58 protein-coding genes (2 of these 58 only partly in view) are annotated in these 55,261 nt (G+C 68.4%); 22 read left to right on the top strand and 36 right to left on the bottom strand.

The features are described 5' to 3' along the window. Positions 1 to 171, top strand: partial view of a LacI family DNA-binding transcriptional regulator gene (locus tag AB0J62_RS25655; RefSeq protein WP_363876057.1) — the end only. The gene continues 801 nt to the left of window position 1, outside the view; the window shows 171 of its 972 coding nt (coding positions 802-972); the start codon falls outside the window, past its left edge; it ends in the stop codon at positions 169 to 171. Here AB0J62_RS25655 and AB0J62_RS25660 read toward each other — a convergent pair. From AB0J62_RS25660 to purS, 5 genes are read right to left on the bottom strand one after another with little or no spacing between them, the layout of a single operon-like run. Further along, a complete protein-coding gene (locus AB0J62_RS25660) occupies positions 160 to 654 on the bottom strand; it encodes a DUF1707 domain-containing protein (protein WP_363876060.1) in 495 nt (164 codons plus the stop codon). The two genes, AB0J62_RS25655 and AB0J62_RS25660, sit on opposite strands and share 12 nt — an antisense overlap. A 42-nt stretch (positions 655 to 696) precedes the next feature. Then, positions 697 to 2,958, bottom strand: a complete 2,262-nt coding sequence (gene purL, locus AB0J62_RS25665; RefSeq protein ID WP_363876063.1) for a phosphoribosylformylglycinamidine synthase subunit PurL — start codon at positions 2,956 to 2,958, stop codon at positions 697 to 699. Position 2,959: 1 nt separating this feature from the next. Further along, a complete protein-coding gene (locus AB0J62_RS25670; protein WP_363876066.1) occupies positions 2,960 to 4,999 on the bottom strand; it encodes a hypothetical protein in 2,040 nt (679 codons plus the stop codon). A gap of 14 nt (positions 5,000 to 5,013) precedes the next feature. Beyond that, a complete protein-coding gene (purQ, locus tag AB0J62_RS25675) occupies positions 5,014 to 5,685 on the bottom strand; it encodes a phosphoribosylformylglycinamidine synthase subunit PurQ (protein WP_130442485.1) in 672 nt (223 codons plus the stop codon). Further along, positions 5,682 to 5,933, bottom strand: a complete 252-nt coding sequence (gene purS, locus AB0J62_RS25680) for a phosphoribosylformylglycinamidine synthase subunit PurS (RefSeq protein WP_130387955.1) — start codon at positions 5,931 to 5,933, stop codon at positions 5,682 to 5,684. The genes purQ and purS overlap by 4 nt, the downstream gene beginning before the upstream one ends. Before the next feature lie 112 nt (positions 5,934 to 6,045). Here purS and AB0J62_RS25685 point away from each other — a divergent pair, with 112 nt between their 5' ends. From AB0J62_RS25685 to AB0J62_RS25705, 5 genes are all read left to right on the top strand, one after another. After that, positions 6,046 to 6,567 (top strand): PadR family transcriptional regulator, encoded by a 522-nt coding sequence (locus AB0J62_RS25685; RefSeq protein ID WP_130442487.1) that lies wholly within the window; start codon positions 6,046 to 6,048, stop codon positions 6,565 to 6,567. After that, on the top strand, positions 6,564 to 7,244 hold the full coding sequence (locus AB0J62_RS25690) for an ABC transporter ATP-binding protein (RefSeq protein ID WP_363876072.1): 681 nt from the start codon (positions 6,564 to 6,566) through the stop codon (positions 7,242 to 7,244). Before AB0J62_RS25685 ends, AB0J62_RS25690 begins: the two co-directional genes overlap by 4 nt. Continuing rightward, complete coding sequence (locus AB0J62_RS25695; RefSeq protein ID WP_363876075.1) at positions 7,244 to 8,569, top strand: FtsX-like permease family protein; 1,326 nt, start codon at positions 7,244 to 7,246, stop codon at positions 8,567 to 8,569. The genes AB0J62_RS25690 and AB0J62_RS25695 overlap by 1 nt, the downstream gene beginning before the upstream one ends. Beyond that, positions 8,566 to 9,186 (top strand): CDP-alcohol phosphatidyltransferase family protein, encoded by a 621-nt coding sequence (locus tag AB0J62_RS25700; protein WP_363876078.1) that lies wholly within the window; start codon positions 8,566 to 8,568, stop codon positions 9,184 to 9,186. The genes AB0J62_RS25695 and AB0J62_RS25700 overlap by 4 nt, the downstream gene beginning before the upstream one ends. 79 nt (positions 9,187 to 9,265) lie before the next feature. Continuing rightward, positions 9,266 to 9,754 carry a hypothetical protein gene (locus AB0J62_RS25705; protein ID WP_363876081.1) on the top strand — a complete coding sequence of 163 codons (489 nt, stop codon included), beginning with the start codon at positions 9,266 to 9,268 and terminating at the stop codon, positions 9,752 to 9,754. Here AB0J62_RS25705 and AB0J62_RS25710 read toward each other — a convergent pair. Next, the gene (locus tag AB0J62_RS25710; RefSeq protein WP_363876084.1) at positions 9,751 to 10,626 is read right to left on the bottom strand and encodes a phosphoribosylaminoimidazolesuccinocarboxamide synthase; all 876 of its coding nucleotides are present in this window, start codon (positions 10,624 to 10,626) and stop codon (positions 9,751 to 9,753) included. The genes AB0J62_RS25705 and AB0J62_RS25710 overlap by 4 nt on opposite strands. A 9-nt stretch (positions 10,627 to 10,635) precedes the next feature. Then, complete coding sequence (locus AB0J62_RS25715) at positions 10,636 to 11,694, bottom strand: FAD-dependent monooxygenase (RefSeq protein ID WP_363876087.1); 1,059 nt, start codon at positions 11,692 to 11,694, stop codon at positions 10,636 to 10,638. A gap of 53 nt (positions 11,695 to 11,747) precedes the next feature. Here AB0J62_RS25715 and AB0J62_RS25720 point away from each other — a divergent pair, with 53 nt between their 5' ends. Next, positions 11,748 to 12,326, top strand: coding sequence for a TetR family transcriptional regulator C-terminal domain-containing protein (locus AB0J62_RS25720; RefSeq protein ID WP_363876091.1), 579 nt, complete (start codon positions 11,748 to 11,750; stop codon positions 12,324 to 12,326). Here the strand turns inward: AB0J62_RS25720 and AB0J62_RS25725 are convergent. The 9 genes from AB0J62_RS25725 to AB0J62_RS25765 form a co-directional block, all read right to left on the bottom strand. Next, the gene (locus AB0J62_RS25725; protein ID WP_363876094.1) at positions 12,310 to 12,732 is read right to left on the bottom strand and encodes a hypothetical protein; all 423 of its coding nucleotides are present in this window, start codon (positions 12,730 to 12,732) and stop codon (positions 12,310 to 12,312) included. The genes AB0J62_RS25720 and AB0J62_RS25725 overlap by 17 nt on opposite strands. 559 nt (positions 12,733 to 13,291) lie before the next feature. Next, on the bottom strand, positions 13,292 to 13,696 hold the full coding sequence (locus tag AB0J62_RS25730; RefSeq protein ID WP_363876097.1) for a hypothetical protein: 405 nt from the start codon (positions 13,694 to 13,696) through the stop codon (positions 13,292 to 13,294). Between the two features lie 150 nt (positions 13,697 to 13,846). Then, positions 13,847 to 15,844: a glycosyltransferase family 39 protein gene (locus tag AB0J62_RS25735; RefSeq protein WP_363876100.1), complete on the bottom strand. Its 1,998-nt coding sequence runs from the start codon at positions 15,842 to 15,844 to the stop codon at positions 13,847 to 13,849. A 1-nt stretch (position 15,845) separates the two neighbouring features. Further along, positions 15,846 to 17,066 carry a bifunctional glycosyltransferase family 2/GtrA family protein gene (locus tag AB0J62_RS25740; RefSeq protein ID WP_363876103.1) on the bottom strand — a complete coding sequence of 407 codons (1,221 nt, stop codon included), beginning with the start codon at positions 17,064 to 17,066 and terminating at the stop codon, positions 15,846 to 15,848. A 63-nt stretch (positions 17,067 to 17,129) separates the two neighbouring features. Continuing rightward, positions 17,130 to 17,522, bottom strand: a complete 393-nt coding sequence (locus AB0J62_RS25745; RefSeq protein ID WP_363876106.1) for a hypothetical protein — start codon at positions 17,520 to 17,522, stop codon at positions 17,130 to 17,132. Between the two features lies 1 nt (position 17,523). Continuing rightward, complete coding sequence (locus AB0J62_RS25750; RefSeq protein WP_363876109.1) at positions 17,524 to 17,880, bottom strand: hypothetical protein; 357 nt, start codon at positions 17,878 to 17,880, stop codon at positions 17,524 to 17,526. 3 nt (positions 17,881 to 17,883) lie between these two features. Further along, complete coding sequence (gene purB / locus AB0J62_RS25755) at positions 17,884 to 19,320, bottom strand: adenylosuccinate lyase (protein WP_363876112.1); 1,437 nt, start codon at positions 19,318 to 19,320, stop codon at positions 17,884 to 17,886. Between the two features lie 15 nt (positions 19,321 to 19,335). Next, complete coding sequence (locus AB0J62_RS25760) at positions 19,336 to 19,950, bottom strand: hypothetical protein (protein ID WP_363876115.1); 615 nt, start codon at positions 19,948 to 19,950, stop codon at positions 19,336 to 19,338. After that, positions 19,943 to 20,431, bottom strand: a complete 489-nt coding sequence (locus AB0J62_RS25765) for a SigE family RNA polymerase sigma factor (RefSeq protein WP_134110359.1) — start codon at positions 20,429 to 20,431, stop codon at positions 19,943 to 19,945. Before AB0J62_RS25765 ends, AB0J62_RS25760 begins: the two co-directional genes overlap by 8 nt. A 73-nt stretch (positions 20,432 to 20,504) precedes the next feature. Between AB0J62_RS25765 and AB0J62_RS25770 the strand changes: the two genes are divergently transcribed. Beyond that, a complete protein-coding gene (locus AB0J62_RS25770; protein ID WP_363876119.1) occupies positions 20,505 to 20,690 on the top strand; it encodes a hypothetical protein in 186 nt (61 codons plus the stop codon). A 1-nt stretch (position 20,691) separates the two neighbouring features. On the opposite strand, the gene purD is transcribed toward AB0J62_RS25770, so the two are convergent. Continuing rightward, positions 20,692 to 21,969 carry a phosphoribosylamine--glycine ligase gene (purD, locus tag AB0J62_RS25775; protein ID WP_363876122.1) on the bottom strand — a complete coding sequence of 426 codons (1,278 nt, stop codon included), beginning with the start codon at positions 21,967 to 21,969 and terminating at the stop codon, positions 20,692 to 20,694. Positions 21,970 to 22,027: 58 nt separating this feature from the next. Further along, the gene (locus AB0J62_RS25780; protein WP_363876125.1) at positions 22,028 to 22,744 is read right to left on the bottom strand and encodes a hypothetical protein; all 717 of its coding nucleotides are present in this window, start codon (positions 22,742 to 22,744) and stop codon (positions 22,028 to 22,030) included. Positions 22,745 to 22,847: 103 nt separating this feature from the next. Between AB0J62_RS25780 and AB0J62_RS25785 the strand changes: the two genes are divergently transcribed. From AB0J62_RS25785 to AB0J62_RS25795, 3 genes are all read left to right on the top strand, one after another. Further along, on the top strand, positions 22,848 to 23,708 hold the full coding sequence (locus AB0J62_RS25785; protein ID WP_363876128.1) for an alpha/beta hydrolase: 861 nt from the start codon (positions 22,848 to 22,850) through the stop codon (positions 23,706 to 23,708). A 131-nt stretch (positions 23,709 to 23,839) separates the two neighbouring features. Beyond that, positions 23,840 to 24,211: an FKBP-type peptidyl-prolyl cis-trans isomerase gene (locus AB0J62_RS25790; RefSeq protein ID WP_130442527.1), complete on the top strand. Its 372-nt coding sequence runs from the start codon at positions 23,840 to 23,842 to the stop codon at positions 24,209 to 24,211. A gap of 109 nt (positions 24,212 to 24,320) precedes the next feature. Continuing rightward, positions 24,321 to 24,965, top strand: a complete 645-nt coding sequence (locus AB0J62_RS25795) for a hypothetical protein (RefSeq protein ID WP_363876132.1) — start codon at positions 24,321 to 24,323, stop codon at positions 24,963 to 24,965. On the opposite strand, the gene AB0J62_RS25800 is transcribed toward AB0J62_RS25795, so the two are convergent. From AB0J62_RS25800 to AB0J62_RS25820, 5 genes are read right to left on the bottom strand one after another with little or no spacing between them, the layout of a single operon-like run. Next, entirely contained in the window at positions 24,922 to 30,117 is a 5,196-nt protein-coding gene (locus AB0J62_RS25800) for an AAA domain-containing protein (RefSeq protein ID WP_363876135.1), read from the bottom strand. The genes AB0J62_RS25795 and AB0J62_RS25800 overlap by 44 nt on opposite strands. After that, complete coding sequence (locus AB0J62_RS25805) at positions 30,114 to 31,265, bottom strand: M48 family metalloprotease (protein WP_363876138.1); 1,152 nt, start codon at positions 31,263 to 31,265, stop codon at positions 30,114 to 30,116. Before AB0J62_RS25805 ends, AB0J62_RS25800 begins: the two co-directional genes overlap by 4 nt. Positions 31,266 to 31,315: 50 nt before the next feature. Beyond that, positions 31,316 to 32,215 carry an ABC transporter ATP-binding protein gene (locus tag AB0J62_RS25810; RefSeq protein WP_363876141.1) on the bottom strand — a complete coding sequence of 300 codons (900 nt, stop codon included), beginning with the start codon at positions 32,213 to 32,215 and terminating at the stop codon, positions 31,316 to 31,318. A 3-nt stretch (positions 32,216 to 32,218) separates the two neighbouring features. Continuing rightward, positions 32,219 to 33,256, bottom strand: coding sequence for an iron chelate uptake ABC transporter family permease subunit (locus AB0J62_RS25815; protein ID WP_363876144.1), 1,038 nt, complete (start codon positions 33,254 to 33,256; stop codon positions 32,219 to 32,221). Then, positions 33,253 to 34,326: an iron chelate uptake ABC transporter family permease subunit gene (locus tag AB0J62_RS25820; RefSeq protein WP_363876147.1), complete on the bottom strand. Its 1,074-nt coding sequence runs from the start codon at positions 34,324 to 34,326 to the stop codon at positions 33,253 to 33,255. Before AB0J62_RS25820 ends, AB0J62_RS25815 begins: the two co-directional genes overlap by 4 nt. Before the next feature lie 116 nt (positions 34,327 to 34,442). Here AB0J62_RS25820 and AB0J62_RS25825 point away from each other — a divergent pair, with 116 nt between their 5' ends. Beyond that, positions 34,443 to 35,249 (top strand): siderophore-interacting protein, encoded by an 807-nt coding sequence (locus AB0J62_RS25825; protein WP_363876150.1) that lies wholly within the window; start codon positions 34,443 to 34,445, stop codon positions 35,247 to 35,249. A gap of 51 nt (positions 35,250 to 35,300) precedes the next feature. On the opposite strand, the gene AB0J62_RS25830 is transcribed toward AB0J62_RS25825, so the two are convergent. From AB0J62_RS25830 to AB0J62_RS25840, 3 genes are all read right to left on the bottom strand, one after another. After that, positions 35,301 to 36,497: an alginate lyase family protein gene (locus AB0J62_RS25830; protein WP_363876153.1), complete on the bottom strand. Its 1,197-nt coding sequence runs from the start codon at positions 36,495 to 36,497 to the stop codon at positions 35,301 to 35,303. Positions 36,498 to 36,765: 268 nt separating this feature from the next. Next, entirely contained in the window at positions 36,766 to 36,930 is a 165-nt protein-coding gene (locus tag AB0J62_RS25835) for a hypothetical protein (protein WP_363876156.1), read from the bottom strand. Between the two features lie 4 nt (positions 36,931 to 36,934). After that, positions 36,935 to 37,519, bottom strand: a complete 585-nt coding sequence (locus tag AB0J62_RS25840) for a TetR/AcrR family transcriptional regulator (protein WP_363876159.1) — start codon at positions 37,517 to 37,519, stop codon at positions 36,935 to 36,937. 89 nt (positions 37,520 to 37,608) lie between these two features. Between AB0J62_RS25840 and AB0J62_RS25845 the strand changes: the two genes are divergently transcribed. Then, positions 37,609 to 38,310, top strand: a complete 702-nt coding sequence (locus AB0J62_RS25845) for an SDR family oxidoreductase (protein WP_363876162.1) — start codon at positions 37,609 to 37,611, stop codon at positions 38,308 to 38,310. On the opposite strand, the gene AB0J62_RS25850 is transcribed toward AB0J62_RS25845, so the two are convergent. Further along, a complete protein-coding gene (locus AB0J62_RS25850; RefSeq protein ID WP_363876165.1) occupies positions 38,299 to 38,895 on the bottom strand; it encodes a DJ-1/PfpI family protein in 597 nt (198 codons plus the stop codon). The genes AB0J62_RS25845 and AB0J62_RS25850 overlap by 12 nt on opposite strands. Before the next feature lie 78 nt (positions 38,896 to 38,973). Beyond that, positions 38,974 to 39,306 (bottom strand): DUF1330 domain-containing protein, encoded by a 333-nt coding sequence (locus tag AB0J62_RS25855; RefSeq protein WP_363876168.1) that lies wholly within the window; start codon positions 39,304 to 39,306, stop codon positions 38,974 to 38,976. Between the two features lie 90 nt (positions 39,307 to 39,396). On the opposite strand from AB0J62_RS25855, the gene AB0J62_RS25860 reads away from it, so the two are divergent. Beyond that, positions 39,397 to 41,295, top strand: a complete 1,899-nt coding sequence (locus AB0J62_RS25860; protein WP_363876171.1) for a protein kinase — start codon at positions 39,397 to 39,399, stop codon at positions 41,293 to 41,295. Positions 41,296 to 41,316: 21 nt separating this feature from the next. Here AB0J62_RS25860 and AB0J62_RS25865 read toward each other — a convergent pair whose 3' ends face one another. After that, positions 41,317 to 42,597: an adenylosuccinate synthase gene (locus AB0J62_RS25865; protein ID WP_363876175.1), complete on the bottom strand. Its 1,281-nt coding sequence runs from the start codon at positions 42,595 to 42,597 to the stop codon at positions 41,317 to 41,319. Positions 42,598 to 42,910: 313 nt separating this feature from the next. Next, positions 42,911 to 43,396 carry a VOC family protein gene (locus tag AB0J62_RS25870; protein WP_363876178.1) on the bottom strand — a complete coding sequence of 162 codons (486 nt, stop codon included), beginning with the start codon at positions 43,394 to 43,396 and terminating at the stop codon, positions 42,911 to 42,913. A 54-nt stretch (positions 43,397 to 43,450) separates the two neighbouring features. Here AB0J62_RS25870 and AB0J62_RS25875 point away from each other — a divergent pair, with 54 nt between their 5' ends. After that, complete coding sequence (locus tag AB0J62_RS25875) at positions 43,451 to 44,269, top strand: helix-turn-helix transcriptional regulator (RefSeq protein ID WP_363876181.1); 819 nt, start codon at positions 43,451 to 43,453, stop codon at positions 44,267 to 44,269. On the opposite strand, the gene AB0J62_RS25880 is transcribed toward AB0J62_RS25875, so the two are convergent. The 3 genes from AB0J62_RS25880 to AB0J62_RS25890 form a co-directional block, all read right to left on the bottom strand. Further along, positions 44,256 to 45,455: an MFS transporter gene (locus tag AB0J62_RS25880; RefSeq protein WP_363876184.1), complete on the bottom strand. Its 1,200-nt coding sequence runs from the start codon at positions 45,453 to 45,455 to the stop codon at positions 44,256 to 44,258. The genes AB0J62_RS25875 and AB0J62_RS25880 overlap by 14 nt on opposite strands. 152 nt (positions 45,456 to 45,607) lie before the next feature. Beyond that, positions 45,608 to 46,345, bottom strand: coding sequence for a 2-phosphosulfolactate phosphatase (locus tag AB0J62_RS25885; protein WP_363876187.1), 738 nt, complete (start codon positions 46,343 to 46,345; stop codon positions 45,608 to 45,610). Between the two features lie 43 nt (positions 46,346 to 46,388). After that, positions 46,389 to 46,796 (bottom strand): DUF3151 domain-containing protein, encoded by a 408-nt coding sequence (locus AB0J62_RS25890; protein ID WP_137256269.1) that lies wholly within the window; start codon positions 46,794 to 46,796, stop codon positions 46,389 to 46,391. Between the two features lie 144 nt (positions 46,797 to 46,940). Between AB0J62_RS25890 and AB0J62_RS25895 the strand changes: the two genes are divergently transcribed. Genes AB0J62_RS25895 through AB0J62_RS25905 form a run of 3 tightly spaced genes read left to right on the top strand, consistent with a single transcriptional unit; the run spans position 46,941 to position 49,154 of the window. Continuing rightward, on the top strand, positions 46,941 to 47,390 hold the full coding sequence (locus tag AB0J62_RS25895; RefSeq protein WP_363876191.1) for an HNH endonuclease: 450 nt from the start codon (positions 46,941 to 46,943) through the stop codon (positions 47,388 to 47,390). Positions 47,391 to 47,402: 12 nt separating this feature from the next. Continuing rightward, positions 47,403 to 48,137, top strand: a complete 735-nt coding sequence (locus AB0J62_RS25900) for an N-acetyltransferase (protein WP_363876194.1) — start codon at positions 47,403 to 47,405, stop codon at positions 48,135 to 48,137. Between the two features lie 45 nt (positions 48,138 to 48,182). After that, positions 48,183 to 49,154, top strand: a complete 972-nt coding sequence (locus AB0J62_RS25905; protein WP_363876197.1) for a type IV toxin-antitoxin system AbiEi family antitoxin domain-containing protein — start codon at positions 48,183 to 48,185, stop codon at positions 49,152 to 49,154. A gap of 82 nt (positions 49,155 to 49,236) precedes the next feature. Here the strand turns inward: AB0J62_RS25905 and fbaA are convergent, their stop codons facing one another. Together fbaA and AB0J62_RS25915 are read right to left on the bottom strand one after the other, a co-directional pair. Next, on the bottom strand, positions 49,237 to 50,262 hold the full coding sequence (fbaA, locus tag AB0J62_RS25910; RefSeq protein ID WP_363876200.1) for a class II fructose-bisphosphate aldolase: 1,026 nt from the start codon (positions 50,260 to 50,262) through the stop codon (positions 49,237 to 49,239). A gap of 207 nt (positions 50,263 to 50,469) precedes the next feature. Next, entirely contained in the window at positions 50,470 to 51,189 is a 720-nt protein-coding gene (locus tag AB0J62_RS25915; RefSeq protein WP_130388014.1) for a GntR family transcriptional regulator, read from the bottom strand. 139 nt (positions 51,190 to 51,328) lie between these two features. Here AB0J62_RS25915 and AB0J62_RS25920 point away from each other — a divergent pair, with 139 nt between their 5' ends. The 3 genes from AB0J62_RS25920 (at position 51,329) to AB0J62_RS25930 (ending at position 53,588) form a co-directional block, all read left to right on the top strand. Then, a complete protein-coding gene (locus AB0J62_RS25920; protein ID WP_134110412.1) occupies positions 51,329 to 52,348 on the top strand; it encodes an SIS domain-containing protein in 1,020 nt (339 codons plus the stop codon). Between the two features lie 4 nt (positions 52,349 to 52,352). Further along, positions 52,353 to 53,051, top strand: a complete 699-nt coding sequence (locus AB0J62_RS25925) for a GNAT family N-acetyltransferase (protein ID WP_363876205.1) — start codon at positions 52,353 to 52,355, stop codon at positions 53,049 to 53,051. Between the two features lie 114 nt (positions 53,052 to 53,165). Continuing rightward, positions 53,166 to 53,588 (top strand): VOC family protein, encoded by a 423-nt coding sequence (locus tag AB0J62_RS25930; protein WP_363876208.1) that lies wholly within the window; start codon positions 53,166 to 53,168, stop codon positions 53,586 to 53,588. Here the strand turns inward: AB0J62_RS25930 and AB0J62_RS25935 are convergent. Next, positions 53,585 to 54,364 carry an IclR family transcriptional regulator C-terminal domain-containing protein gene (locus tag AB0J62_RS25935; protein ID WP_363876211.1) on the bottom strand — a complete coding sequence of 260 codons (780 nt, stop codon included), beginning with the start codon at positions 54,362 to 54,364 and terminating at the stop codon, positions 53,585 to 53,587. The two genes, AB0J62_RS25930 and AB0J62_RS25935, sit on opposite strands and share 4 nt — an antisense overlap. 67 nt (positions 54,365 to 54,431) lie before the next feature. Here AB0J62_RS25935 and AB0J62_RS25940 point away from each other — a divergent pair, with 67 nt between their 5' ends. Continuing rightward, a protein-coding gene (locus tag AB0J62_RS25940; protein ID WP_363876214.1) for a maleylacetate reductase crosses the window boundary here: on the top strand, positions 54,432 to 55,261 show its 5' portion. Its footprint extends 256 nt past the window's final position; only the first 830 of its 1,086 coding nucleotides appear in the window; its start codon is at positions 54,432 to 54,434; its stop codon lies off the right edge, out of view.

The following is a 55,261-nucleotide window of genomic DNA, read 5'->3' on the forward strand; positions in this document are numbered from 1 at the left end:
GTGATGGCTCTGGCCAGCAGGCCGCCGCTCACCACCGTCGACCTCCGCCTCGAAGACCTCGGGCGCCGCGCCGCGTCTCTGCTCCTGGAGGCGATCGCAGGCACGCCGCACCACGGCGTACTCGAGCTCCCTGCCCAGCTGGTCACCCGGGAGTCGACGCTAGGCGCCTGACTGCCTGCGGTCCTCCCGCCGCGGCCGCGAGGCCCAGCGGTACGTGAAGAAGACCCACGCGAGCGCGGGCAGCCCGAAGATCGCCGCCGCGATCTCGCGCCCGAACACCAGCATCAGTAGCCCGACCAGCACGAACGGCACTGCCATCCACACCGCTCCGGCGAACGCCGCCCACCGCCACTTCCCCGGCTTCCGCGCGGCCGGCTTGTAGAGCGACGGCGTCGGAAGTCCGGCGAAGATCGGCTGCAGGTCGCCGTGCGTCACGGCATCGTTCAGCAGATCGACCCGCCGGTGCAGCTCCAGCTCATCCAGCCGCCCGACCGCGAACTGCTCCGCCAACTCATCGGTGGCGACCCGACGCTCCTCGTCCGTCAACCGGATCTGGGCCAGCCGCCGCCGCGCCGCCGCGGCCCGAGCCTCCTGACCGGCCGCAGCCGCCAGCCCCATCAACTCCCCCGGTTTGACCGGCCGCCGCTCTGCCATCCATCACCTCACTCGTCCCCACCGAGTGTGCCAGACGGGTGTCTAGTTGAGGACGGACGGCAGAGTCGCTGTCCACGCGGTGCGGAGCTCGGTCAGGGAGACCTCGAACTGGTCCTGTACGTCGAGGGTGTCGCCGGTGATGACGCCGATCTTCGCGTGCGGGAAGCGGCGGGCGGTGCACATGTCGGTGAACCGCACCTCCTCGGTCCGCGGTACGGCGACGACCGCGCGGCCGGCCGATTCCGCGAACAGGAACAGGAACGGGTCGAGCCCGTCCGGCGCCCACACCCGCGCACCGACGCCGCCGCGCAGCGCGGACTCGACCAGCGTCTGCGCGACACCGCCGTCGCTGACGTCGTGCGCCGCGTCGATCAGCCCGTCCCGCGAGGCGTTGATCAGGATGTCGGCCAGCTGCTTCTCCGCCTCGAGGTCGACCGCCGGCGGCCGCCCGCCGAGGTGACCGTGGATGACGTTCGCCCACTCGGACCCGGACAGCTCCTCCTCGGTCTCACCGAGCAGGTACAGCTGGTGGCCCTCCATCTCGGCCGTGAACCCGATCGGCGTGCGGCGGGTGACGTCGTCGATCACGCCGAGCACACCGACCACCGGGGTCGGCAGGATCGGGGTCTCGCCGGTCTGGTTGTAGAACGACACGTTGCCGCCGGTGACCGGGATGCCCAGCTCGATGCAGCCGTCGACCAGACCGCGGATCGCCTCGGTGAACTGCCACATCACGCCCGCGTCCTCCGGCGAGCCGAAGTTCAGGCAGTCCGTGACCGCTGCCGGCCGCGCACCGGTGGTGGCCACGTTCCGGTAGGACTCGGCCAGCGCCAGCTTCGCACCGGTGTACGGGTCGAGCTTGGCGAACCGTCCGTTGCAGTCGGTCGACACCGCGACCCCCAGGCAGCTGGTCTCGTCGACCCGGATCATTCCGCTGTCCTCGGGCTGCGAGAGCACCGAGTTGCCGAGCACGTACCGGTCGTACTGGTCCGTCACCCACGACTTGTCGCACAGGTTCGGCGAGGCGACCAGCCGCAGCAGGGTGTCCCGCAGCTCGGCGCCACTGCTTGCCCGAGGCAACTTCTCGGCGCCGTCGGCCTGCAGAGCGTCCTGCCAGTCCGGCCGCGCGTACGGGCGGTTGTACACCGGGCCCTCGTGCGCGACGGTCTCCGGCAGTACGTCGACGACGCGCTCGCCGTGCCAGTCGATCTCGAGCCGGCCGGTGTCGGTCACCTCGCCGATCACATCGGCCTGGACGTCCCACTTCGCGCAGATCTTCAGGAACGCCTCGACGTTCTCCGGGGTGACGCAGGCCATCATCCGTTCCTGCGACTCGCTCATCAGGATCTCTTCGGGCGACAACGAAGCGTCCCGCAGCGGCACCTTGTCCAGCGACACCCGCATACCGCCGTCGCCCGCGCTGGCGAGTTCAGAGGTCGCACAGGACAGCCCGCCGCCGCCGAGGTCCTGGATGCCCTCGACCACGTTCGCGGCGAACAGCTCGAGCGTGCACTCGATCAGCAGCTTCTCCATGAACGGGTCGCCGACCTGGACCGCCGGCCGCTTGGTCGGACCGCCCTCGGCGAAGGTCTCCGACGCCAGCACCGACACACCGCCGATACCGTCACCGCCGGTCTTGGCGCCGTACAGGATCATCTGGTTGCCGACGCCGGTCGCGTTGGCGAGGTGCAGGTCCTCGTGCCGCATCACACCGATGCAGAGCGCGTTCACCAGCGGGTTGCCCAGGTACGTCGGGTCGAAGACGACCTCGCCGCCGATGTTCGGCAGACCGAGGCTGTTCCCGTAGCCGCCGACGCCCGACACGATGCCCGGGAGCACCCGCTTGGTGTCCGGAGCGTCGAGCGGGCCGAAACGCAGCGGGTCCATCACCGCGACCGGGCGGGCGCCCATCGCGATGATGTCGCGGACGATGCCGCCGACGCCGGTCGCCGCACCCTGGTACGGCTCGACGTACGACGGGTGGTTGTGCGACTCGACCTTGAAGGTGACCGCGTACCCCTCGCCGATGTCGATCACACCGGCGTTCTCGCCGATACCGGCCAGCATCTTCCCGGTCGGCGTCTCCTGCGGGATCTCGCCGAACCGCTTCAGGTGCACCTTGGACGACTTGTACGAGCAGTGCTCGCTCCACATCACCGAGTACATCGCCAGCTCACAGCTGGTGGGCCGGCGCCCCAGGATGTCCCGGATCCGCTGGTACTCGTCCGGCTTCAAACCAAGCTCAGCCCACGGCTGCTCGACATCTGGGGTGGCGCTGGCGATGCTGACGGTGTCGGTGGACACGTTAGGACTCCTGCACTAGGTGGGACTCAGGTGAAACGGTAGCGGGCTGCCGGGAAGCCATGAGATGAGCCACCAGCAGTGGGACAGCGAAGCCGGCCATGATCGCGGGCAGTGTGACGCCGGCGTCGTTCAACAGCATGCCGACGAGACCGCAGGTCGACATGGCCAGCAGCGTGGGCCGGACCATCGGCACGCTGCGGTAGAACTCGCGGAAGGACTCTGACGGCACACGGTCCGGCAGCACGGTGGCCAGCATGCAGAGGATGACGGCGACGAGCATCCCCCAGCCGCCGGGTCCACTGAAGTAGTGCCCCGCCATCTGGAGCTTGCGGATGAATACGTCGCTCACGTCACCGTCCAGGAGCCGTGCGACGAACGTACCGAAATGGCTGCGCTGTTCAGGTGGACGCAGATAGTCGAGAAAGGCGACCACAGAGACCACCAGCACGCCGGCAACGCCCACGCCGATCAGTGCGCGCAGTGAGATCGTGCCCTTCCAGGTCAGCCAGGCCATCAGCAGCACAGCCGGGGTGAGCGCGATGATGCCGCCGAAGTCGGTTCCCCAGCCCGGTTTGCCGTCCACAACGATCGCGGCGCCGCCGATGGCCAGTACTGCGAGTGCGGCCTGCACTCTGCTGTTGTCGAGCAGCTTCTGCGCGGCCCACCCGGCAGTGACGAGCGCACCGACCGCCAGCGCGGCGAACGTCGAGTTGCCGAAGCCATAGAACCGTCCGCCGATCACAGGTCCGTCGGCGAACATGCTGCCGACCTGCATCGGCGTACCGAGCACGCCATCGACCAGCAGGAGCAGGTACGCCGCCAGCGTGAGCCCGAGGTAGGCGTGGCGCTTCAGGAACAGCTGTGCCAAGAGTGCACACAGCGCGCTGATAGCGATCGTCACGGCATACAAGGAGAACCCGGGCGACGGCCACCGCCACCAGACAGTCGCCTGCGCCAGGAAGACCGCGGTGAAGAACCCGCCCTGCACGAGCAGCGTGAACACCGCCGTACGACGGGACGCCGGGCTGCGCCTGATCAGGAACCACGCCAGGGCGAGCACCTCCGCGCCGACGATCGTCAACGCGACCGCGAACAGTGTCGGCCGCGGCCGCTCGAACCGCTGGTTGGCGTCCAGCCGGTCCTCGATCACCGCCGCCGCATTCGTGTGCAGGTCACCGGTGAAGTGGATCTCCGCACCGTCCAGCGGTCCTGCCTTCTCGGACCCGGCCGGGTCGACCGGCTTGGCCTCACCACGTAGGACGGTGGCCGTGACGTCGGTCAGCTGGATCATGCCGGGGCGGCGGGTCGAATCGCTGGTCAGCCAGCGCGGCCCGTTGTCCGGAGGGGTCTGCATCGCCACCAGAGTCTCCTGATGCGCATCGACCGTCTCCTGGCTCACGCCGACAAGCAGCACCCAGCCGCCCGCAGCCCTGGCCTGCGCGACCAGGTCGGCTACGTGCTTGCGTGCTTCGTCGCGTCCTTCGCGGAGCGGCATCGCTCCGGCGTCGACGATCGCGTCGCCACACGCAGTGCTGGCGAGCTTGGAGACATCGAACTCCGGGCTCCAGTCCGCGACCGTCCCGTCCGTCTTCGCTACGGCGATCGCCCCGCCCGGTCCGAAGCCGCAAACGCGGTCACGACTGACGCCGAGGCGGCCGATAGGAGCGCCAGTGTGATGCTCGGCCTGGCGGTCGACGTACATCTGCCAGCCGGTGATCTTGCCGTCGGCCACTGCGGGCAGGTCTCCGCACGGCTGGCCCGGGACATTGCCCCAGGCACGAGTGCCGGCGCTGATCGTCAGCCAACCGTCGATCGGACAGGTGTGCGGCCCAGCCGTCTTCACCGAGATCGACCCGACGTGCGACTGGTTCACCAGAGCAGTCAGCTCCGGTGACGCCTGCACATCACTCCACGTCAGCCCGGGTACGCCGATCACCACGACCTTCGCCATCAGGTCGGTGGGCTGCGCGGCCGCCGTACCAGTGGTCGCGAGGACGACCGCCGCCGCCAGTAAGAGAGTGCGGGCCAGGAGCGACCGCACCCGGGTGAGGCTCATCAGGAGGCGACGACGGCCTTCAGCACCGAGGTGAAGAAGCCCAGGCCGTCCGTGGTCGGTCCGGTGAGAGTCTCGACGCAGTGCTCCGGGTGCGGCATCAGGCCGACCACGTTGCCGCGCTCGTTGGTGATGCCGGCGATGTCGCGGTACGAGCCGTTCGGGTTCTCGTCCAGATAGCGGGCGACCACCCGGCCCTCACCCTCCAGGCGGTCCAGCGTCGCCTCGTCGGCGACGTACGAACCGTCCTGGTTCTTCAGCACGATGGTGATCTCGTGGTTGGCGTCGTAGTCGCTGGTCCAGGCGGTGCGGTTGTTCTCGATCCGCAGCGGCTGGTCCTTGCAGATGAACTTGCGGTGGTGGTTCTTGATCAGCGCACCGGGCAGCAGGTGCGACTCGCACAGCACCTGGAAGCCGTTGCAGATCCCCAGCACCGGCATGCCCTCGCCGGCCTTCTTGATGATGGTCTCCATCACCGGGGCGAACCGGGAGATCGCACCGGCGCGCAGGTAGTCGCCGTACGAGAAGCCGCCGGGCAGGACGACCGCGTCGACGCCGTGCAGGTCGGCGTCGCCGTGCCAGAGCGCAACCGCCTCAGCGCCGGCCACCGCGGCCGCACGACGGGCGTCGACGTCGTCCAGCGAGCCCGGGAAAGTGACGACCCCGATCTTCACTGTCCGTTCTCCACGTGCAGCGTGTAGTCCTCGATCACCGGGTTAGCCAGCAGGGTGTCCGCGGCCTTCCGGATCTCGGCGACCCGCTCCTCGGTCGCCTCACCGTCCAGGGTGATCTCGAAGCGCTTTCCCTGCCGGACGTCGGCCACGCCGTCGAAGCCGAGCCGGCCGAACGCGCCGTGCACCGCCTTGCCCTGCGGGTCGAGAATCTCGGGCTTGAGCATGACGTCGACGACAACGCGAGCCACTGACTACTCCAGGTTCGTTGCGGGGTGACGCCTGAATCCTACCGAGCACGATCCAGAATGCCGCATCCTGGACTATTCACTGAGTACATACACGCAGTGTATAGTCGCCGCTATGGCCACCGCAGAGCTCGTGCTCGGGCTCCTGTCCGCGGGCCCCGCACACGGGTACGACGTGAAGCGCGGCCACGACGCGTGGTTCCCCGACAGCCGCCCACTGGCCTTTGGCCAGGTGTACACGACCCTGGGGCGACTGGAGCGCGACGGACTGGTCGAGGTGGTCGACAAGACATCCGGCGGAGGCCCGGACCGGACCGTCTACGCGCTCACGAGCAAGGGCCGCGACCACCTGGCCGACTGGCTGAACGATCCGGTCCCACCGGCCTGGGGCAGTGCCGACGAGGTACTGCGGAAGCTCGTCGCAGCCATCCGCACCGGCGGGGACGCCGCGGGTTTCCTCGCCCGTCAGCGCGCCAGCCACCTGCGGCGGATCCGCGAACTGCGTGAGACTCCCGCCGACGACGACCCGACCTCACCACTGGTCCGCGAGTACATCGTGGCCCATCTCGACGCCGACCTGCGCTGGCTGGACAGCGCCTTGGACCGCATCTCGGAGCAAAGGGGGGCTCACAGATGAGTGGACAACCGGTGCTGGAGCTGGAGGGCGTCGAGTACTCGTACCGACGGAACACTGCACTCCGCGGGGTCAGCCTCAAGCTGAAGCCAGGCGAGGTGGTCGCGGTCACCGGGGCCAGCGGCTGCGGCAAGTCCACTCTGCTGCACTGTGCGGCCGGCATCCTCACTCCGGACGCCGGCGTGGTCCGCGTGGACGGTCAGGACCTCTCTGCCCTGCCGGAGGAGCAGCGCGCGGCACTCCGGCGTACGAAGGTCGGCATCATCCTGCAGTTCGGGCAGCTGGTGCCGGACCTGCCACTGATCGACAACGTGGCGCTGCCACTCCTCCTGGACGGTCACGAACGTGGCGAAGCCCACGTGGCCGCACGCCACTGGCTGGAACAGGTGGGGATCGCTGACGACGCCGATGCGGTGCCGTCCGAGCTGTCCGGCGGCCAGACGCAGCGTGCTGCGCTGGCGCGGGCACTGGTCACCGGACCGTCCGTCGTACTGGCTGATGAGCCGACCGGCAGTCTGGACAGTCGCGCAGGCCAGGAGCTACTCGACGTACTGCTGCAGGCTGCCCGGTACCGCGGCGCCGCACTGCTGATGGTGACGCACGACAACGTCGTCGCGTCCTCGGCAGACCGGGAGATCAGGCTGCGCGACGGCCTGATCCAGCATGAGGTGTCGCTCTGATGACGCTCGAGACGCTTGTGCAGCTGTCCCGCTCGCGGACTCTGGCGGATCGCAGCCGGGTCCAGTTGGCGACCGCGGCCCTCGCGCTCAGCGGCGCGCTGTTGCTCGGGTCACTGCGCATCGCACGCCTGGGCAAGGGCGAGCTGAGTGAAACCGTCTACAGCAACTACGTCGCCGAGAGCGGCCTCCGCTCCGGTCTGATCGCGATCCTCGTCATTCTCGCCGTACTGACCGGAGGCCTCGCGGTCCAGGCCCTGCGCTTGGGTACGGCGGCACGCGAACGGCGACTGGACGCCCTGCGACTGGCGGGCGCATCGAGGAAGCAGCTGCGTCAGCTGACAGTGACCGACGCAGCGATCGCGGGCCTGGTGGGCGGTCTGCTCGCCGGACCGGCGTACCTACTGCTCAGCCTGCTCTTCGGCGCACTCCCCCGGATGGCTCGCATCCTGCCGGGTGCTGAGGTGCTGGACGTAGCCCTGTGGATTCCAGTGGTGATCGCCATGACGGCAGCCGGTGCGGTGATCGGCAGTCTGCTGCACCGCGACGGTCCGCTGACGCCCGCCGAGGAGTCCGTGGCGCAGCGTCGTACGGGCATCATCGCTGGGCCGGTGTTGATCGTCCTCGGCCTGCTGACCTCGCGGTACCTGGGCTATGTGGCGTCGACGATCGCGCTTGCCGGGATCGCGCTGTTCTTTCTCAGCACCTCGGCGTTGTGGATCCGCGCCGTCGGGCGGCGACTGCAGCGGTCGAGCGATCCGGCGTACCTGCTGACCGGTCTCCGGCTGGTCACCGATTCGCGCCCGGCTTCCCGGATCTGCATGCTGCTGGGCTGCTGCGGCTTCCTCGTCGGCACGATGGCCAACGGGATCGCGAGTGTCCAGGCCGACGGCCAACTGGCTGGCACTGCCGCGTTCTACGACACCGGATTCGGCCTGACGATCGCGGGACTCGTCCTGGTCGCGCTGACCGCGATGGCCGCCCTGATCGTCGGCGTCGCGGACCAGTTGGTCGACCAGCGTCGGCAGTTCGCCAGCCTGACCGCTTTGGGCGTGGACCTCGCGTTCCTGCGCCGCGTGATCCGCCGCCAGCTGACCGCGGTCGCCGCACCGGCGCTCGCGACGGGCCTGCTGCTGGGCACCCTGATCGGCCTCGGTCGTGTGGTCGGCGGTGCGGTTGATCCATTCGAGCCAGGCACGCTGCTGATCGCGGCGGGCTTGACGGCCGGAGGCTGGGTGCTCGGCCATCTGGGCGGCACGGCCGCCGGTTACCTTCTCCGCAACCAACTCCGGGACGCACTGGATCCCGAGAATCTGAGGGCCGCATGAGTTCGACCCCTTTAGCGGTCCGGCCCGCGCTGCTGCTGGGCCTGCCGAACCGCATCACCCTGGTCCGCACCTTGATCGCGATGGCAGTCGCCACGTTCGCGTTCCGTACCGGCGATCTGTCCTGGCTGGTGCTGGGGTACTTCTCGTACTGGTTCGGCGACAGTCTCGACGGCTGGGTGGCTCGCAAGCGGAACGAGGAGTCGCTGTCCGGCGCCGTGTTCGACATCGTCTGCGACCGGGCGTGCTCGTTCCTGCTCGCCGCCGCGTTCATGGCGACGTACCCGGCCACGATCGGTCCGCTGGCGATCTACCTGGCGCAGTTCGGCGTACTGGACACAATGCTGACCTTCTCGTTCCTGCTCTGGCCGTGGATGCTCAGCCCGAACTACTTCTTCAAGGTCGACCGGCCGATCTACCTGTGGAACTGGTCCAAGCCCGCCAAGGCGCTGAACACCGGCGCGGTGGTGATCTCGCTGGTCGTGGCCGGTCACACCGGCGCGCAGTGGCTGCCGTACGCCGTGGCGATCGCGGCGCTGGCGGTCAAGGTGGTCTCCTCGTACCGTCTGATCATGATCCTCTGCGGCCGCCGGCTCGCCTCCCCGGGGCAGCCACGGTGACCGGGTGGACCCTGGTCTACCCCCGAAGGTGGGGCTGAGTTCCGTGGGATTGGCCGCAATGGCGAATAGCCTCGGAGTCATGTGGGTCTGGCAACTGCTGCTCGCGGTGGGCTTCGGCATCGGCTCCGCCGTCGTACCGGTGATGAACGCCGAGGCCTACGTCCTGGCCGTCGCCGCGACGAATGCCCTCAACCCGGTCGTCGCCGCGTCCGGCATCGCCGTCGGGCAGACCCTCGGCAAGGTCGCGATGTTCCTGGCCGTCCGGTACCGCCCCGGCTACGCGGCCCGCAAGACCAAGGAACAGAAGCCGGTCAACCTGGAGACCCGCCGGGGCCGCTTCATCCAGTGGAACCGCGACGTCAGCAAACGCCTGCTGGATGCCATGAGCGACAGCCGCTGGGGCATCCCGGTCACGCTGCTGAGCTCCTTCGTCGGCATCCCGCCCCTGTACGGCGTGGCGCTGATCGGCGGCGCCTCGCGGATGAAGACCGTCGTGTTCGCACTGTCGGTCCTCGCCGGCCGAGGCGCCCGCTTCATCCTGCTCGCGCTCGGCGTGAGCGCTTTCTAGGCGTCGAACGTGCGGCCGGTGAGCTGCTCGTAGGCGTTGATGTACGCCGACCTGGTGCGCTCGACCACTTCGTCGGACAAGGGCGGCGGGGCCTCGCCGGACGTCCGGTCCCAGCCCGACTCGAACTGCAGCCAGTCGCGGACGATCTGCTTGTCGTACGACGGCTGCTGCTTGCCCGGCGACCACTGGTCGGCCGGCCAGAACCGGCTCGAGTCCGGCGTGAGCACCTCGTCGGCGAGCACCAGCGTCCCGTCCGCCCGGTGGCCGAACTCGAACTTCGTGTCGGCCAGGATGATCCCGCGGTCCTCGGCGATCGCCCGCGCCCAGGTGTAGATGTCCAGCGTGGTGTCCCGCAGAGTCGATGCCACGTCGGCGCCGACCGTCGCCACCACAGCGTCGTACGAAACGTTCTCGTCGTGCTCGCCGAGCTCGGCCTTGGTCGCCGGGGTGAAGATCGGGTCGTCCAGCCGCGAGCCCTCGACCAGGCCGTCCGGCAGCGGGATGCCGCAGACGGAGCCGGTGGCGTTGTAGTCGAGCAGGCCGGTGCCGCTCAGGTAGCCGCGGGCGACGCACTCGACCGGGTAGATCGCCAGCTTCTCGCAGACCACAGCGCGGCCCGCGACCTCGGCCGGCACGTCGGTGGAGATGATGTGGTTCGGCATGTCCAGCTGCTCGAACCACCACAGGCTCATCGCGGTGAGCACCTTCCCCTTGTCGGGGATCAGGGTCTCCAGGATCCAGTCGAACGCGCTCATCCGGTCGCTCGCCACCATCAGCAGGTCGCCGGAGTCCAGCTCGTACAGGTCCCGGACCTTGCCGGAGTGGATGTGCTTGGCGCCGGGGATCTCCGGCGCCTGCGGCGTTGTGATCACGCCGCGAGCCTACTTGCGGGCGCGCAGTGCCATCAGCTTGCCCCCTAGGCCGAACAGCCCGTCGCGGAGCGAGCACACGACCGGATTCTCGACCTGCCCGAGCCGGCCGAGACTGCGGGACCGCTTGACCAGCTTGGTCGTCGCGGGCCGCCGTTCAGCGTCGTACGCCGTCAGCGCCTGGGTGAGCTCGCCCGCCTGAAGATGTCGCGCCAGTGCGCCGGCGTCCTCGATCGCGGAGCATGCGCCGCGGCCCAGGTTCGGTGTCATCGCGTGGGCGGCGTCGCCGAGCAGGACGATCCGACCCTGGGCGAATGGGACCAGCGGCAGCGTCAGGTCGTAGATGTCGTTCTGCAGCACCTTCTCGGTGCTCGCGATCAGCCTCGGGATCGGATCGTGCCAGCTCATGAACACAGTCGGCTCGCTGGTCTCGCCGGCCGGCTGGTTCACCGTCCCGTACCAGTAGAAGCGCCCGTCGATCAGTCGCGCGAACCCGAACAGTTGCCCTCGGCCCCAGGTCTCCCCACCGCCGTCGTCGATGTCCACGTCCGCGATCCCGCGGTACGCCGAGAAACCGGAGTACCGCGGGCCCTTGTACTGCGGGTACAGCGCGCCCCGCACCACGCTGCGGATCCCGTCCGCGGCGACCACGAGATCGGCGTTGAGCTCACCGTTGATCGTGACGCCGTCCTGATCTTGCGTGATGGTCCGTACGTCGTACCCGGTCCGGACCGTGACGGCCGGACCGAGCTCCGCGGTGATCAGCTCGTGCAGCTGCGCGCGGTGGATCATCACCGGCAGCTCCACGCCGAGCTCGGCCGCGGTGACCACCCACCGGCCGTCTGCCTTCCGCATGCCGGCCGGCTTCGACTGCACCGATGCCTTCTCGACGCCCTTCACCCCGAGCTCCTCGAGCACGGCGACCGCCGACGGCCAGACCGAGATGCCGGCCCCGACCTCGCCCAACTCCGGAGCACGCTCCAGCACCGTGACCTGCCAGCCGCACCGCTGCAGCGCGACAGCAGCCGTAACCCCGCCGATACCCGCCCCGACCACTATCGCCGTACTCATGAACTTGACTCTACATCTGTAGAGTTTGGATGGGAAGTGCGAGACTGACCGGCGTGACGAAGCAGGTTCCGCGCGGTGCGGATCGCCAGGACGCCATCGCCGACGCCGCGATCCACCTGGTCGCGACCCGCGGTCTGCGCGGGCTTACGCATCGGGCGGTCGACACCGAGGCAGGTCTGCCGCCGGGCTCGACGTCGTACTACCTCCGCACGCGCAACGCCCTGCTGACGGCGTGCGTGCGCCGGATGCTCAGCCGGGATGTGAGCTCGATGCCACCGGCCGGCGCGGATCCGGTCGAGTTGATGGTCGGGATGACGGTAGGGCTCGCGAACGATCGGCCGGACGATCTGGTCGCGCGGTACGAGCTGTCGTTGGAGGCGAGTCGTCAGCCCGAGCTGCGGACGGCGATCGACGAGGGTGGACGGGAGTTGCGGGCGATGCTCGCGCAGTCGCTCGACGGGCTCGGCGTACCCGAACCGGAAGCGGCGGCGTGGCCGGTGGCCGCGATGATGGACGGGCTGATGTACGACCGGGTCGCGGGGGCGGGCGCAACGCTCTCACCAGAAGCGTTCGAGGCCGCTGTACGACGCTCTGTCGTCGCGCTGATCGCCGGCCTCAAAGGCGCTCGGTGAGCGTGACGAAGGTGAAATAGCAGACGCCGACCAGCATGCCGACGTGGCCGAGGACCGACAGGCCCGCACCGGAACCCCACGCATCACTCTGCGTGTCCTCGGAATGCTTGCCTCCACTCGGCAACCAACGGGCCAGAAGCAACAATCCGATGACGGTCAGCAACCACCACCCGGTCAGCATCACCAGGGCGATCCCCTGCCGACCGGTGACCAGGGCAACGACCCAGCCGAGCAGTGTGATCACGCCGACGACGGTGTGCATCCGCAGCAGGGCAGCAGAAAACCCGTGCCGCCCCGCGCCGTGACCGGTGCCGTCCACCACCGTTCCGCCGAGCCGGACGCGCGTGATCAGTACGACGACCGCACCAAGCGCGGTCAGAAACCAGGTGACGTTCGACCATTCCACGCCCCCATCCCTACCCCACCCCGCACGCCGGTGAACCATTCCGCGTGTCGTCTCATAGCTTGACGATCGTCAGAAAACAACGCCCGGCGGGCCGAGTGTCCGCTCATCACCCGCCGGGCCGCCAACTCCAAACCACCTTCCCCGGTCCCGCACGCCCCCGACTCCTACGTCGCCCCTGCGCCCGGCTGCGCCGTCCCTAACGTTGCTGCGTCATCCCTAAGCCGGCCGCCTCATCCGTACCCCCGTGGCGTTCCCTACCCCTGCGTCCCCTGCTGCTGCGTCCCCTGGCTCGGCAAGGTGCCCTGCCCTGGCAGGGTGCCTTGCCCCTGCCCAGTTCCTTGCCCGTTGCCCTGTCCCTGGAACCCGCGGCCGAAGCCGCCACCACCTGGCCCACCGAACTGGTTCTGCTGAGTATTGGTTCCGTCCCACGAATGCCCGACCGCCATCCCACCAAGGAATGCAAGCACCGCAATCACAGACCCGGCCCCCGCAAGCACCACATTCCCAGGCCGCCTCCCACCCACCGAAGCCGACTGAGAATCCGCCGCCGAAGGCGGCGTCACCCAACCACCTTGCTGCCCATAACCCGGGTGCGGCCCAACACCGGCTTGCGCTGCAGCCCCCGCTCCCGGCGCAGCACCCCCGTACGGCGCGGCACCTGCCTGCCGCGCAGCACCTGCTTGTGCTGGAGCGCCTGCTTGCGGTGCAGCACCCGCGTACGGCGTTGAACTCGCCTGCGGCGCATCGCCGGCTTGTGCTGCAGCACCCGCATGAGGTGCAGCACCCGCGTACGGAACGGAAGCCGCCTGCGGCGCAACCCCGGTTGGTACTGCGGAACCCGCCTGCGGCCCGCCACCGGCTTGCGCTGCAGTACCCGCTCCCGGCGCGGCACCTGCTTGGGTCGCAGCGTCCGCTCCGGGCGCAACACCCGCGTAGCGGCCGGAACCCGGCTGCGGCGCAACACCGGCTGGGGCTGCGACATCCGGTTGCGGCGCAGTACTTGCCTGGACGCCCGCGGTGGGCTGTGCGGCGGAGCCTGCGTGCTGAGCAGGAACGGATGCCGGAGTCGAGCTCGGCTGGGCTGGTTGCCATTGGGGTTGTTGGGGGGTCATGTCTATGCTCCTGTTCCGGTGGAGAGGTCGTAGATGGTGGTGGTGCCGACGGTCTGGGCGGTGAAGTTTTCGGTGACCCAGGTGGCGATCTCGCTCGAGGTGCCGTTGCGGCCGCCCATCATTCCGCCGCCACCGCTGCCGATGAAGTAGTGGATCTTGCCTTGGGCAACCAACTGCTTGAACTCGGCCAGCGACGGTGCCGGATCGGTCCCGTTGAACCCGCCGATCGCCATGATCGGCTCGCCGGACGCGAGCTGCAGCGGCGCGGCGCCGTTCGCGGTCACCGCCGCGGCGGCCCAGGTGTATCCCTTCGCCCCTTGCTGCAGCAGCGTCACCAGCTCACTCGACACTCCGCTGATCCCGCCACCACCAAGGAACCCGCCCATGCCACCACCACGCATTCCCCCTCCAGTAACGCCCCCCGTAGTGCCTGTGCCGGTCTGACCAGGCGGCGTACCCATCCTTCCGCCACCGGGGAAGCCACCGCCACGCCCTCCGCCAAAGCCGCCCATCCCACCGGGCCCAGCAGTCGGGATCGCCCCGGTATGCGCGGAGCTGATCGTGGACAGCGAGTACGCCGTAGGCCCAGCCAACGCGCTAAGGGCAAGAATCGCCGCAGCGACCACCCCCGCCCGCCGAGCCGCCGCCCGATGCAACCCGAGCTCAGGCAGCAGCATGACCAGTCCAGCCGCGAGCACACCCGTGATCAGCACAACCCACCGCAGCCACGGGTGCCAGGCAGGAGTCCCGTTCAGCAACGCGAAGCTCCAGCCCGCCGTCAACAGCGCTCCACCAGCAAGAGTTGCCCGAGGCAACCACTCCGCCCGGCGGCGCCACAGGATCGACATCGCACCACCGATCACCGCACCGAACGCCGGCGCCAGCGCGATCATGTAGTAGGGGTGAATGATCCCCTGCATGTAGCTGAACACCAGCCCGGTAACGACGAGCCACCCACCCCACAGCAGGGCAAACGCGCGAGTCTTGTCCGTCCGCGGCGCCTTGCCTGCAGCAACGATCAGTACGACGGTCGCGAGCAACGCCGCTGGCATCAGCCAGGAGATCTGCGATCCGAACTCCCCGCCGAACAGCCGCTGCAGTCCGGTCGCCCCACCCCAACCGGGATTCCCGACTCCGCCGCCGACCGACCCGGATTCGTTGCCGCTCAACCGCCCGAGGCCGTTGTACCCAAGGGTCAGCTCGAGAATGCTGTTGTCGGACGACCCACCGACGTACGGTCGTGCAGACGCAGGCAGCAGCTCCACGATCGCGACCCACCAACCGGCACTCACGATCAACGAGATCGTCGCCAGCAGCAGATGCAGCAGTCGCTTCCCCAACGCCGGCTTCCCGGCCACCAGATAAGCAATCCCGAACGCCGGCAGGATCAGGAACGCCTGCAGCATCTTCGTCAGGAACCCGAACCCGACCAGCGAACCGGCCAGGATCATCCACCGCGCCGAATGCTCGACCGAGTCGATCGCCCGCGTCACGGCCCACGCGCCGGCGCAGAGCAGCAGGATCAGCAGCGCATCCGGGTTGTTGAACCGGAACATCAGCACCGCGACCGGCGTCGTCGCGAGGATCGCGCCCGCCAGCAGACCGGCGTTCGCGGAGAACCACCGCCGCACCGATACATACACGAATCCGACGCTCGCGACCCCCATCAGCGCCTGCGGAACCAGCATGCTCCAGCTGTTGAAGCCGAAGATCCGCGCGGACAACCCCATCACCCACAGCGAGCCCGGCGTCTTGTCCACAGTGATGAAGCTCGACGCGTCGAACGACCCGAAGAACCAGGCCTTCCAACTCGTCGACCCGGCCTGTACTGCGGCCGCGTAGTACTCGTTGGCGTAACCGTTCTTGGACAATCCCCACAGGTACGCGATCGCCGTCAGCACCAACAGCCCGCCGTACAGGAGCTTGTCCCGGCTCAGCGTGTACTGCGTACTGATCGCGCGCGGCCTGCTCGCCTCGATCGGATCGGTAAGCGTCGTCATGTCAGTTGCTCCGGGTCTGGTCGAGAACCGCTGGGGGTTCGAAGGCGGGCAAGGTAGGCGCGTCGTCGTCGAACACCCACGTCTGGAAGAGGCTGAACCGGACCACGGTCGCGGCCAGGTTCGCGATGGTCAGCACGGTGATCTCCACCGCCTGATGCGGTACGGCGATTGCCGTGTGCAACAACCACAGCGACGCCGCGGTCAGGCTCCAGCCGATGCCGAAGGCAACCAGACCGCGCAGCTGATGCCGCCAACGTCCCTCCACACCGCGTACGCCGAAGGTGATCCGGCGGTTCAGCGTGGTGTTGCCGACGGCCGTGATCAGCAGCGCCAGCAGGTTCGCCACCTGGGCCGGCATGCCCTGGCGCAGTACGAGATACAGCAGCGCGTACGCCGCCGTACTCAGTACGCCGACCGCGCAGAAGCGCAGTACGCGGGCCGCCATCGCCGTCCGGGGATCGAGGATCCGTGGCCGGCCGTACTTCTGCCGGACCGGCTCCAAGTCGACCCGACTGCGCATCAGTCGAGCAATCCCCCGCAGATCCTCGCCGACGGTCTTCGCGATCGCGACCCGGGAGTCAAGGTCGTCGACCCAGTCCACCGGTACTTCGTGGATCCGCAGCCCGGCTTTCTCGGCCAGCACCAGCAGCTCGGTGTCGAAGAACCAGCTGGTGTCCTCGACCAGCGGCAGCAGCTCGTGCGCCACATCGGCGCGGATCGCCTTGAAGCCGCACTGCGCGTCGGAGAAGTGCGCATTCAACGTTGCCCGTAGCAACAGATTGTAGGAGCGGGAGATGAACTCGCGCTTCGGCCGCCGGACCACCCGGGAGCTCTTCGCCAACCGGGTGCCGATGGCAACATCGCTGTGCCCGGCCAGCAGCGGCGCCACCAGCGGGAGCAGCGCGTTCAGATTGGTTGACAGGTCGACATCCATGTAGGCGAGCACCTCTGCGTTGCTCGCGGACCAGACCTGTTTCAGCGCGCGGCCGCGACCGGCCTGCTCGAGCCGGACGATCCGGATCCCCGGCAGCTCGCTCGCGAGCAGGAGGCCGAGCTCATATGTCGCGTCCGTACTTCCGTTGTCCGCGATGCAGACCTCGGCCGGGAACGGGAAAGCGGTGTCGAGGAACTCCCGCAACCGTCTGATGTTCGGTCCGAGGTCGTTCTCCTCGTTCTTGACGGGTACGACGATCTCGACCCGAGGATGACCTGGAATCTGCATGACACCGATGCTGTCCGGTCAACCTGTGCCAGCCCCTGCATGCGGCTGGCAGTTCGCTGGGAGCTACCGGGTGCGGCGCAGCCAGAGCAGACCGAGCACCGGCAGCACCACCGGTACGAAGCCGTAGCCCTGGCCGAAGTGCGACCACACGGTCGCGTCCGGGAAATCGTCCGGTACGGCGTAGCTGAACGCGCCGATCGCGAGGACGCCGATCAGCTCGATCACGATCGCGGTCGTGGCGACCTTGCGGGACACCTTCGTTGCCTTGGCCAGCGCGAACGTCGCCGCGCAGTAGATGATCGCGGCAACGGCCGACAACAGGTACGCGATCGGCGCATCGCTGAACTTCGTCGCGATCTGTACGCCGGCCCGCGCGGTCGCGGCCAGCGCGAACACGCCGTACACCGCGATCAGGATCCGGCCCGGGCCGTGCTTGGTCGCTGCGGGATCGGTCACGTCAGGCCGTCCACACGTCGTACAACCGGAGCTCGAGGATCGGGATCACCACGCAGGCGATGGCCAGCGCGCCGGCGCCCCAGCGGCTGCTCTCTGCCAGCGCCCAGAACGCCCCGATCGGCAGGATGATCAGCGACCCGATCAAGTACCCGATGAAGAACGGCCCGGACACGTCCCGGGTGGTCTGGCTCAGTTGCACGATGCCGACGACCAGCTGTGCCAGCAGGGCGACCTCGATCACCCCGAGCACGCCGAGCAAGGTCCAGTTGATCCGCTTGTCGCGGGCCGCGAGTACGACGGCGAACAGCGCCGCGGCGAGCGACAGCGCGACCAGGAACCAGGTGAGCGGTGCGAACACGGGTTAGAGGATGTCACCCGGCGTGTAGGCGGCCGCCTCCGGGTAGCGCTTCGCGAGATCGTCGATCTTCGCGACAACTGCCCCGACCTGGGCGACGGCCGCGCCGGTGAACGTCAGCGGCTCGCCGACGATGCCGACGATCTGCTCCTCGGTGAGCCCGAGTCGCCCGTCGACACCGAGCCGGTGGAACAGGTCGTTCCCGGCCAGGCCCTTGCGCAGGTCGAGCGCGGTCGCGACCGCGTGCTCCTTGATCACCTCGTGCGCGGTCTCCCGGCCGACGCCGTTCTTGACGGCGGCCATCAGCACCTTGGTCGTGGTCAGGAACGGCAGGTACCGCTCGAGCTCGCGCGCCACGACCGCCGGATACACCCCGAACTCCTCGAGGACGGTCAGGAACGTCTCGAAGAGTCCGTCCAGCGCGAAGAACGCGTCCGGCAGCGCAACCCGTCGTACGACGGAACAGAAGACGTCGCCCTCGTTCCACTGGTTGCCGGCCAGCTCACCGGCCATCGACGCGTATCCGCGCAGGATGACCGCAAGTCCGTTGACCCGCTCGCAGGACCGGGTGTTCATCTTGTGCGGCATCGCGGAGGAACCGACCTGGCCCTCCTTGAAGCCCTCGGTGACCAGCTCGTGGCCTGCCATCAGCCGGATCGTCGTGGCCAGGCTGGACGGCCCGGCGGCCAGTTGCACCAGCGCGGAGACGACCTCGTAGTCGAGCGACCGCGGGTAGACCTGACCGACGCTCGTCAGCGTGTGGCTGAAGCCCAGGTGCTGCGCGATCGTGCTTTCGAGCGTGGCGAGCTTCGTCTCGTCACCGCCGAACAGGTCGAGCATGTCCTGCGACGTACCCACCGGGCCCTTGATGCCGCGCAGCGGATACCGCTCGATGAGCTCCTCGATCCGCGCGATCGCGACCAGCAACTCGTCGGCGGCCGACGCGAACCGCTTGCCCAGCGTCGTCGCCTGCGCGGCGACGTTGTGGGAGCGACCGGTCATCACCAGCGCCGCATGCTCGGCCGCCTTCTGACCGAGTTGTACGGCGGTTGCGACCGCGCGGTCCCGGACCAGCTCGAGACCGGCGCGGATCTGGAGTTGCTCGACGTTCTCGGTCAGGTCACGACTCGTCATCCCCTTGTGGATGTGTTCGTGCCCGGCGAGCGCGCTGAACTCCTCGATCCGCGCCTTCACGTCGTGCCGCGTGACCCGCTCCCGGGCCGCGATCGACGCCAGGTCGACCTGGTCGATCACCCGCTCGTAGTCCTCGACGACCCCGTCCGGAACCTCGACCCCGAGCTCCTTCTGGGCCTTAAGTACCGCCACCCAGAGCTTCCGCTCGAGCACGATCTTGTGCTCCGGTGACCACAGCTCCGCCATCGACAGACTGGCGTAGCGCGCGGCGAGAACATTGGGGATCAGGGGCTTGGTCACGAGCCCCATTCTCCCAGACGGCGACTACTTGACGGTCACCAGACCACAGAGCTTGGCGCCGGACAGGGTGCACAGCTGGTAGGAACCGGCCGCCAGCCCCTTCGGCATCGCCAGCGTGTACGGCCCGGCGCTGGTGTACTGCGGGATCGCGATCCCCGACTCACCCGGGATCACCTTCATCGAGTACGGCGTGGAGGCGTCGCCCGGCACCTTGGCGACCAGCGTGTACAGCGGCACGTCCGGCTTGGCCGCCGACGCGAGGGTGAAGGTCACGTTGCGGACCTGCTTGTCGGGGAACGAGGCGACGACCTGGCCACCGGCGACGAGCGCCTTGGCCGAGGTCAGTGTCAGCGGACCGGCCTTCACGACAGGCGCCGGGTTCGGCTGCTCGGACACCTGCGGCGGGGCGACCAGGTTGGTCGGCACGGGGCTGTCGGCCACCGGCGTGTTGTGCGCCGGCCGCAGCGTCGGGACGACCGCGACGGCGCCGACCACGACGGCCGCGCCGAGCACGGTCAGGCCGGCGGTCAAGCGGCGCTTGCGGGAACGGGCCGCGGTCAGGACGGAGTCGAAGTCACCGGCGGACTCGGCGGCCTTGCGGTCCGCCAGGGCCTGCAGGTCCTCTTGCAGATCAGGCATGGTCGTCACTCCTCAGCAGCAATGAATCGGACAGGGCGTCCCGGGCGCGGGACAGGCGCGACTTGACCGTGCCTTCCGCGATCCCGAGCGTGTCCGCCACCTGAGCCACGCTCAGGTCACAGACGTAGTGGAGGACGACGACCTGCCGGGTCGGCATCGGCAGGCCGGCGAGGGCCTGCTCGAGATCGCCGGCGTACCTGTCGGCGGGGTCCGGGACGTGTTCCGCCGGCAGCCGGTGGAACAGTTGCGTGAACCGGTTGCCGTCACGGTGCCGGTTCGCGGCCAGCCGCACGGCGACCAGGCGCACCCAGGCCTCGGGTGATTCGTACCGCGAGACCTTCTGCCACCGGGGCACCAACCGGACGAACGCCTCCTGGACGATGTCTTCCGCCTCGGCCCGCGACCCGGTCAGCAGCGAGATCACGCCGACCAGCCGTGGCTGGTGCGCGCGGTAGAACTCCCGCAGCCCCTCCGTCTCCATGCCCACTAACACCCCCGACCCCTGGATCCGGTTCCATCGGATCGCTGACCCTATCGAAGCTCACTCTGAGTACATGGACAAGCTATCGACGTACAAGGTCGCCTGGCTGGTCGGCGGCGCGGAGCGGGCCGCACTGGTCACGTTGGTGGCGCCGGCCGCCGACGGGCGGCTGGACATCGCTTACAAGCGGCAGCGGGTGAAGGTGGCCCGCATCGACGGGTCCATCGGGCCCTCTTCGGGCACCTGGACCGCGGGATAGGTCAGACGGTGATCTCGCCGCGCTCGGCCTTGAGGGCGATGTCGGTGCGGTGCTGGGAACCCTTGATGCGGATCTGGCCGACGGCGGCGTACGCGCGTTGACGGGCCTCGGCAAGGTCCTTGCCGACGGCGCTGACCGCCAGTACGCGGCCTCCGGCCGTGACGAGCTCCTCGTCCTCGAGCGCCGTACCAGCGTGGAAAACGCGTACGTCGTCGCTCTCGGCCTGCTCGACGCCGGCGATCGGGTCGCCCTTGCGCGGGCTGGACGGGTACTTCTTCGCGGCGACGACGACCGCGACCGAGGCAGCGTCCCGCCAGCTCAACTCGCCCTGGTCCGCGAGCTTGCCGGTGGCCGCGGCGAGCAGCAGACCGCCGAGCGGGGTCTTCAGCATCGGCAGGAGGGCCTGCGTCTCCGGGTCGCCGAAGCGGCAGTTGAACTCGATCACGCGGACACCGCGCGACGTCAGCGCGAGACCGGCGTACAAGAGACCGCTGAACGGCGTACCGCGGTGGCGGAGCTCGTCGATGGTCGGCTGCAGGACCTTCTCGGTGATCTCGGCCACCAGGTCGTCCGGTGCCCAAGGCAACGGTGTGTACGCGCCCATCCCGCCGGTGTTGGGACCCTCGTCGTTGTCCCCGAGCCGCTTGAAGTCCTGCGCCGGTTGCATCGGGAGCACCGTGGTGCCGTCGGTGATCGCGAACAGCGAGACCTCGGGACCGTCCAGGAACTCCTCGATCAGCACCTGCTCGCACTGGGCCGCGTGCGCGAGCGCCTCCTCGCGGTCCGACGTAACCACAACGCCCTTGCCCGCAGCGAGCCCGTCATCCTTCACGACGTACGGCGGCCCGAACGCGTCGATCGCGGTCGCGGCCTCCTCGGGGGTCGTGCACACGTACGCGCGACCGGTCGGCACACTCGCCGCAGCCATCACGTCCTTCGCGAACGCCTTAGAGCCCTCGATCTGCGCCGCCTCGCGGGACGGACCGAACACCGCGATACCTGCGTCCCGCAGCGGGTCGGCCAACCCGGCCACCAGCGGCGCCTCCGGGCCGACGATGACCAGGTCCGCATCCAGCTCCCGCGCCAGCGCGACGACCGCGTCGTGGTCCTCGATATCCACCGAACGGCAAACGATCGTTTGCCCGTCGTGCGCAGGCCGCAACGTAGCGATCCCAGGGTTGCCCGGCGCCGCCACCACCTGCTCGACCTCGGGGTCCTGGGTCAACGCCCAGGCCAGTGCATGCTCACGACCGCCGGACCCGATCACCAAAACCTTCACGGGCGCTCAGCCTAGCGTGCTCAGACCGTGGTCCGCGTCGCCCTGTCCAGCCGTCACATCAGTAATGCCAGTAGTAGCGGCCGTCGGCGTTCCAGGTGAGGGGGACGGTGGTGCGGTTGGTGAAGGCCATGCCTAGGCCGCGGGCCAGCTCGACTGTGCGGGCCAGCTGTAGGGAGTACGGGTGATGGTTGTCGTCCCACCACTGTTCGTACTGGGTTATGCAGGTTTGGGACTTGTAGTACGGGTTGGTGCAGGAGTGGGGTGGGAGCCACTTCTGTAGGTGGCGGAAGGTGACGGTGGCCGAGCCGTCGGGGGACTTGATGGTGCCGGTGGCGTCCAGGCAGTAGCCGGTGGTGGGGATGGTCCAGCGGACGTAGTGCTGGCGGCCGCCGTTCGACGGCAGGGGCTGCATGTTGTTGCAGTTGGCGTCGCCGATGGTTTCGCTGGTGACGCGCTGGATCTGGGTCAGTGGGCGGCCGGCGCCGTCGTTGTAGCCGTCGAGGAGGACCCAGTCACCGTCGTGGATGAAGTGTTCGGCGGAGTTCGGCGGCCAGGCCTTGGGGTCGCCCCAGGAGATGTCGGACTCGGTGGTGCTCAGCGGGGTCCAGGCCCATTGCCCGGCAGCGGTCCCACCCGCGAAGTACTGCCCGGCTGACTTCTCGAACATCAGCGAGTACTGCGCATAGGTCTCCGTCGAGCTCCGTGGATCCGCGACCGCGACGGCCGGCGTCAGCACCGCGGACAGACCGATCACCAAAGCGAGCGTCTTGATCACGGAGGGCAACTTTAATGCCGATCGAGTTCCGGTTGAGTTCCTGTGCCGTGCAACCGCAGCGGTCTAGGCTCTCGATCACGAGACCGACCGCAGAGGAGCTGTGATGCCAGAGCCTGTGACCCAGACGCTCGACGTGCCCGGAGCCACGCTGACGTACGACGTTCGCGGCGACCTCGCGAACCGCCCGGTGCTGCTGATGATCGGGTCACCGATGGGCGCCAGCGGATTCCCGACCCTGGCCTCGCACTTCGCGGACCGCACCGTCGTCACGTACGACCCGCGTGGCGTCGAGCGGAGCGTCCGCACAGGTGAGATCACCGAGCTGTCCCCCGACGACCACGCCGCGGACCTCGCAGCGCTCATCGAGCACCTCGACGCCGGCCCGGTCGACATCTTCGCCAGCAGCGGCGGCGCCGTGAACGCGCTTGCGCTGACCGCGAAGCGTCCCGATCTCATCAACACCCTGGTCGCCCACGAGCCGCCGCTGGCCGCGATCCTCCCCGACAGCGAGGCGGCGCTGGCCGCGGTCGCCGACATGTACGCGACGTACCAGCGCGACGGCATGGGCGCCGGCATGGCCAAGTTCATCGCCTTCGTCGGGTACGACGGCGAGGTCCCCGCCGACTACACGCAGCAGCCCGCGCCGGATCCGGCCATGTTCGGTCTCCCCACCGAGGACGACGGCTCCCGCAACGACGCGCTCCTCGGCCAGAACCTTCGCGGCTGTACGTCGTACCGGCCCGACTTCGACGCCCTGGCCAAGGCCAAGGAGCGGATCGTGATCGGTGTCGGCGAGGAGTCGGCGAACCAGATGGCCGCCCGCGGTGGCAAGGCCGTCGCCGAGAAGCTGGGGCTGGACCCCGTCGTGTTCCCGAGCGGCCACGGTGGCTTCCTCGGCAACGAGTACGGCCAGCCGGGCAAGCCGGAGGAGTTCGCCACCACGTTGCGCCAGGTCCTCGGCTGATCGCGCTCGAACGCCACACCCGGTCCCGGCCGGGTGACCGGTTGTGTCCGGCGTTCCGCTAACAGCGGAACGGAGCTGACCTGGAGGGTCCAGTACTCGACGCCACGGCGGTATCTGCTTAGCTGGAAGGTATGACTGAGAAGCCAGAGATCGACTTTCCGGACGGGCCGCCCCCGGCGGATCTCGAGATCACCGACATCACCGTTGGCGACGGCGACGAGGCGAAGGCCGGTTCGCGGGTCAACGTGCACTACGTGGGCGTGGCCCACTCGACCGGCGAGGAGTTCGACGCGTCGTACAACCGGGGCGCCCCGCTGGCGTTCCAGCTCGGCGTCGGCCAGGTCATCCAGGGCTGGGACACCGGCGTCCAGGGCATGAAGGTCGGCGGCCGCCGCAAGCTGGTCATCCCGCCGCACCTGGGCTACGGCGACCGCGGCGCCGGCAGCGCGATCAAGCCGGGCGAGACGCTGATCTTCGTCGTGGACCTCGTCAGCGTCAGCTGAACCAACGCTGTCCGAACCCCCGCGACTCCGTCACAATGGCGGAGCCGCGGGGGTTCTTCGCGTAGTTGTACTCATCCGCCTCGCCCAGCGGCCCGATTGACTGGGAGGCATGACGACGATGGCTGTGACCACGGTTCCCGGTACGCGGGCCAACTGGCTGCGGTACGCCGCCCTGGCCGCGAAGGTACTGCTCTTCGCATTGTTGCTCTCGGCCCTGATCTGGCCGGACCTGAGCGGGATCAAGGGCAAGGCGTCGACCGCCCGGCTGGTCGTGTACCCGATCGGCGCGATGGTGCTTCCGCTGTGGTGGTGGGCCTACGGGCGCACCCGCAGCAAACTTCACAGCACGTTCCCGTGGCATGCGGACCTGTTGATGACGTTGCCGTGGTTGATCGACCTGATCGGCAACCGGCTCAACCTGTTCGACACCGTCGACTGGTGGGACGACGCGATGCACTTCGTCCTCTGGGGCTTCCTCACCGCGGGTGTCCTGCTCGCCTTCGCACCGCGCGGCCTGTCCCGGGGGCTCACCGCCTTCGTGGCGCTTGGCTTCGGCGCCACGGCTGCGGTCGTATGGGAACTGGGCGAGTACGTCGCATTCGTCCGCAACTCGCCCGAACTACAGACGGCCTACACCGACACCCTCGGCGACCTCGCCCTGGGCACGATGGGCGCACTGCTCGCCGGACTGATCGTGTACCAGGTCCGGATCAGTCCGATGGGCGATGAAGGGCGTCGATCAGCTGTGAGGTGACCGTCTCCGGCGAGCGGGTCCAGTCTGTCGTCAGGACGTGATGGACTCGCCAGCCCGTGGTGGTCAGAGCGCTGGGATGAGTGGTCAGTCGTTCCAGCAGAGTGTCCGACGCGACTCGGTCGGGTGTGTCCACGAGTACTGCGAGGCGATGGCCGGCATCCTCCGGCAACTTGAGCGCCAGGTCGCAGCGGAACACCGACTCGCCCACGGCCGTGTCGACCTCGACACCGCGGGCCTCGAGCGTTGCGGCGAGCTGCTCGATCACGGCACTCGGTCGTGCTGACGCCGGGGCCTTGACGGCGTACGGCGTGAGGGCGGCCTTCGCGGCGACCTGGTCGCCTCGGGAGACCGCGGTGGCGTATGCGAGGAACCGGCGGAGGGTGTTCGCGCCGTCGTTGTAGGTGTTGGTGATCGCCTCGGGTTCGATGCTGCTGACGATCACCATGTGCTCGCGGGCGCGGCTGAAGATGACGTTCAGGCGCTTCTCCCCGCCGGCCGTGTTGATCGGTCCGAAGTTCATCAGCATCCGGCCGTCCGGTCCGGTGCCGTAGCAGACGCTCATCAGGATGATGTCGCGCTCGTCGCCCTGCACGTTCTCGAGGTTCTTCACAAACAGGCCGGCGTCCTGCTCGCCATGCGTACGCACCTGCTCCGCCTCATACAGCGTCGCGAACTCCGGGTCCGCCTCCGCCAACTGATCCAGCGCCCGTTCGATCTCACCTTGCTGGGCCTCGGAGAACGCCACGATCCCCAGACTCTTCCCGGTCTGCCGGACCAACGTCTCCCGCACCAACGCGGCGATCCATCGCGCCTCGGCAGGGTTGGTACGCCGGACATACACGCCGTCGACCAGCCGCACCGCCGTGATGCTCCCTGCCAGCATGCTGTCGCAGACCTCGGTCACCATCGGGGAGTCCGACCGCACGGTCCACGGCGGCGCGGCATGCGGTGGCAGCCGATCCGGAACCGTCGCCAGCTTGCCCTGATAGAACGCCGAGTTGCTGAACGAGATCAACGCTTCCGAGCGACTCCGGTAGTGCCACGTGAGCATCGTCGACGCGAGCCGCAGCGCGCTGATCGAGAGGAAGCTGTCTTCGGTGAGCGCAATGCCGACCTGCTCGGCTGCCTCGTCTTCGACGTCGATTTCTTCGTCCGATGTCCGCACGCGGAAGTACTGCGTGGGCGGCAGCTGCATCTGGTCGCCGACGACGATCACTTGTGGGGCTCGGTGCAGTGCCGGGATCGCCTCCTCCACCGGGATCTGACTGGCTTCGTCGTACACGACGACGTCGAATGAAGTTGTCAGCGGCAACGTTTCGGAGACCGAGGACGGGCTCATCAGCCATACCGGCCTGAGGACCGATACCACCTCGCCGGGCGCGCCGGACGCGAGGTCGCGGATCGACCGGTACCGCATGACCTTGCCGAACTCGTGTTCCAGCTCCCGTCGACCGGTCGCGAAGGTCTTCTTCCGTTCGCGGTCCTCGGGCGACATCCCGGTGGCGCTCTGCTCCGAGTGCGCGACCTCGGCGAGGAAGCGGCGGCGGACCTGGGCGGTGACGACCTGGGCATTCAGCTCGGTCAGCTCGTCGTACACCATTCTCAGTTCGCCGACGATGGCATCGACTCGGGCGGAGGAGAGTTGCAGGGGTGCGGCCGCGCGGGCGCGTTCCCATTCGGCGGCGCAGACGGCGTACTCGAGCTGGTCGGGTGAGGCGTCGAGCTGGCGCAGAGCGGTGAGTACGGCCGGCGAGGCGGTGGCGACGTCGCGCAGTTTGGGGCCGACTGCGCGTACGACGGGACTCTCGGCGAGAAGCCGGTCGGCGAGATCGCGGAGGCCGTCGACCGTCAGCGTCTCCCAGTGGTCGGCGAGCAGGTCTCGGGTTGGCTCTTCGGCCTCGTCGAGCGCGTCGGCCAGACGGGAGAGCTCGGCGGGCGCGCCGTCGCGGAGTACGAAGTCCCAGTCGGGCACGGTCTTGCGGGCAGCCGCGAGTTCGTCGATCAGTTCGCGTGGGTCGTCGACAGCCCAGTCGCGCCGGGTCTGCTCGGTGTGTTGCTCGACGGCGGCCGAGGCGGACTGTGCGGCGACCAGGTCGGTGAGGATGTCGGTGACGGATGGTTGGACGGCGCGGTCGGTCGCGTCGAAGCGGGCGCGAACGAGGTTCTTCACCCGCCGCCAATCACCGCTCAGGAAGGAGAACACGCCACCTTCCTTGCTCTGAGCAACCTTCAACGCCGACCGAGCGTCCGCCGGCGCCAGCGGCTCGCTCCACCCAGCAGCCTCCTTCCAGGCCGCCCTCTCAGCCACCACCAACTGCTCCCGCTCAGCCCCAACACCCGCCAACTCCCGAGCCACACCAGACCGAGGCACAATCGCCTCGACCCGATCCACCCCCACCAACGGCCCCACCACCCGCCCCAGCTGCGCCAGCCCCCGCACTTCCCGCACACCCACACCCGCATACCCCGCGCCGCGTCCGGCGGCAGATTCATGGGAAATCGCCGCCGGATCGGCGACAGCACCCGCACGACGCCCCGCGCCGCCTGCGGCAGCGGACTCGTTGGAGGGTGGCGCCGCGTCGGCGATAGCACCCCCATGCCCTGCATCGCCTGCGGCGGCGGATTCGTTGGGAGGTGGCGCCGCAGCGGCGACAGCGCCGGGTGCATCCAGCGCCGCGAAGGCGGCCGCTACCGCGTCCCATCGTGCGCGGAGGTCTCGGGCGGCGAGCGTGACGTCGGTGTCGTCCCAGTGCTTGGTCGCGACGAACGCGAGCGAGCTCCGGGCAAGCACGCCACCGGTGGACGGATCCGCCGAGGCCAACTCCCGAGCAACCTCACGCACCGCATCCCGCGCGGCCCACCACTCCCCAACCCCAGGCACCACAGACTCAGGAGTCCAAGCGTGCGCTTGCAGTTCGGCGAGGCGGTTGATGAGGGTGCGGAGGTGGGGATTGCCGGTGGACAGTTGGTGTTCGAAGGCGTCGACTGTTGACAGCAGGCGGTCGACGCGGGCGGTCAGCTCGGCTCGGCGGGTGGTTAGTGTGTCCAGGTCGTCGTCGGCGGCTAGCCAGGACTCGTAGGTTTCGCGTAGACCGTGGACGAACGCCTTCTTGTCGGCCTGGGAGTCGTGGATGAGCGCGCACAAGCCATCCAACCGCCGGCTGGCCAACCGTGCATGTACCACGTCGAGCGCAGCCCGCTTCTGACAAACGAAGAGGACGCGCTTCCCCCGCGCCACGAAGTCGGCGATCAGGTTCGTGATCGTCTGCGACTTCCCGGTCCCGGGCGGACCCTGGATCACGAAGCTTTCGCCCCGCCGCGCACGAGCGATCGCCGCCACCTGCGAGCCATCGGCAGGTACGACGAGATGCCGATCAGCAGGCGCCAGCTCAGGCGGAGTACTGCCGATCGGACGCGGCCGGTCCGAGAACAGTTGCTCGAACGACGCCGCCGACTCCCCGCTCGTCAGCAGATCGTCGTAATCGCGGACCAACCCCAGCGTCCGGTAGTTGAAGTTCGCCAGCGAGACCGCGCACAGATCGACGTCCCACGAGTACGGCCCGCCCTCGGTGTCCAGCGAGTACACTTCGGTCTCGAGCACCTGTGCCGACCGCGGCGCCTCGCCCAGCGCGATCCCCAGCGGCAGCGTCTGCTCAGCGATCTGCGTCCGGTAGATCTGCACACCCAGCGGCTGATAGTCCGTACGCCGATACGAGTACGGGTACTGCTTCCCGCCGAACCCTGTCGCAACGTTCCCGCGCTGCCGCCGGTTGTACGTGCGCAGCCGCGTCATCGCCCGCTGCCGCACCAGATCGATCCGCGGCTTCTCCCGCAGGTGTAACTGCAGTCCCGGCTCGGTCGCCTGGATCTCCTTCGCCAGCCGCTCGTGCAACTCCCGGAGCGCACCCGGCGACGACAGATCGACCGTCTCCGGCAACGTGATCCCGTACAAGACCCGCAAACTGTGTCGCAGCGTCGGATTGACCTCGGCGATCGGATCGGTGACCCGCAACGTGTACGAATCCCGTACGCCGCGCTTCCGCGTCAGCTCCACCTTCGCCAGCACCAACGGCGACGCGATCCGCGTATCCCGATCGTTCTTCAAGTCGTGCCAGCGCAGGAACGCCGGCACCAACCGCAGCTGGTCCTGCCCGTAGTCGGCCCGGTCGCGGCGAGCGGTCGAGATCAGCTTGTCCAACGTGTTCGCGGCGTACGGCGCCTCGTCGTACCGGATCCACTTCCCCAGCGGCTGCGCCTTCTTCAGCAACTCGCCGGCGAGGTCGTCCCGCCACGTGAACAACTGCTCGGAGCGGATCGTCCGTACGTCGAGCATCAGCGGCACCGACACCTCGGTGAGGTTCAGCGTCTGAGCGGTCGGCCGGAAGTTGATCAGCCGATTGCGCCGCGACAGGTCGAACAGCCTGTCCCGCAACGCGCCCAAGACCGCCGTACGCCGGTCCGCCGCGCCCCGGACGATCGCCTCGACATCGAAGTCCAACGGCTGATCGCGGTAGTTCTCGAGCTGCTCGATCAGCGAATGCAGGTCCTGCGCACGCCGGTGCCGGTCCGGCTCGACCATCTGCGCCGCAACCGAGACGATCACCGGATGCAGATCAGGATCGAGCTTGTACAAGTTGCCTCGGGCATCGATCAGGGTGGCGACGTCCGCGGTCCGGGACAGATCGAGACCGCAACCGAGCCCGAGCAGCAACTGCCCGAGGCTGAAGATGTCGGTGAGCTGATCGTGGTGACCGACCACGTGCTCCCAGCTCTGCCAGCCGGCCACCAGCGTCGGAGCGGTGATCGCATCCGGCACAGGCTCAGGCACGACGGTCTTCTCCTGACCGCCGCTCTCACCCAGGTCGAAGTCAGACTGCCGGTGCGTGACGACCTCGACAGCCGTCGGTCGCGAACCCTGCCGTGCATCGAGCTCATGCACGGCAAGCGTCGGCCGTCCCGCGTCCTCGGGCGCGAAGCCGAGCCGGTTCTGCTCGTCGACGACGATCCGATCCAGACCACGCAACGGCGCGACCAGCCCGCGCTCATGCACCGCGGCCGTCTCGTGGAACAACGGCAGCACAGCAGCTAGCAACGCGTCGTTGCCCAGCCCGCCCTGGGAGACGGCTAGCGCGACGAGATCCTCCGCGCTCATCCGACCACCTCCGAAGCCTGCACGAACCTCGCTCGTTGCTTGTCGCTCCATCCCAGCTCGTCGTCCGCGACGTCGACGTACCCCGGCAGCCCCGAGCGCCGCGCGAGGGCCAGTGACGCGACCAGCCCGGCGTCGCCGACATCCGGGTCGGCGGTCGCGAGATCGAGCAGCAGATAACACAGGTACCGCTTGGTCGCTGCCGCCAGCGGTCTTGGTCGCGGCATCGGCGCCCCATCCACCGGACGCACTGTCAACGGCTCGTCGAACCGCACAGTTCCCGCGGGCTCACCCGGACCGTCCGCGAACCCGGCAGCCGCGGTCGCCACCGCATCGGTCCGCAGGCCTTCGGTCTGCGCGATCACGGCAGCAAAATCACGGCTGAGCTCGCGCAACACCACAGCGTCGAGCAGATCCGGCGCATCCACGTCGAGCGGCCCGGTCACCAGCTCCTCGACGTACTCACCGTCGGCCCAGTTCTTCAAGGCCCAGGCCCGTCCCACAGCTTCCGGATGCGTGGTCCCACGACTCCCCGAGCGCAGATCGAGCGACTCCGCCTGGCGCAGGTACGCCGCGGGGTCCGCCGTACTCGGGCCTGTCTCCAGCTTCAGCAGCGCGCGGATCGTCGTACTCAGGTCACCACACGCCGTGAGCGCGCCACGATCCGCGAACAGCTCTGTCGCCAGAGACCACCGACGATGCGTCTCGAGGTACTGCGAGGGCGTCCGCGCGTCACCGGCCGCCGCGTCGAGCAGCCTGTCGACGGCGAGGTACCCGCCGTCCTCGGCCTCCCACAACAGCCGGTGCGCGAGCTCATGCCCGATCACCGCCGTCAGCTCGTCCTCATCCAGCCGATCGAGCAAGGGCCCCTGGAAGAGAATGACCGGCCTGACCTGGTGAATGTACGCCGCGTTGGGCTCCCCGCTCACCTGGAAGTAGTCGATCTCCTCATCGAGCTCCAGCGCCCGCGCCGCCCGCTGCCCGGCCCGGAACACCGTGGGATGGGCGTCCGGCTCCAACCGGTACGCGTTCCGCAACAACACGTCGTCGAGCGACCCCTCCGGCCCACCGTGCAACGCAGCCCACGCACGCTCGTCCTGACGGCGCACAACCGCCAGGACAGCCCGGTGATACCCAAGGACGGACAACATGCCGGCAACCATAACCACCCCCACCGACGAAAAACGTGCGCCAGGACAGGTCAGTCGGGCGTTGGACGGCAGACGCCGTGAGCCGCGGCGCTGGCAGCCAGCGCTGCGGCTGCCGGGTTGCCCGACACAGCGGCGGCGGCGTCCGTGCGGGTGGTGTGCCGGCCGATCGGTACGACCATCGGTGTGCCGGCGACCGGGTCGGGCACGACCTTGACGGCCAGTCCGAAGACGTCCTGGACCACGTCCTCGGTGATCACCTCCGCCGGGTTGCCCTCGGCAACGATATCGCCGTCCTTCATCGCGATCAGGTGGTCGCCGAACCGGCAGGCCTGGTTGAGGTCGTGCAGCACGAGGACGATCGTCCGGTCGTCGGACTTGTTCAGGTCGACGAGGAGATCGAGCACCTCGAACTGGTGCGTCAGGTCCAGGAACGTCGTCGGCTCGTCCAGCAGCAGGATGTCGGTCTCCTGGGCCAGCGCCATCGCGATCCAGACCCGCTGCCGCTGACCGCCCGACAGCTCGTCGATCGGCCGGTCCGCGATCGACAGGACGTCGGTCGACGTCATCGCCTCCGCGACCGCTTCGTCGTCGGCCTTCGACCACTGCCGGATCCATCGCGTCCGCGGGTACCGCCCACGGCCGACCAGATCCGCGACCGTGATCCCCTCCGGTGCGGTCGGCGACTGCGGTAGCAGACCGAGCTTGGTCGCCACCTCACGCGTCGGGATCTGCTGAATGCTCTTGCCGTCCAGCAGCACGGTCCCGCGCGACGGCTTCAGCAACCGCGCGAGCGTCTTCAGGAGCGTCGACTTGCCACATGCATTGGCGCCCACGATGACGGTGATCTTCCCGGTCGGGATCCGCACCGACAGGTCGTGGATGATCTCCCGCTGGTCGTACCCGACCGCAAGACCGTCGGCAGCCAAGCTGTGTTCCACACCGTTCTCCATCTCTCAGCCACCACTTCCGACGCGGTTGGCCCTGGCCAGCAGGAACATCAGGTACGGCGCACCCACTACGCCGGTCACCACGCCGACCGGCAACTGCGTGTCCCCGAACGCGTGCTGGGCAACAAGATCCGACAACGCCACCACGAGCGCCCCGAGCAGCCCGGACGCGATCATCGCCGGCCCCGGCGACCGTGTCAGCCGCCTCGCGATCGGCGGGGCGACGAACGCCACGAACCCGATCGGCCCGGCCGCCGCAGTAGCCACTGCAGCGAGCAGTACCGCGATCACGATCAGCCCGAGCCGCGACACCTCCACCCGCAACCCGAGCCCGTACGCCGTCTCGTCGCCGAGCTGCAGGATCCGCAGCTGCTGCACGAGGAACACCATGAACGGCAGCAGTACGACGAACGTGATCGCCAGCGACCGTACGTTCGACCAGTCCCGCCCGTTCAGACTCCCGGTCAGCCAGATCAGCGCCTGCTGCGCGATCTCCACCCGCGCCTTCGTCAACAGGTACGACGTGATGCTGGTGGCGATCGCACCGATTCCGATGCCGATCAGGATCAACCGGTAACTCGACACACCGTGCCGCCAGGCGAGCACGTACATCAGGAACGCGGTCAGCACCGCGCCGAGGATCGCGAAGGCCGACACCGCGACCCCGGTCAGGCTGAGCGTCACGATCGCGAACACCGCGAACGCGCTCGCGCCGTACGTCACACCGATGATGTCGGGGCTGGCGAGCGGGTTGCGGGCGATGCTCTGGAAGATCGCGCCGGACAGGCCCAGCGCCGTACCGACGAGGAGGCCGGTGAGTGCCCTGGGCAACCGAAGCGTGTTGACGATGAACTCGGTCGCGCGGTCGCCGCCGCCGAACAGCGTCTTGACGACGTCGATGACCGGGATCTTGAAATCACCCAGCGACAACGAGACGCAGAAGGTCGCGAACACGGCGACGGCCAACGCGACGATGACGACGAGCGAACGGGTCTGCCGGGCGGCACGCGCCCGGGCAACGACGTGAACTGCCTCAGCCGTCACAGGTCTGCCAACTTCCGGCGGCGTACCAGGATGATGAAGAAGGGCGCACCGAGGACCGCGGTGACGATGCCGACCTGGAGCTCCCCGGGTTGCGCGACGACCCGGCCGATCACGTCCGAACCGAGCAGCAGGATCGGCGCGAGCAGCATCGAGTACGGAAGGATCCATCGGTAATCCGGACCGGTCACCAGCCGCGCGACATGCGGGATGGTCAGCCCGACGAAGCCGATCGGCCCCGCCGCCGCGGTCGCTGCTCCACACAGCAGTACGACGACCACCGCGACGAACAACCTCGCCAGTCCGACCCGCTGGCCCAGCGACTTCGCCACGTCGTCCCCCAGCGACATCGCGTTCAGCACCCGCCCGCAGAACAGCGACAGCACGATCCCGACCAGGATGAACGGCGCCACCTGCGCCGCGACGTCCGATCCGCGCCCGGCGAACGATCCGACCGACCAGAACCGGAACTGGTCGAACGTGTCGACATCGCCGATCAGCAGAGCCGTGGTCAACGACCCGAGCATCGCTGTCAGTGCCGCACCCGCCAGCGCGAGCTTCACCGGCGTCGCACCCTCCCGCCCGAGTGACCCAAGGAAATAGACCGCGACGGATGCTGCGGCCGCGCCGGCAAAGGCAAGCCAGACGTACGCCGTCAGCGTCGACAACCCGAACCAGTAGATGCCCCCGACAACGAACAGGGCAGCGCCACCGTTCACGCCGAGGATGCCGGGATCGGCCAGCGGATTGCGGGTCACACCCTGCATCAACGCGCCCGACAGCCCGAGCGCGGCACCGACCATGAGCCCGATCAGGGTCCGCGGCACTCGCAGCGAGTGGACGATGACGTGATCGGTGTTCGACTCGTCGTAGTGACGCAGCGCATCGATCACCGTGGACAGCGGGATCTGCTTCGATCCGATCGCGATGCTGAGCAGGATCACCAGGATCAGCAGGACGACGCATCCGATCAGTCCGAGGACGAGCGTGGTCCGCCGAGCCCGGCGCCGAGGACGCGGCGAAGCGGCTGCCAGGTCGGGGTCGGCGGAGACGACGGCGCTAGGCGGTGGCATTGGACTTTCGGGATCCTCTTAGGTAAGGCTAACCTCTGGGTGCTTCACCATAACCCGGCCGCCGTCGGGTGCGCACCCTGCGCCTCCCCCTGCGAAGTTTATGGAGAAACCACAGTATGACGACTGTGCTCGAGCGACCGATCGAGTTCGACTCGCTCCTGGCCACCGTGGCGGCCGTCGAGGACCTGAGCCCGCACCTGCGCCGCGTGACGTTCGTCGCACCGCGGATCGCCGAAGCGGTCACAGCCGGCCCTGACCAGCGGATCAAGGTCCTGCTCGCGCCGCCGAACGGCACCGCGATCAAGCTGCCGTCCGGCCCCGAGTGGTACGCCGAATGGTGCGCGCAGCCCGTCGACGAGCGTTTCATCATGCGGACGTACACCGTGCGCGCCCTCCGCCCGGAAGTCGCCGAGCTCGATGTCGAGTTCGTCCTGCACGGCGTCAACGGGCCGGCGTCGGCCTGGGTCAGCTCGGCTCGGGTCGGCGACTCAGTCGGTCTGCTGTTGCCGTTCGCGGTCGACACCACGAGCACCAAAGGACTGCTGCACTCCGGCGTCGACTATGTGCCGCCGGCAAGCAGCGTGCGCCGGATCCTGGTCGCGGACGAGACCGCGCTTCCGGCGGTGGCCGGCATCCTCGAGGAGCTGCCGGCCGACGTACACGCCACTGTGTTCATCGGCGTACCGGAGGCTGCCGACATGCGGCCGTTGTCCGGGAATGCTGACGTCACCTGGGTCACCGACGGATCGTTGCTGGAGGCACTCAAGTCGGCGACGTTGCCGTTCGACGCGGACTACGCCTGGGTCGCCGGTGAGTCCTCGATGATCAAGTCGGTACGCCGGCACCTGGTCAACGTCGTTGGGATGCCGAAGGCCGCGATCTCCTTCCAGGGCTACTGGAAGCGCGGCGAAGCCCACTGCTGAGGATCCGGGAGAGCTGGAGGGCAGAAGTCCACCCCTCCCGGAAGTCTTCAGCTAGGACGGGTTCTCCGCGTGGGTCAGCGTCTCCCACGCGACGAACAGGTTGTTCGAACCCGCCGGCCGACGGGACTCGGTCAGCGCCTGGGTGTTCGTCATCGCGATCCCCAGCCGCGTGCGCAGCGCGTTGTAGCCGACCTCGGTGATCGGGCCGAGGCCGCGGTTCACCGTGCCGTTGCAGAGCCAGGACGGCACCGCCTCCAGGTTGCGCTCCCAGCGGGACTGGAACCCGAGCGCCTGGCGGAGCCGTTCACCGAACTCCGGGTACATGTCGATGCCCTGGATCCGCGCGGTCTCCAGCACATGTGAGATCGACGAGATGCCGTAGCCGGTGTGGGTGAAGTCGCGGCAGGTCTCCTGAGTCAAGCCTGTCACGAACGTCCCCTGGCCCTGCCAGTAGCTGACGATCTTGTCGCGGGTGTTGAGGTTCTGACTCGGCACCGTCTTCGGCAGCGCGCCGTCGGACTCCAGGTAGACGTACGCCGGAACGCGCAGCCGGTACAGCGAGATCGCCTTGTCGTAGATGGTCCTGTCCTCGAGGAACACACCGATGCCCTGGAGTGCCTCGGTCATGCTCAACTCCCAGTTCCCGTTGGAGTTCGAGCCGTTGATCATCTCCGGCACGTAGACGTTGCGGAGCATGGTCGCGAACCGGCCCGAGTTCGGCCAGTTGCCATAGACGTGCTTGATGATCTCCGCAGCCTTCGGCCACGAGGAGGCGGACCAAGCCGTCTGCAGCGGTGCGTTGCTGTTGGTGTGGTCCGTGATTGTCGCCGACCATGCGTCCATCAACTGGATCGACTTCTGTGCGTAGCGGTCGTCACGCGTCAGGTACCAGAGCAGAGCGTCCGTGTACGCCGCGATGGCGTCCTCACGCTCGTCGGTGCAGCCGAGGTTCGGATTCGAGTACGGTCCGCATTCGACCACCGCGCGCGGTTTCGGCGTACGGGAGAGGGATGCGTACGTGCTGCTCTTGGCCTGGTTGAACGCGTTGGTCCACGGCTGCGCGCCGGCCTGCACCTTGGCCCGGACGAAGTCGAGCTGAGCCACGCTCACACCGACACCGGGATGGGTGAACGTGGCCGGTGCATCCTCCGTCGCCGGAGCATTCGAGGACGCGACTGCGGGGCTGCTGAGGGTCCCGGCAACCAGCGCAGCACAGGCTGCGGCCAGGACCAGGGGTTTCTTTCTCATGGGCGGTGTCCTGTCTTCGGGGGCGGTGGACACCTACGCTTCCCCCACTAGCGCAGGGTCTTTGCGAAAGTTTGACGACGGACGGTGAGACGGTCAACAGGTCAGTCCGAACTAATTTCACTTCGGAACAAAACCGGAGATTTTCCCAGCTCAGTGGAACAAAGTGAGAATCTGTCCCATAAATCGACGCGACTTCCCAGCGCTCGGAACCGTAGTCACGGCTGCCCCGGCGTTACTGTCCGCAACCTCCGACGGCGGCTTTCGCGGGTTAGTGGCCGAGCTGGCTGGTGATGCGCTCGACGACGATGCTCGTCGCGTAGCGCGTCGTACCCGGCGGCTCGACGTCGGCCCAGCCGCCGGTGTACTTCCGCGCAACCGCCTGCTCCAGCGCCAGCTCCGGATCCGGGTCATGAAACTCGCCCGGAATCTCCACGGGCTCAGCTGAGGGCGAACTCGCCGGCGTGCACGCCGGCAGCGTCCAACAGCGCCGCAGCCGTGGCGGCTCCGATGCCGCCGAGTGGTTGGGCGCGGACGACGGCTCGCGCGCTCGCGCCGTCGAAGATCATCGTGAGCTGGATCGCCAGCGTCGACGGGTCCTCGGCGCCGGCCTTCACGAGCTCGCGGTGGAAGAAGTCGGTGAGCTGCTGCTTGAAGTGCCGCGCCACCACCGACCCGGGGTGCTCCGGATTCTTCAGCTCAACCGCGGTACTCACGTAGGGGCAACCGAGGTAGTTGCCCGAAGCAACCATATCGTCCTGACGCTCGAACACGGCCAGGATCCGCTCCCGCGGCGACCGGTCGTCCTCGGCGCCCGGCTGCAGCAACATCTGGTACGCGGGGCCGCGGCTGGCGAGGCTCTCCGCGATCAGCTCGTCCTTCGACCGGAACAGCTGGTACATCGACTTCTTCGACACCCCGGCCGCCTTGCACAGCGCGTCCACTCCGATGTTGACGCCGTCACGGTAGAAGAGTTCCCCCGCGGCGTCCAGCAGTCGCTCACGGGGTGTCGCCGAAGTGCTCATGGAACGAGGGTACCGCCTGGATTTGAAAACGGAAACCGATCGGTTTACTGTGATGGAAACAGATCAGTTTCCTCCTAGGGAGTTTTCAGATGACCACACTCGAAGGCGCCGTCGTCCTCGTCACCGGCGGCCAGCGCGGCATCGGCAAGGCGCTCGTCGACGACCTGCTGAGCCGCGGCGCCGCCAAGATCTACGCGACCGCTCGTACGCCGAAGCCGAGCACCGATCCGCGCGTCGTACCCCTGCCGCTCGAGATCACCGACCAGGCCTCGATCGACGCCCTGGCCGCGGCCGCTCCGGACGTCACGATCCTGATCAACAACGCCGGCGCCGGCTCGCCGGAGACCTACCTGGACAGCTCGATCGAGGACGTCCGCGCGGTCTTCGACGCGAACTTCTTCGGCCCGCTCCAGCTCACCAAGGCGTTCGTCCCGATCATCGAGCGCAACGGCGGCGGCCACATCCTCAACGCCCACTCGGCCCTGTCCTGGGTCGGCCGGCACGGTGCGTACTCCGCGACCAAGGCGGCGTTCTGGCTGCAGTCCAACGCGATCCGCGTCGAGCTGCTCAACCGCGGCATCGGCGTCACCGGCCTGCACATGGGGTACGTCGACACCGACATGGCCTCCGGAGTGACCGCCCCGAAGTCCCGCCCCGAGGACATCGCCAAGCAGGCCCTCGACGGCATCGAGTCCGGTGCTCACGAGGTCCTCGCCGACGACACCGCCCGCGGCGCGAAGGCCGCCGTCTCCGGCGACCTGACCGCGCTGTACCCCGAGCTAGTCGGCTGAGACGTAGACGTCGCGGTCGCGGGTGTACTCCATCGCACCCGCGATCCCGTCGGCGACGTCCGCACCGAGTTCACGCTCGACCACGTGCAGCGCGAGATCGATTCCGCAGGTGATTCCGCCGGCCGTGACGAGGGTGCCGTCGTCGACGACCCGGTTGGTCTTCAGGTCAGCGCCGAACGCCTCCAACTCCGCCCAGGCGCCGCGGTTCGTCGTAGCTGGACGCCCCTTCACCAGCCCGGCCTCGGCGAGCAGCATCGAGCCGGTGCACACCGAGCCGATCCACTGCAGCGAGGGCGCCAGCTCGGCGATCCGCGCCGTCATGACACCACGCCGAGCCTCGGCCCACGAACCCTTCTCCGCGCGGTTCATCCACCCGCCGCCCGGAACGAAGAGCGCATCGGGCTGCCCCAGGCCTTCCGGCGCCTTGAACTGCAGGCCGTGCAACCCGGTCACGTCGGCCGGCCCGTCCAACCCGACGAGCGCCAGCTCGAACTGAGGCTGTCGGGCTGCGTGACTCCAGACCTCGAACGGCCCCATCACATCCATCTCGTCCACACCGTCGAACACCAGGATCTCGATTCGCATACCCCCACCCAATCGCCACGGCGGCGAGCGCGGCCAGTGGCCAGGACGCCGCTGTTCGAAAGGATCTGGCCAGCGTGCTCAGACCAGGACGTCGGTGGCCTTGTGCTTGCGGTCGACGCCCTCGACGAAGATCACTACCCCGTCGGAATTCTCGGTCCGCAGCGGCAGGATCTCGCGGTAGTCGGGCGACTCGTACCAGTCCCGCAGATGGTCGTAGTCGGGGAACTCGATCACGATCGGCGCCCCTTCCCACTCCCCCTCGATCTGCTCGGGCTGCGCCCCGTGGACGAGGAAGTGACCGTCGTACGGCGCGAGCGTCTCGTCGATCCGCTCCAGGTACTCGACGATGTCAGCACCCATCCGGACGTTGCGCAGGTAAGCGATCGCGTAAGCCTTCATTCTCTGTGTCATGGCTCCAGCCTTGACCACGGTGGGAATTCGCACGATTACCTCTGAGGTCATCGGGACGGCTTGATCTGCTCCCGACGTACCGTAGATGCCATGTCAGTCACAGGGGGACCGCCTTCCACCCACGCGGAGGAGGTGGAGGACGAGCGGCTCGGGCCATACCGGTTGATCCGGCGGCTGGGCCAGGGCGGCATGGGAGTCGTCTACCTCGCCGAAGGCCCTGAGCACCAGGAAGTCGCGGTCAAGGTACTGCGGCCGCACGTCGCTCACGACCCGATCGCCCGGGCCCGGTTGCAGCGCGAGGCGACCACGCTGCAGAAGGTGGACCACCCCGGTGTGGCCGGCATCCTCGACCACGACCTGGAGGCCGAGCGGCCCTATCTGGTGACGCGTTTCGTCCCTGGCCGGCCGCTGGACGAGCAGGTGGACGAGCGCGGCCCGCTGACCCCGCGCAAGTGGCTGCCGCTGGCCGGCTGCCTGGCCGAGTCGCTGCAGGCGATCCACGCGGTCGGTGTGATCCACCGCGACCTGAAGCCCGGCAACGTGATGATGTTCAACGGCAAGCCGGTGATGATCGACTTCGGCATCGCCCAGGCCGCCGACGACCTGCGACTCACCCAGACCGGCCTGGTGATCGGTACGCCGGGCTATCTGGCGCCCGAGCTCATCGAGGGCGAGATGGTGTCGCAGTCCGCGGACTGGTGGGGCTGGGCCGCCACTGTGGCATTCGCCGCGACCGGGCGTCGGCCTTTCGGCAAGGGGCCGTTCGAGGCGGTGCTGGCGCGCGTGCACTCCGGTCAGGCCGACCTGGAGGGTCTGGACCCGCGACTGAAGCCACTGCTCGCCGCGGCGCTCTCTCCGAGCAAGGCCGACCGGCCGACGCAGGAAGAGATCATGAACGGTCTCACCCGGTACTCCGAAGGTCGTGACGCGCTCCTGCCCCGCGAGACGCCTACGGTCGCCGCCGTTCCGCCGACCCGGCTCGTCACGAAGCTCCTGCCGACGGAAGAAGAGGCTGCGGTTGCGGAAGGACCCACACCGACCGAGGTGGCGCAGCTTGTACCGCCGGTGATCCCGCCGCTGTCGGCGTTCACGCCGATCCGGGACAAGCTCCGGGATGCTGCCGCGAAGAAGCCACCTGTCGCCGGGGTGCCACCGCATCCGGCGACGTACAGCCCGGCGCCGAACGCAGCTGCTCCCGCTGGGATGCCGTTGCCGTACCAGAGCGGCCCGCCGGTGCCGTACTCACAGCCGCCCTTCCCGCAGCCGTACCAGCAGGCTGGTCCGCCGGCGACCGTTCAGCCCGCTCAACCGGTGCAGCCTGCGCAGCCCACCAAGGCCCCGCCAACCGGTCGGCGTACCGCGGTCATCGTCGGCTTCATGGTTGCTCTGACCGGATTGATCGCGCTGACGCCTTTGGTCGGCTCAGCAGTCGCCGTCGTCCTGCTGGTGCTCGCACGCACAGTCGACCGTTCGAGTACGGCGTTGATGCGGCGTCGTCAGGTCCGCGGACGCTCCGGCAAGTCCGACGGCGTGATCGCAGCAGCCGCCAGCCCGCTACAGCTGGCGATGGCCGCGCTGATCACGCTGCCCTGCTTGATCCTTCCGCTGGTCATGGCGGTCGTCATCGGCGGCATCGTCACCGCCGTGGCCGCCACGACGTACGACATCAACTGGCAGCCGCTGTCGGCGGTCGGCTTCGGCAGCGCCGCACTGACGGCGCTCTTCACTGCCTGGTGGGGCCCTGGCGGCAGCTCGCTGCGTCGAGGCGCCCATATCGCGGCGCGCAACATGTTCCGCGCGCACTGGCTCTCCGCGCTGATGGCCGTCGTACTGCTGGCGATCGGCGGCATCACGTTCTACAAGGCCACCCAGGGCGCCGGCGCGGAATGGGCACGCACTCCGATCGAGACGCCGAACATCGACCGTCCGACGCTGGGCGACCTGCGCAACGCACCGTTCATCCGGGACCTCCCCATCATCGGCAACTGACGACGGGGAGGTCGGCCGGCGTTACAGCTGGACGATCTGGCTGCGCTCGGGGCCGACGCCGATCGCGGAGATCCGAGCGCCGCTGAGCGACTCGACCGCGCGGACGTAGGACTGTGCTTCCTTCGGCAGGTCCTCGAACGTGCGGCAGCCGGAGATGTCGTCGGACCAGCCGTCGAACTCCTCGTAGACCGGGACCGCGTGGTGGAAGTCGGTCTGGGTCATCGGCATCTCGTCGTACCGGACGCCGTTCACGTCGTACGCGACACAGACCGGGATCTTCTCGCGGCCGGTGAGGGTGTCGAGCTTGGTGAGCACGAAGTCCGAGACACCGTTCACGCGGGCGGCGTACCGGGCGATGACCGAGTCGTACCAACCGCAGCGACGCGGGCGACCCGTCGTCGTACCGAACTCGGCGCCCTGCTGTCGCAGCCACTCACCGTCCGCGTCGAGCAGCTCGGTCGGGAAGGGACCCTCACCGACGCGGGTGGTGTAGGCCTTCACGACGGCCATCACGCGGTCGATGCGGGTCGGCGGGATGCCGGTGCCGGTACAAGCGCCCGCGGAGATCGCGTTCGACGAGGTGACGAACGGGTACGTCCCGTGGTCGACGTCGAGCAGGGTGGCCTGACCGGCCTCCATCAGCACGGTCTTGCCGTCGTCGAGGGCCTTGTTCAGCAGAAGGCTGGTGTCCGCGACCATCGGCCGCAAGCGGTCGGCGTAGGCCAGCAGCTCGTCCAGCACCTCGCGGATCTCGACCGCGCGCCGGTTGTACACCTTCACCAGCAGCTGGTTCTTCTGCTCCAGCGCGCCGGTGACCTTCTGCTCGAGGATCTTCTCGTCGTACAGGTCCTGGATCCGGATGCCGACCCGGTTCATCTTGTCGGCGTACGTCGGACCGATACCGCGGCCCGTGGTCCCGATCTTCCGGCTGCCGAGGAACCGCTCCGTGACCTTGTCGAGAGTCCGGTTGTACGGCGGGATGACGTGCGCGTTCGCGCTGATCACGAGTCGCGAGATGTCCACTCCGCGCGCCTGCAGCGCGTCGAGCTCCTCGAACAGCACGCTGAGGTCGACCACGACCCCGTTGCCGATCACCGGGGTCACACCCGGCGTGAGGATGCCGCTCGGGAGCAGGTGCAGCGCGTACTTCTCGGATCCGATCACGACCGTGTGGCCGGCGTTGTTGCCGCCGTTGAACTTCACCACGTAGTCGATGACCTCGCCCGTGTTGCCGAGCAGATCGGTCGCCTTGCCTTTGCCCTCATCGCCCCATTGGGCGCCGACGAGCACGATTGCGGGCATCTCAGCCCTCCTCTTCACGCGCCGGCGAACGGCCTCACACCCCGTAACGGCCCGGCACTGGAAACGGTGAAGCCCGGAGACGTTCACCGGACGTTCATCCGGTAACGCATCCAGGCTCTTGCGACCAAAGCCTACCGGAACGCGGGCCAGGCGTTTCGGGCCTGTCCACAATCCCCAATCGATCGTTTCAAGTACTTGTTTCATCAAGTGACGGGTTGCCAATTTGAGTGATCGCGTGCACACTCTTAGTCAGCGGCCCGCCGAAACTGCCGCAGGGGACGGTTCCGGCGGGCCGCTTCCTCGTTCCTCAGGTTTACTCAAGGCCCTCCGGGTTGGAGGCGAGCCACTCCTTCACCCGCCGGTCTGCCTCCTCCGGCGAGACGTCCTCGACCTTCGTCAGGATCGCCCATCGATGCCCGAACGGATCGATCACCGTGCCGAACCGGTCCCCGGTCATGAAGGTCTGCACCTCTTCCACAGACCTCGCGCCGGCCTCGATCGCCTTCGCGTACGTCGCGTCCACGTCCGGCACGTAGTGGACGAGCGAGGAGTGCACCCACTCGCCGTTCGGCGCCCGCAGCCCGATCTGCGGCATCTGGTCGCTGAGCTGCAGCATCGAGTTGCCGAACTTCAGCTCGGCCTGACCGACCCGCCCGTCCGGCATGTCCTGCCGGCTGATCACCTCCGCCCCGAACACCGACTGGTAGAACTCGATCGCCTTCGGCCCGTCCGAGACGGCGAGGTACGGGGTCAGCGAGTGATAACCGTCGGGGATGGGGTTTACCGTGTTCGTCGTCATGACTCTTAGTCAACGGTGTGACCGGCGTCCCGGTCTTGTAAGAAAGCGACAGCCGTGACCCAGCCGCCGGACAGCGAGAAGGGCATCCTGCATCCGCGGGAGCAGGCCCGGCACCGCTCGCTGCACCGCCTCGCACCCGGCCCGGAAGCCGGCCGGTTCGTGGAGTGGTACTGGATCGTCGAGTGGGACCTCGACGAGCCGTACACAGCCGAGGTGCTGCCGTTCCCGAGCGTGAACGTGACCTTCGAGCAGCCGGGCGGCGCGTTCGTGAACGGGGTCTGCACGCGCAAGTTCGAGCGCGAACTGGTGGGCCGCGGCCGCACCTTCGGGGTGAAGTTCTGGGCCGGCGGCTTCGGGGCGATCACCGGTCTCGACGTCGGCTCGTTCCGCGACGAAGTACTGCCGTTGACCGATGTGTTCCCGGATGGCGATCGGCTCGCGGACCTCATGTTCACGGCCGAGTCCGACGAACGACGCCGCGCGGTGTTCGAAGCGTTCCTGCGTGACCATCTCGCGCCGCCGGATCCGTCGTACGAGCTGGTGCGGGAGATCGTCACGACCATCGCGTCCGACCGGTCGATGGCCCGGGTGGATGAGATCACCGAGCGCTTCGACGTACCGATCCGGACTCTGCAGCGGCTGTTCCGGCGGTACGTCGGTGTCGGGCCGAAGTGGATCTTGCGGCGCTATCGGCTGCACGACGGCGCCGAGCTACTGGCGCAGGGCGAAGTGACCGAGCTGGCGGAGCTGTCCGCGTCCCTCGGCTACTTCGACCAGGCGCACTTCTCGAAGGAGTTCAAGCAGCAGATCGGTCTGACGCCCGCGGAGTACGCCACAAGAGCCGCCGCGGAACGCCAGATCACCTACCGCTGAGCTTTACCGTCATCGCCATCAACGTTGCAGTCACCGCTGCTGCGAGCGCGACGACGAACCCGTACTGCGCGCTATGTCCGTCGACGACCCAGCCGGCGAAAGCGGAGCCCAGTGCGATGCCCGCTGCGCCGCCTGAGTTCAGCCAGGTGAATGCCTGGGTCAGGATCGCAGGGTGGACGGTCGACTCGGTCAACACCGCGGACAGGGTCTGGAACGGTGCAATCGCGAAGCCAGGAAGGGCTAACGCGACGGCTGCGGTCAGTGGGGTGTGCGCGGCGATCAAGGGCACGCAGCTGATCGTCAGCCAGACGAATGCGATGACGAACTGGGTCTCCGGAGCAGTCCGCCAGCGACGTGCGCCGTACACGAGCCCGGCGAACAGGCTCACCAGGCTGGTGATGCTGTAGAGCGGTCCGGCCAGGCCCGGCGTACCTCTCGAGACCGCGAACGCCGTGACGGAGACCTGCATGCTGCCGAAGAACAGGCCGATGCCGATGTTCGTACCGACCAGGCCGGCGAATCGCTTGTGCAGTAGGTGCTTCGCGCTCCCGTGCTCACCAGGTGCTGTCGGCGGCGGCGCCGTACCTCGTTGCATCGCCAGCAGGAGGCCGCCGACCAGCAGGAGACTCGTCGCGAGGATCGAGCCGGCGGCCGGGCTGGTGGACGAGCTGACGATGCCGACCAGCCCTGGTCCGACCATGAACGCGATGCCGACGCTCAATGCCTCTAACGCGAACGCCGACGAGAGCAGTGGGGTGTCGCGGAGCGCATACGACCACCGGGCCGCCGTCTGTGCACTGACCTGCGGGAGCGATCCGCCTGCGAGAACACCGGCGACAACGAGGGACCAGAGCGACGCGTCGGAGACGGTGAGGCTGATGAGCAGGGCCATCGCCGTCGCGTGGGCGAGCAGCGTGACAGGCAACATCCGGGTCTGACCGAAACGGTCGATCAGTCGCGCCACCTGCGGTCCGGCGACCGCCTCGGCGACGGCGAAGCCGCCGGTGACGCTGCCGGCCGCGGCGTACGAGCCGGTCGATCCGTGGACCAGCCAGACGACGCCGAGGCCGGTCATAGCGATCCCGATCCTTGCCGGGGCCGCTGCCAGGTAGAACTTCCACGCGCCAGGGGTACGCAGTACCGCCGTGTAAGTGGGCGCGCCTATCCGTCCGGTGAGAGCCGGCACGGTGTGACCTTCCGCTGCCCGGAGGGGCGGGGGACCCGACCGTGGGCGTCCAGCTTCGCCGGTCTGTCCGTCCGCCTAGAACCGTCCATGTTCGGCAGGAAGCGGGGACGCTCGCCGCCTGCCGGCACTGTCAACGGGCAATTCTCATTGGTTCAGGTTGACCGGAACATCGTACCGTCCTCCAGCACCGGCACGCTCGTACTCTCGTCCAGCTCCGCCGCGATCGCGACGTCCTCCGGATAGCCGTACTGCGTGAGCTCGCGACCACCGGCGCATTCGTACAAGAGCTCGAGCAGCTCGTCGGCAACCGCGTCGTACGCCGCGACTGCCGCGCGCGCCTCCGGGGACAGGTCGTCCTGGTCGAGCGCGCTGAGGAACCCGCCGGCTCCCCACAGATCCTCGACGGCCGGCCGAAGCGATCCGTCGGGCCACCGCTCCCCGGCCGCGATCGCAACAACGCGTTGGTCGGGGCCTTGCTCTCTGACCCAGTCGGCAGCTGCTCGGCGGTTACGCAACGACACCGCGATCACCGTCGCCCCGCTGTCACTGAGCTGCTTGGCGATCGTGGATCCGTTCGGCGACGGCAGCACCAACCTGCTGACACCTTGCGAGTTCCGAATCGTCACCGGCGACAGACTGACGTCACCCGACCGGGCCTCGGACCGCCCCACCGCCAGCTTCGCACTCCATCGCTCGGCATAAGCGACGGCCGACTGGTCACGCCACTGATACGGGTAAACCGCGATCCCGAGATCGGCCGCGACTGTCACCGCTGTGGTGAACGACAGCACGTCCACCACAGCAACGATGTCCCCGGCAACCACCTCGGCTCCGACGGGTCCCCAGTCGAACCCGACCCTGAAGCCGCTCTGTGCATATGGGCCAGCCACCCGACGGATCATGCCGTCGGGCAGCTGAGCCCACAAGCAGGTTTCAGCTCAGGGCGTCAGCAGCAGCGGGTGACGAATCCCGCAGGAACGTGGCGCAACGCTCGGCCTCGTCCTTCTCGTCGATGAGCGCGGCCGCCTTGCCCAGCGCCGCCAGTGCGCGCAGGAACCCGCGGTTCGGCTCGTGCTCCCACGGCACCGGTCCGTGCCCCTTCCAGCCGTTCCGCCGGAGCAGGTCCAGCGCGCGGTGGTAGCCGGTCCGCGCGTACGCGTACCCCTCGATGGTCCGGCCGTCCGCCAAGGCGCCCTCGGCAAGCACGGCCCAGGCCAGTGACGACGTCGGATACTTGGCGGCGACGTCCGCCGGAGCGACCCCGTCGGCGAGTTCCGCCGCGGCCGGGTCGACCGGTAGTAGTGTCTCGGGTGGGCCTGAGAGCAGATTGTTCAATTCCATAAGCACATCTTCGCCGATCACGCAGCCGTACCGGCACGTGACCGTCTGACGAAATCTGTTGACCGTTCACCCAGCGGCCACGGATGCTTGAGACCCTGCGTCAAACCGCCGTGGTTCCCAGCTACGGCCGGAAGGAGGCACCGGATGAGCGTCATAGTCCTGAACGCGTCGTACGAACCGCTGCACACCGTCTCGATCCAGCACGCCATCCGGATGCTGGTGCGTGAGGTCGCAGTGGTGGAAGAGGCGCACGGAGAGAGAACTATCGGCCCGTTCCCGGTCCCTCGTGTCCTTCGCCTGGTCCGGTACGTCGTCACGCATTGGCGCTACGCAGCCGGCCGGATGAAGTACAGCAAGCACGGCGTCCTCCGCCGGGACAAGTTCCGCTGCGCCTACTGCGGTCTCGAGAACGCCGACACCATGGACCATGTCCAACCCAGATCCAGGGGCGGCCGCACCGAGTGGCTGAACGCCGTGGCCGCCCATGCCTCGTGCAACGAGCGGAAGGGCAACCGCACCCCGTCCGAGGCCAACATGCCGCTCCTTTGGCAACCCTGGGTACCAACCCGCGCCGAGCTCGTCATAGACAAATGACGAGCTTTTTTCATGCCCGTGGAGATCACCACAGTCGCTGATCGCCCCGACCTCGCGAACGCAGACATCGACGTCCGCGGCTGGCCCGAGTTCATGCGCCACAACCGCGTCTCCGAGGCGTACTTCGGCCAGGTGCCCGCTGCCTTCCCCGCAACCTGCCTGATCGCCACTGTGGGCAACCGCGTCGTCGCCGACGCCCATGCCGTGCAGTTCGCCCGCCGCTCGGACTTCCCACCCGGCGGATGGGAGCAGGCAGTCGTCTGGGCCTTCACCGACGTACGCCGCGGCGTGCGACCTGACACGGCTTGCGCCCTCAACATCAGCGTTGCGCACGACCTGCAGAATCAGGGCATCGCGGCGCTCATGCTCAGCGCCCTTCGGCAGGCAGTGTGTGATGCCGGGCTGGGGGTTCTGGACGCCCCTGTGCGGCCGACTCGCAAGCACCTAGAGCCCCAGACCACGATGGCCGAGTACGTCGGCCAAGTGCGTGCTGACGGGCTGCCGTGTGATCCGTGGCTGCGGACCCACATCCGGGCCGGCGGGAAGATCGCCGGCCTCGCGCCCGCGTCCTGGGTGGTCGCGGGGTCACTGGGTGAGTGGCGTTCGTGGACTGGGCTCCCGTTCGATCGCAACGGTCCCGTCGAGGTCGCGGGCGGACTCGTCCCGGTCGACTGCGACGTCGCTGCCGATCGGGCCGTGTATGTCGAGCCGAACGTGTGGGTGCGGCACGAGTTCTCCACAGCTTGAAAGTTGTTGGTCTGCGCGAGGGTGGATCGCGGCAGTTTCTAGGGCATGAATCCTCAACTTGCCGTGATGGCGTCGATCCGTGGTGGTGTGTTCACCCGGGCCGACGCGCGTGCCTGTGGTTACCCCGACGCTGACATCGACTCTTTGCTGGACACCGGCTGCTGGCGCCGGATCCGGCGCGGGACGTATGCCGCCCAACGCTCACTCATGCTCGTCACCGACGAGGTTCTGCACCTGCGGAAGGTGTATCGCGTCCTCCGCGCCGGCGGACCCAACGTGTTCGCGAGCCACCAAACGGCCGCGGCCCTGCATGCCTTGCCTGTCTGGGGTCTCGACCTGACGCGCGTCCATGTGACGGCTCCCGACGGGCGATCCGGCCGAATACGCGGCGGTGTCCACCGCCACATCCGCGATCCCGTCGGCTCAGGCCTCCAACTGTGGAACGGGCTGCGCATGGCCTCACCCGCCCGCGCGGTCGCCGAGGTGGCCGCCACCGCGCCACCGGCCTCGGCGGTCGTGCTCGCCGACGCCGCGCTGTACGCGGGTCTCGTCAGCAAGCGCACGCTGAAACACGCGGTCTCCTCGCTCGACCACGGCAACAAACGTGCGCTCAAGGTCCTGGATCAGCTCACGGGTGCGGCCTCGATCGCCGAGTCCCGCCTGCGCCTGATCCTGGCCACCGCGGGTTTGCCGACCCCCAGCCCGTCCCTACCGCCACAAGCCGACGACCCGGACTTCCCGGCCGAAGGACTCTGGTTCCCCGAGGAACGCACGGTCGTCGACTTCGAGACGCGTTTCCCCTTCTGGTGCGAGGAGTTCGAGCCCTCCGTCGACGAACCACTCCCCGAACCACAGGCAGCCGATCCCGACGGACCGCAACCCGTGGAGCATTGCCGGATCTCCTGGGCAGACCTCGACGACCCATTGACCGTGGCCGACCGCATCCGAACCACGTTCACCCGAGCAGCTCGCCGGACCGGCATCCGCCACTTCGACCTGGCCCGAGCCCGGATGTGAAAGACAGAAGGGCTCACCGCCGCGTGCAGTCGACGCGGTGGTGAGCCCTTCGAAGATCCCCTCGAGGAGGACCCAGATGATGTCAGCCGTTCAGCGACGTACCGGTCGAGCGAAGGCTCTCGCAAGCCTCGCCGACGCGGTTCGCCATACCCTCTTCGCCTGCCTTGCCCCAGGCGCGCGGGTCGTAGGCCTTCTTGCTGCCGACCTCGCCGTCCACCTTCAGCACACCGTCGTAGTTCGTGAACATGTGCCCCGCCACCGGCCGGGTGAACGCGTACTGCGTGTCGGTGTCGACGTTCATCTTGATCACACCGTGGTCGACCGCGGCCCGGATCTCCTCGAGCGTCGAGCCCGAACCACCGTGGAAGACCAGGTCGAACGGACGCTCCTTGCCGACCTTGGCGCCGACCGCGTCCTGGATCTCCGCGAGGATCTCCGGGCGCAGCTTGACCGCACCCGGCTTGTAGACGCCGTGCACGTTGCCGAAGGTCAGCGCGGTCAGGTAGCGGCCGTTCTCACCGGTGCCGAGCGCCTCGACCGTGGCCAGACCGTCCTCGACCGTGGTGTAGAGCTTCTCGTTGATCTCGTTGGCGACGCCGTCCTCCTCGCCGCCGACCACGCCGACCTCGATCTCCAGGACGATCTTCGCCGCGGCCGTCTTGGCCAGCAGCTCCTTGGCGATCTCCAGGTTCTCGGTCAGCGGCACCGCCGAGCCGTCCCACATGTGCGACTGGAACAGCGGGTTCTCGCCGCGCGCGACGCGCTCGGCGGAGATCTCCAGCAGCGGCCGGACGAAGCCCTCGAGCTTGTCCTTCGGGCAGTGGTCGGTGTGCAGCGCGATGTTCACCGGGTAGTTCTTGGCGACCTCGTGCGCGTACGCCGCCAGCGCGACCGCACCGCTCACCATGTTCTTCACGGTCGGACCGGACAGGTACTCCGCACCACCGGTGGAGACCTGGATGATGCCGTCCGAGCCCGCCTCGGCGAAACCGCGGATCGCGGCGTTCAGCGTCTGCGAGGAGCTGACATTGATGGCCGGGTAGGCGAAGCGGTTCTGCTTGGCCTTGTCGAGCATCTGGGCGTAGACCTCAGGGGTTGCAATAGGCATGTCTCGCGGTACTCCTCACAACACAGTTCTTGTGGGTTCGGCTCCAGTATTGCCGCCTGGCACTTCGTCGTGACCAGCGGCCTGCCTGCCGGGCCGGCCCGGTGGCCGGGGAGCGATCGGCAGGGATGTAGACCAGTTCATGAACAGGACCGATCCAGTTCGTTGCATCCGGATGTCCTCCAGGAGCGGAGGCCGCTTCTGGGACGGTCAGGCGGACCCGGTTCGCGGGCCACGGGGAGTCAGGGCCATGTGCAGCCGGTAGCGGTCGGCGCGGTAGGCCGACCAGGACAGTTCGACGACCTTGCGGCCGGCGAACGTGGTGCGCTCGAGGACCAGCAGGGGTGCCCGCCTGGCCACGCCGAGCACCCGGGCGACATGACCGTCGGCGTTGTCCGCCCGGACGGTCTGCTCACCGGAGGTGACGACAACGTCGTACTCACTGGCAAAGACGTCGTACAGGGTGCCGAGCTCGCGGCCGAGCAGGCCGGGGAAGAGCGCGGACGGGTAGTAGCCGACCTCGTAGGCCATCGGCGACGCGTCGGCCGTGCGCAGCCGCTCGACCCGGATCACCTTGGTGCCCTTGGCGACCCGCAGGCCCTTCGCGGTCTCGTCGGAGGCCTCGATCTCGCTGGCCGACAGCACCACGGTCCCGGGCTCGAGGCCACGGGCCCGCATCTCCCGGGAGAACGAGGTCAGGTGCAGCTGGGAGTCGACCTGGGGGCCGGTGACGAAGGTGCCCTTGCCGTGCACCCGCTCCAGCGCGCCGGACTCGACCAGGTCGCTGATCGCCTGCCGGACGGTCACCCGCGAGACGTTCAGCTTGTCCACCAGGGCCCGCTCGGACGGGATCGGATCGCCGGGATGCAGCTCGACATCGATCAGCCGTTCCAGCACCGATCGGACCTGGGCCCGCTTGGTCGCCACCATGGAATCTCGATCCTCCAGACCTGGGCGGATCTCGGGGGTGCCCCGGGACGCCGCTCACTGCTATCGTGCGCAGCATACCTGTTAAGACCAGATAGGACCAGTGATCCCAGTGGTGTCTGTGCCCGCCCAGGAAACCCAGATGGCGCGCGAGATCGCCGAGCAGCCGGCGGCGCTCGCGGCGACGTTCGAGCATGTCCTGCCGCTGCGGCACGACATCACCAGGCTCGCCGCCGGGCGGCGGCACGTGATCTTCGTGGCCCGGGGGTCGTCGGACAACGCCGGGGTCTACGGGCGGTACCTGACCGAGATCCACGCCGGCCGGCAGGCGTCCCTGGCCGCCCCGTCGGTCGCCACGCTCTACGGCGCGAACCTCGACCTGTCGAACTCGCTGGTCGTCGCGGTCAGCCAGTCGGGTGCGACCCAGGAGATCGTCGACACCGCCGAGTGGGCGAAGCGGAACGGCGCCGCGATCGTCGGCATCACGAACGACGGCGACAGCCCGCTGGCGTCGACGGCCGACGTCGCGCTGATCACGCAAGCGGGCAAGGAGCTCGCCGTACCGGCCACCAAGACGTACACGACCCAGCTGGCCGCGATCACGGTTGCCGTGGACGCGCTGGCGCAGCGGCCGGGGACACTCGACGCGGACATCGCGCGAGTGCCGGACGAGGCGGCCAAGATGCTGTCCGGATCGGTCGAGGCCGCCGCGGACCTGCTCGCCGGCGCACACGACGTGCTCGCGAGCGGTCGCGGCCTCACGTTCGGCACGACCCTCGAGGTCGCGCTGAAGCTCGAGGAGACCTGCCTCCAGCCGGTGCGCGGACTCTCGTACGCCGACCTGAAGCACGGCCCGATCGCCGTCGTCGACGCCGACCTGGTGACGATCCTGGTCGCGGCCGGCGACGGCCCCGCGCTCCCCGGCATGACCGAGCTGGCCGGCCTCGTCCGCGAGAAGGGCAGCAAGATCCTGGGCATCGGCGGCGACCCCACGTTCGCCTCCCGCTGCGACGTGAACCTCCCCGGTCCCGCCCTGCCTGAGACGCTTGCCCCGCTCGCCCTCGTCATCCCTGCCCAACGAGCCATCGAGCTGCTCGCCCGCAAACTGGGCCTCGACCCCGACGCACCCCGAGGCCTCCGCAAGGTCACCCAGACGGACTGACCCCGTGCCGCTGCTCGTCGATCCAGCGCTACCCGAAGGAACGCTGCGCAATCTCCCTCAGCCGCGACTGACGACGACCGACGGATTAGCCCTGCGGCCGTCACAGCGCGACGGAGTAACCCTGCGGCCGTCGCAGCGCGACGGACTAGCCCTACCGCCGTCGCAGCGCGACGGACTAGCCCTACCGCCGTCGCAGCGCGACGGATTAGCCCTGCGGCCGTGGCAGCAGGACGACGCGGCCGCAGTGCTGACGGCGTTCGCCTGTCCCGAGATCCAGCGGTGGCATGTTCGCCGGATGGACACACGCGGGGAAGCGGCTGAGTGGGTCGGGCAATGGGCCGAGCGCTGGGAGACCGAGTCGGCGGCGAGCTGGGCGGTCGTCGATGGCGATGAGCCGCTGGGACAGATCGGTCTGCGCAACATCTCGCTCGAGGAGGGGTCAGCCAGCCTGTCGTACTGGGTGACCCCGGCGGCTCGGGGCAGGTCTATCGCCGCGAGTTCGGTAGACGCGGTGTCCGCCTGGGCCTTCGAGTCGATCGGCTTCAACCGGCTGAACATCCAGCACTCCACCGCCAACCCCGCCTCCTGCCGAGTCGCCGAGCAAGCCGGTTACAGAGCCGAGGGCACGCTGCGGCAGGCCATCAAGCACGCCGACGGCTGGCACGACTGGCACCTCCACGGCCGCCTGCGGACCGACGGATAACGCCGCTTGCGGACCGACGGATAACCTCGTCCAACAAAGTGCTCACTCGGTGAGCACTTTGACTGGAATCGTGGTGGTCATCAACCGGGAAGACCCCAGGAAAGGACCACCACGATGTTGCGAGGATTCGCCACCGTCAGCTTCTACGCCGCGGATGTGAAGGCGGCACGCGCCTGGTACGAGGAGTTGCTCGGCATCGAGGCGTACTACGCCGTGCCGACCGCCGAGGACCCGGCCTACGTCGAGTTCCGCTTCGGCGACTTCCAGTGCGAGCTGGGGATCATCGACGCCGAGTACGCCACGCACCAGGTCACCTCGGGCCCCGCCGGCGCCGTCATCCACTGGCACGTCGACGACCTCGAAGCCGCACTCGAACACGTCCTCGCCCACGGCGCCACCCTCCAGGACCCAATCACCGAACGCGGCAACAACACCGGTTTCCGCACGGCGTCGGTAGTCGACCCGTTCGGCAATCTCATCGGCCTCATGAACAACCCGCACTACCTGGAGATCCTCGAAGGCCTGAAGAGCGCCTAGAAGTTGCCGCGGTGAGTCAGGGCGGTCGTTATCTGCGCGGCGGCCTGTTGAAGGTGGGGCAGGGCTTCGGTGCGGAGCGAGGTGGGTGTAGAGCGGGACGCGTGGGCGGAGACGTTGAGGGCGGCGATGACACGGCCGCGGGAGTTGTGGATGGGGGCCGCGATCGAGCGGAGGCCCTGCTCGAGTTCCTGGTCGACGAGCGCGTAGCCGTCCGTGCGAGCCTGCGCGATCGTGGTGCGCAGGGTGTCCGGAGACGTGATCGTGCGCTGGGTGAGCGCCTCGGCTTGCAATGACTCGAGATACGACGTGAGCTCGTCCTCCGGCAGGCCCGCGAGCAGGACGCGGCCCATCGAGGTCGGGTACGCCGGGAGGCGGGCGCCGACCCCCAGGGCGACCGTCATGATCCGACTCGTGGGGACGCGGGCGACGTACACGATGTCCGGCAGGTCGAGGGTGGCGATCGAGCAGGACTCGCGGGTCTTGGCGCTGAGCTCTTCCATGAACGGGCCGGCAAGTTCGCCGAGGTCCAGCGACGACAGGTAGGCCCAGCCGAGGGCGAGGACGCGCGGCGTGAGCGAGAAGCGGCGGTGGTCGCTGCGGACGTACCCGAGCTCCTCCAGCGTGAGCAGGATCCGCCGGGCGGTCGCGGGCGTGATGCCGACCGATCGCGCCACCTCGCTGAGCGTCAGCGAGGGCGCCTCGGCAGAGAACGCGCGGATCACGGCGAGCCCGCGCTCCAGGCCTTGCAGAAACGTGCCTGTAGACGCGTCACTCACCATCGGCTAGCCTACTTTTCGTTGAAAGAAGAACTATTCGCTGAGCGAAATCCTATCGGAGCTGCCGATGCCGCGTCCAGCTGAACCGCGACCAGCGGAGCCTCAAGCCGGGTTCGTGCACACGTTCCTGCCGGGGCGAGTGGTGCTCGGGGCGGGCTCCCTCGACCAGGTGGCCGGCGAGGCCGCGAGCCTCGGGGTACGGCGGGTGCTGGTCGTGGCGACCAAATCCGCGCGCGACGCGGCCGACGTGGTCGAGGTGCAGCTGGGCGACCGGTTCGCAGGGCGGATCGATGGCGTCACCCAGCATGTGCCGACGGAGGTCGCGGAACACGCCCGGGCCAAGGCGCGCGAGGTCGACGCCGACGGGATCGTCGCCATCGGCGGCGGCTCGGCAATCGGCCTCGCCAAGGCAGTCGCCCTCACCGGCGACGTGGCGATTGTGGCGGTGCCCACGACGTACGCGGGCTCTGAGATGACACCGGTGTGGGGCGAGACCTCCGGCGGGAGCAAAACGACCGGCAGTGACCTGAGGGTGCTGCCGCGAGTCGTCGTGTACGACCCGGTCCTGAGTCAGCACCTGCCGAAGAAGGTCACCGCAGCAAGCGTTGCCAACGCGATCGCGCACTGCGTCGAGGCCGTCTGGACCCCGAAAGCCGATCCGATCACCGAGGTCACCGCGGTCGAAGGACTCCGCGCCCTCGCCACCGGCCTCCGCCAAACCCTTGCCGAACCGCTCGACTTAGATGCCCGCAGCAAGCTTCTGTACGGCGCTTGCCTGGCCGGGTCAGCGTTGGCGACCGCCGGCACAGGACTGCACCACAAGCTGTGCCACCTGCTCGGCGGCACCTACAACCTCCCCCATGCGGAGACGCACGCGGCGGTCCTGCCACAGGTCGC

It is taken from the genome of Kribbella sp. NPDC049584 (genome assembly GCF_040675555.1).
In the GTDB taxonomy this organism is placed as follows: Bacteria; Actinomycetota; Actinomycetes; order Propionibacteriales; family Kribbellaceae; genus Kribbella.

Coding starts and splice junctions, on each gene's coding strand:
- AB0J62_RS25660 (WP_363876060.1), bottom strand. CDS start 654: ATGGCAGAGCGGCGGCCGGTCAAACCGGGGGAGTTGATGGGGCTGGCG.
- AB0J62_RS25685 (WP_130442487.1), top strand. CDS start 6,046: ATGGCCACCGCAGAGCTCGTGCTCGGGCTCCTGTCCGCGGGCCCCGCA.
- AB0J62_RS25690 (WP_363876072.1), top strand. CDS start 6,564: ATGAGTGGACAACCGGTGCTGGAGCTGGAGGGCGTCGAGTACTCGTAC.
- AB0J62_RS25695 (WP_363876075.1), top strand. CDS start 7,244: ATGACGCTCGAGACGCTTGTGCAGCTGTCCCGCTCGCGGACTCTGGCG.
- AB0J62_RS25700 (WP_363876078.1), top strand. CDS start 8,566: ATGAGTTCGACCCCTTTAGCGGTCCGGCCCGCGCTGCTGCTGGGCCTG.
- AB0J62_RS25705 (WP_363876081.1), top strand. CDS start 9,266: ATGTGGGTCTGGCAACTGCTGCTCGCGGTGGGCTTCGGCATCGGCTCC.
- AB0J62_RS25715 (WP_363876087.1), bottom strand. CDS start 11,694: ATGAGTACGGCGATAGTGGTCGGGGCGGGTATCGGCGGGGTTACGGCT.
- AB0J62_RS25735 (WP_363876100.1), bottom strand. CDS start 15,844: ATGACGACGCTTACCGATCCGATCGAGGCGAGCAGGCCGCGCGCGATC.
- AB0J62_RS25740 (WP_363876103.1), bottom strand. CDS start 17,066: ATGCAGATTCCAGGTCATCCTCGGGTCGAGATCGTCGTACCCGTCAAG.
- purB (WP_363876112.1), bottom strand. CDS start 19,320: ATGGGGCTCGTGACCAAGCCCCTGATCCCCAATGTTCTCGCCGCGCGC.
- AB0J62_RS25760 (WP_363876115.1), bottom strand. CDS start 19,950: ATGCCTGATCTGCAAGAGGACCTGCAGGCCCTGGCGGACCGCAAGGCC.
- AB0J62_RS25765 (WP_134110359.1), bottom strand. CDS start 20,431: ATGGAGACGGAGGGGCTGCGGGAGTTCTACCGCGCGCACCAGCCACGG.
- AB0J62_RS25770 (WP_363876119.1), top strand. CDS start 20,505: ATGGACAAGCTATCGACGTACAAGGTCGCCTGGCTGGTCGGCGGCGCG.
- AB0J62_RS25785 (WP_363876128.1), top strand. CDS start 22,848: ATGCCAGAGCCTGTGACCCAGACGCTCGACGTGCCCGGAGCCACGCTG.
- AB0J62_RS25790 (WP_130442527.1), top strand. CDS start 23,840: ATGACTGAGAAGCCAGAGATCGACTTTCCGGACGGGCCGCCCCCGGCG.
- AB0J62_RS25795 (WP_363876132.1), top strand. CDS start 24,321: ATGACGACGATGGCTGTGACCACGGTTCCCGGTACGCGGGCCAACTGG.
- AB0J62_RS25800 (WP_363876135.1), bottom strand. CDS start 30,117: ATGAGCGCGGAGGATCTCGTCGCGCTAGCCGTCTCCCAGGGCGGGCTG.
- AB0J62_RS25805 (WP_363876138.1), bottom strand. CDS start 31,265: ATGTTGTCCGTCCTTGGGTATCACCGGGCTGTCCTGGCGGTTGTGCGC.
- AB0J62_RS25810 (WP_363876141.1), bottom strand. CDS start 32,215: ATGGAGAACGGTGTGGAACACAGCTTGGCTGCCGACGGTCTTGCGGTC.
- AB0J62_RS25820 (WP_363876147.1), bottom strand. CDS start 34,326: ATGCCACCGCCTAGCGCCGTCGTCTCCGCCGACCCCGACCTGGCAGCC.
- AB0J62_RS25825 (WP_363876150.1), top strand. CDS start 34,443: ATGACGACTGTGCTCGAGCGACCGATCGAGTTCGACTCGCTCCTGGCC.
- AB0J62_RS25830 (WP_363876153.1), bottom strand. CDS start 36,497: ATGAGAAAGAAACCCCTGGTCCTGGCCGCAGCCTGTGCTGCGCTGGTT.
- AB0J62_RS25840 (WP_363876159.1), bottom strand. CDS start 37,519: ATGAGCACTTCGGCGACACCCCGTGAGCGACTGCTGGACGCCGCGGGG.
- AB0J62_RS25845 (WP_363876162.1), top strand. CDS start 37,609: ATGACCACACTCGAAGGCGCCGTCGTCCTCGTCACCGGCGGCCAGCGC.
- AB0J62_RS25850 (WP_363876165.1), bottom strand. CDS start 38,895: ATGCGAATCGAGATCCTGGTGTTCGACGGTGTGGACGAGATGGATGTG.
- AB0J62_RS25855 (WP_363876168.1), bottom strand. CDS start 39,306: ATGACACAGAGAATGAAGGCTTACGCGATCGCTTACCTGCGCAACGTC.
- AB0J62_RS25860 (WP_363876171.1), top strand. CDS start 39,397: ATGTCAGTCACAGGGGGACCGCCTTCCACCCACGCGGAGGAGGTGGAG.
- AB0J62_RS25865 (WP_363876175.1), bottom strand. CDS start 42,597: ATGCCCGCAATCGTGCTCGTCGGCGCCCAATGGGGCGATGAGGGCAAA.
- AB0J62_RS25870 (WP_363876178.1), bottom strand. CDS start 43,396: ATGACGACGAACACGGTAAACCCCATCCCCGACGGTTATCACTCGCTG.
- AB0J62_RS25890 (WP_137256269.1), bottom strand. CDS start 46,796: ATGGAATTGAACAATCTGCTCTCAGGCCCACCCGAGACACTACTACCG.
- AB0J62_RS25895 (WP_363876191.1), top strand. CDS start 46,941: ATGAGCGTCATAGTCCTGAACGCGTCGTACGAACCGCTGCACACCGTC.
- AB0J62_RS25900 (WP_363876194.1), top strand. CDS start 47,403: ATGCCCGTGGAGATCACCACAGTCGCTGATCGCCCCGACCTCGCGAAC.
- AB0J62_RS25905 (WP_363876197.1), top strand. CDS start 48,183: ATGAATCCTCAACTTGCCGTGATGGCGTCGATCCGTGGTGGTGTGTTC.
- fbaA (WP_363876200.1), bottom strand. CDS start 50,262: ATGCCTATTGCAACCCCTGAGGTCTACGCCCAGATGCTCGACAAGGCC.
- AB0J62_RS25915 (WP_130388014.1), bottom strand. CDS start 51,189: ATGGTGGCGACCAAGCGGGCCCAGGTCCGATCGGTGCTGGAACGGCTG.
- AB0J62_RS25920 (WP_134110412.1), top strand. CDS start 51,329: ATGGCGCGCGAGATCGCCGAGCAGCCGGCGGCGCTCGCGGCGACGTTC.
- AB0J62_RS25930 (WP_363876208.1), top strand. CDS start 53,166: ATGTTGCGAGGATTCGCCACCGTCAGCTTCTACGCCGCGGATGTGAAG.